A 57671-nucleotide genomic window follows, 5' to 3' on the forward strand; every position below is an offset into this window, starting at 1 on the left:
AAGGCGTAGAAATGGTAATGCCTGGCGACAACCTTAAGTTCGTTGTAGAGCTAATTGCTCCAATCGCGATGGACGAAGGTCTACGTTTCGCAATCCGTGAAGGTGGCCGTACTGTAGGTGCTGGCGTTGTATCTAAAATCATCGAGTAATCGATAAGATACACGGATTTGAATTCAAAAAGGCTGCACTTGTGCAGCCTTTTTTGTGTCTGCTACAAAGTGATTACCAGCATCTTCAGTTTTCCGCAGGTGGGTGAGGCTCCGGTCCACGAAGTGGATTTCGAGTAATAGGTAATTACTCGAAAAGGAATGAACGCCAGCGCAGGACGTGCTGGCCGGGTGCGTTATCATGGACGGGTTCAAATTGAGATATCATGTCCTTCATTTCAAGATAAGGGCTTTGAAAAAGGTGCGGGCGTTGTATCTAAAATCATTGAGAAATCGATAGATTGACACTGAATCCGAACAAGGTCGCGTAAGCGGCCTTTTTTATGCCCGAAGAAAGATAACTCTGCCCTCCTGAGCTATTGCCGAAGAGTGACAAACGGTGAGCGATAGTGAGCGAGAGGTACCTGGTAGGCAGGCCGAGAGTGAAGTACGGCGAGACAGGAGGTCGCGGTTGGGTGCATGACCAGAGAAGGGGGAGATTGTAATTACGTGCACAACGACGTTAGAAGTGGAGAAGTATGATACTTTGAAGAGTCGTGCATTCAGCTCATGTACATACTGTTCATGATATTTACTGAATAATCATTATGCATTGTTTTCGGAAAAAGGGTTATTTTACTGACAACCGATGAATTTTTTCGATAGTATAAGGTAAAAATATTACGATTTTTTAATGTCTATTCAAGGAGTGAAATATGAAAGGAATGAGCCTTGCTCTAGTTATTATTGTTGTGTCTTTCTTCGTGATTCGAAGCGGGGTTTTCCCTTCATTATATGAGGGGGATACACGGGAAATCGCTGGCCCAGCGCTTGAAAGTGCGAGTAAGGAAGGCCATGGTGATGCCTTTGTGGCTAATGGGCGGACGGATGATGCTCAAAATATAGCCCCTAAAGAGCAAGAGGCAGAAGGTAGATACTCGCAAGAGCCCCCAAAAACAAGCGAGCATGAGCGTGCATATGCGTCGATATTTCCCGACGCCGTTTTCGCCAGTGGAGAGGCATTAAATCAGGTATTTTTGAGCCCTGAAAATCGTGTTTATAGAAAGACACTTGATACATTGTTTACTGGCAATGCGTTGTCTGAACTGGTGCCAAAGCTGGCCGACATGCCAAAAACTCACCTCAGTGCCACGCGCGAGCATGCTTTAATCGCGGAAGTAGATGACATGTTGGGCAACGAGTATTTTGATTTAGAAGCGGCATGTGCAGGAAAAATCTGCTTAGTCACATTTAATTATGTGTCTGATATCTCAAATGACTCACTGGTCGATTTAGCTAACTTCGACAAAAACTTTAGTTTTACTGCATTTGAAGATAACGCAGAAGACGGCGTTAAAACACTAAAAGCGATATACATAGAAACCGACGATCCGTCGCGTTTGGCGCTTCAATAGAGTGCCTGATATCTTTCGTTGTTTGAGGTCGCATCTTCGCAAAGACGATAGGGTGAAGGGAGTAAATAACACAACCCCACTGTGAGGCTGTGTTTAGTTTAACACGCGCTTATTCAATAACTGGTATACACGTTGCGATAACGAATACTGAGTTTTGGCGAATATTATGTGCGTATATGCTAACGCTTTTTGGTTTGTCCCCAGGGTGATGCGGCTTCTACGCTTGTTGCTTCGGCATCTGGTCTATGAATTTTGACCATGCCTTGCAGTAAATTACGAAGTAACTGGTCTTTACACGGCCTGTAGTTTCTGTGATCTGGCTTGCGAAATAGCGCAGACAACTCGTTTTTGCTGATTGGAAAACGCGCTTTATTTAGCACATTTAGAATATCATCATGCTGATAATCCATGGCAATTTTTATTTTGCGAAGTACATCGTTGTTGCTCAGACGTTCCCCTTTCTCCAGTGGGGTCGGTAACTTGCCATCTTTTAAGCCGCGGTTTTTTACGATGAGACCATCAAGAAAGTAGCAAAGAATTTTGTCTCGGCAAGGTGCATAACCGTCTTCATCTTCTTTTTTCATCAAGCTGTGTAAGTACGGCTTCTCCATTTCGTAACCCGCAAGCTTGAATATTTGAATAGCCGCATCGTCATTAATGCGTAAGGCAAACCGTAGGCGGCGCAATATATCGTTGTGAAACATAATATGTGTATAGCAAATAGAATTGGGGCTATTGTACCGTATCACGCGCAACAACATGAATTAATTCTGTCACTTTAGCGGTGTTTAGCGTGACTTTGGAGACCAAGGTAGAATACACGCGTTTACAGAGGATGCTTGGTAAGGTGCCAATGGCGTGACACAGTGAAGGTAAGAGGACGGATGAAGGCGATGATACTCATTACTCTCTCTTCATCCGCCAAGTTATGATAGGGCGCTAATTAATGAAATACCCTACTACACGCCAATCACGATCTACTTTACTTAGTACAACAGTTTCAGTGGCATCACTTTTATGCGTATAGTCTGTAGAGAGAGTCAGAACAAGGTACTCGCCTTCAGGAGCCCCCGGTAACGCCTTCTGGTTGCTGGAACCTGTTATCTCGCGAGAAACCACCTTGCCCAACGGGGTTCTAATTTCTTCTATTGTTTCAATCCACTGAGCGCTGGATATTTGCGCTTGAAAAAATGGTGCTGCTTGCTCCCAACTTGATGTGTAGTCTTTTGAATCTACCAGTGCCAACCAAGACATCGCACTGTCGGTTTTGTCCTTATCTCCTGAGTAAGAAAATACAGAAAATGTAGTCAGTAAAATTAAAAATAATATTTTCACTAAAGCACTCCTTGTCTATTGTTAGCACAATTTTTGTGCATGCTCAGGTTAGTATAATACTCTTTCGGTCGCAACTAGGTGGTGGCAACTTGGGGATGCATTTTAAACGATTTTGCATTGGCTTCACGCATATCGGTTGCGTACCTCGTCGGAATATTTCCTTCTAAAAATGCACCTTTGTCGACAATAGGGTAAACCTCATCAAGGCGTTTAACGCTTTCATGATTGACCCGACTAAAGATGTGCTGGCGGTAAATATCGTTGAGGTGAGTTTCGCCAGCCGAGCTAATAAGGTCGAGTGTGGCGTGGATGGTTTTGGCATGAAAGCTTTTTACGCGTTGATATTTGTCTTCTACCACTAACCCTTTATACAACGAAGGGTCTTGTGTAGCCACCCCTGTTGGGCAGCGATTCGTATTACATTGCAGCGATTGAACGCAACCGATTGCCAGCATCATCCCTCTTGCGCTATTGCAAAGGTCTGCTCCCAAAGCAATGGCTTTAGTGATATGAAAAGCCGTAAATATTTTCCCTGATGCGATGATTTTTATGTCATCTCGTAATTGGTAGCCGCGCAATATATCGTCCACGAAAACGATGGCTTCGCGCAGTGGCATGCCAATAGAATTAGTATATTCCAATGGTGCTGCGCCAGTCCCTCCTTCGCCTCCATCTACCGTAATAAAGTCTGGCTGAATTCCCGTTTCAAGCATGGCTTTACAAATGGCAATAAATTCAGATTTACGGCCAATACACAGCTTAAAGCCGATTGGCTTGCCGCCACTTAACTCTCGCAATTGCGTAATAAATTGAAGCAACCCTATCGGTGTATCAAAGGCAGAGTGGGCGGGAGGTGACTGCACTTCTGTATGGGGTTCAACAAGGCGGATTCTGGCAATTTCCTCACTGTTCTTATGGGCGGGAAGTATACCGCCATGCCCTGGTTTTGCGCCTTGAGACAGTTTGATTTCAATCATTTTAACGGAAGGCTTTTGTGCATTTTTCTGAAACGCGTCTGGATCGAATTTGCCGTCGTCTGTTCGACAACCGAAGTAACCAGAACCAATTTGCCACACTAAATCTCCACCATATTTTAGGTGATAAGGGCTAATCCCACCCTCACCTGTATTGTGATAAAACTTGCCCTCTTGTGCGCCGCGATTTAAGGCCATAATGGCATTTTGACTTAACGCACCGAAGCTCATTGCGGAAATATTTAATACACTGGCAGAATAGGGGTGTTTGCAACCTGGGCCGCCAATATTTACCCGCATGCTGTACTGATTTTCTTGAGGAGCGATGGCGTTAATTGAATGGCCAATCCACTCATAACCATCATGACGTACGTCAATTTTGGTGCCAAATGGCACAGTATCCACTGCATTTTTAGCGCGTTGATAGACGATTGAGCGGAACATGCGGCTGATAGGTCGGCCATCTAATTCTGATTCTATAAAGTATTGCTGAACGAACGGCCTAAAGTCTTCCATAAGCCAACGCAGCCGGCCTACTAAAGGGTAATTTCGCATAATGCTATGGCGAGTTTGGAACATGTCATAAATCGCAACTACCCAACAGGGCGCTACTAACACAACTAACCAAGTCATACCTGGGTGCCACCAAATGACTGCGCCGATTACGAAAGATATAAGCAAGAGAGAGCCAATAATCAATAAACGGTGTGGGTGCATGCTGTTTGCGTGTCCTTTTGCTTAGTTTTTTGAAATGTAGGGGGGGTTAGCACGTTAGCGCTAACGTTTTGCTATTCAAATGATCTAACACAACTACGAAACGATCAGGCGTTTGGATGTGTCATCCCATAAAAAGGGGTAGGTAGATGACAGCTCATATCCACCTAGCCATTGTGATTGTCCATAGGCGCGCTGCCAGAACATGCCATTTTTTAATACAGATTTACCATTCTCTGTTAAGTGGTAAGTGTCTTGCTGTTTGGATAACAGTGGCGGCGAATCCTGATGTAGTTGATCGATATACCAAAAATAACTCATGTCGCCATGAAACTCGGCTTTCTCATGAGCGCAATATGCCTGAAACAACGTTGTCGGAGTATTGTGACCTTCGTGGATTAATGCCAAGCTGGTTTTTTCAGTGAAGTTAAGACCTGAATTCGTCCAAGGTAGTTCTTGCAGGCTACGTTCAATGGCGTTCTTCAAATAAGGAAGTGAGGTTAGATCACGCTTTCGCAAAGCACTCCAAGCTTCTGGCGTAGTTTGTCTATACGCATTCCATGCCTCATTGGCAAGGGCGAACATCTGTGGTGTTACTGCCTTTTTATTTGAAATCAGCTCTAAATAATCGGCTGGCAGTAAGCGGCCAAGATGTATTGATGTATCAACCCAGAATACATTCTCATGAGGCACATTTTGCACGTTTAGTTCACTAAGCACTTGGATTAATTGCAGTTGATCATAAAGATCATGCTCAAACCATAAAACAACAGGCTGATTGGCATCTATGGTTGATAGCGCTTTATCACGAGCAAGAAAATCTTGATGAATGGTATTAAAATCTCCCCAGCCTAAACTCGCGATAAATTGTGCTCGAATGGCCGAGAGTTCATTGATGCTCGGTGTCATAGGAACCGGCCCCATGTGCAGTAAGTCACGCCAAGGGACACATTGCCCCGAGATGCCCGCTAAATCAATGAGTTTTACTGTAGTGTCACCGTTTGTGATGTGTAGGGTGTTAATACTAAAACCTCCAGCGTGATTCTACGTGTTAATAGTAATAGCATAAATCGGATGAATTTGAGTGCAGGTAGTTGTTTTTCACCCTATTTTTTCTGTTTAGATTACATAGAAAGACAAAGACTGCGCGTTGAGTCGACTATAGTTATATCAACCATCGTGATTAGGTATAAATCAATGTCTGCACAACATCGAACTGATTTTCGTTTTTTGGCTGAACCCACAGACGTTAATTTTGGCGGCAAGGTACATGGCGGCATGGTTATGAAATGGATTGATCAGGCATCTTATGCTTGTGCAGCGCAATGGAGTAAGCACTATTGTGTGACAGTATCGGCCAATGCTATTCGTTTTATTAAACCCATATTGGTGGGGCAGCTCGTGTGGCTAAGTGCCAGAATTGTTCATACAGGGAATACAAGTATGCATATCTACGTGGTAGTGCGTGCTGGCGATCCGAAAGAAGATAAGGTGTATGTGACCAATCGATGTTTTATCACTTTTATGGCGTTAGATGAGGCAGGTAAACCCGTGTCTGTGCCTGAATTTACTGCGCAAAACAAAGAAGACAAAATGCTTGAGCAAGTCGTCGTCAGAGCGAAAGATTTCGCCAAGCAGCTTGATGGGGTATTTGAAGAGTCGTTGGGCTGGAAATGAATTTGCAAATGGAAAGTGTCTGTAACGTCATGTTAGTCCACTGCCAATAATTTGAGTAGTTCTCGGGGCATATGTTGTAGCGCGACTATTTTGTCTACACCACCCAGTTTAATGGCTTCTTTCGGCATACCAAATACTACGCTTGAGGCTTCATCTTGAGCAAAGTTATACGCGCCGGCTTCTTTCATTTCTAGCATCCCTTTCGCGCCATCTGCGCCCATGCCCGTTAACAAAACACCGATGGCATTGGCTCCCGCGTACCGCGCAGCAGAGCGAAACAGCACGTCAACAGAGGGACGGTGTCGTGATACCAGCGGCCCTTCTTTGAGTTCAACATAGTACTTTCCGCTTCCTCGCTTCAGCAGCATGTGTGAATGTCCAGGCGCGAGCAGAATTTGGCCTCGAGTGAGTTCATCGCCAGTCGCCGCTTCTTTTACCCGCATTTCACATAAACTATCAAGACGTTGGGCAAAAGAGGTGGTGAATTTTTCAGGCATATGTTGAACAATCGCAATGCCCGGTGTGCTGGTTGGAAGATGTTGAAGAAAAAGACGTAGCGCTTCGGTTCCGCCTGTTGATGCCCCCACAACAATGACTTTGTCGGTTTTTAAGTTCGGAAGTGGTTGTTTTCCCGGCGGTAAAATAGCGTCTGCGGTTAACTTTTTTTGAGTAGGCTTGCGCAGTTTTTGTGGTTTGGCTAATGAGGCTGCCTTAATTGTGTCGCGAATTTGAATGCCCGACTCTCTAATAAAATCTTTCGTGCCAGATTGTGGCTTGGTGATAACATCAATTGCGCCATATTCCATTGCTTTGCTGAATACTGTTGAGCCAGGTGAAGCGAGGCTTGAGCAAATGACAACAGGCAGTGGATGTTGTTTCATGAGTTTTTTCAGAAAGGTAATGCCATCCATACGTGGCATTTCGACGTCTAAAATAATGACATCGGGAATCAAGCTTTTTAGTTTGCTGGCTGCAATAATTGGATCTGATGCGGTGGCGATCACTTCAAATTCTTCGCTTTCAGTGAGTATATCTGCAAGCATATTCCTGACCACGGCAGAGTCATCAATAAGCATGACCTTGATGGGAAGCGAATCTGACATCTCTAGTCCCTTTGATAAATCGTAGGCGCAACCTGTTTGAATTGACTTGGCACATCGTTGATGGTTTCAGAGTGACCAATCATCAGGTATCCCTTTGGTGACAGTTTGCGGTAAAAACGTTCGATAATTTGCGCCTTAGAGGTTTTATCGAAGTAAATGAGTACATTGCGGCAAAAAATGAGGTGAAGCGGTGCAGCAATGTCATAAAAGTTATCATTCAAATTCACCATCTTGAATTGAACGACATTGCGAAGTGGCTTTTCTATTTTGACCAAACTTGGATTGCTTTTACTTCTGAGTAAATAGCGTTGCCGATAATAACTCGGAATACCCGCAATTTCCTCTTCGGTATAAACCGCCTTTTTTGCTTTTTGCAGCATGGAAACGGAAATATCAGATGCCGTAATGTGGTAGTTAATTTGTTTTTTCTGGCGCGACCATTCTCGCAGCACCATGGCAATGGTGTAAGGTTCTGCGCCGCTTGAGCAGGCAGAACTCCATACATGCAGTGGCGTATGGGTCCCGATCCCTCGCCCTGCAAAGCTTTGCAATAGTGTTTCACTCATGTAATCAAAGTGCTTTGGCTCGCGGAAAAAATCAGTTTTATTGGTAGTAAGCGCATCAATTAAGTGAATGAGCTCATCTTCGCCCTCCTCAGATAAAGACCATTTCACATAGTCATCTAGATCTTTACACGGGCTTTTGGGTAAACGCTTGCGTAAGCGTCCTTCTACCATGTGCTTTTTTTCAGGCGTGAGTCGAATGGAAAAACGTTGATGAACGAACTGGCATAATTGATTGAATACTTTGATTTTTAGCGTGTCTTTGGGGGATGCCGCGATATCGTACATAGAGCGTTAATCCTCCTCTGAGTCCGTGTTTGTTGCATCATCAGACTCACTATCGGCATGAGATGTATCAGCTGATTCCGCGATGTCATGGGTTAGCGTTAATTCTTTCAGGGTAAACAGTTTTTGTTTGTTGAGAATGACAATAAAATCCTCTTCTGAGGCACCCATCGCCATGCCAAAGATAAAATTGGTATCGACACTGGCGCCAATCTTCGGGGGTGGTTTAATCTTGTCTGCGGGCACTTCGATGACATCCTGCACGGCATCGGCTAGCGCGCCCAGCACCGCGAGTTCTTCACCAATCTCTACTTCAATAATGATAATGCAAGTGTCGATGGTGAATGTAGTTTTGCCTATGTCGAACTTTCGTTTTAAATCGATAACCGGCACAACTTGCCCGCGCAGGTTTATTACGCCACGCATAAAGGGTGGCGTTTGCGGTAATCGAGTGAGCTCTTTCACTTCAATGACTTCGCGAATGTCTGTGATATTCAGCGCAAACACATCCTCGTCTAAATTGAATGTGAGTATTTGTAAATTGTCAGTCAGCGACGTCGTCATTTACTTCCTCCTGTCAATAACGTGTAAAGTCATCGTCATCGTCGTCATCTGACTCTAGATCCAGATCTATGCCTTTTTTCTTGGGCTCAGATGTGGTGGCTACCGTGTCTTTTTTACGGGGAGTAACAGGCATTTGGTAAGCCCTCGTGCCTTCCTTGACTGTAAAGAAGCTCATGTTTTGCTCTAGCTGTCGGGCTTGAGCTGAGAGCTCTTCGGCGGTTGCCGCAACTTCTTCAGAGGAAGCCGCATTTTTCTGAACTACGGTGTCGAGTTGTTGAATCGCAAGGTTAATTTGCTCAGCCCCCGCATCTTGCTCTTGGGCTGAAACACTGATCTCCTGTACGAGTTCTGCGGTACGCTTGATATCAGGTACGATTTTATCAAGTAGGTTACCCGCTTCTTCAGCAATCGTAGTGGATGAGCCTGACAAGCCGGAAATTTCGCCTGCTGCTTTTTTACTTTCTTGTGCAAGCTGGCGCACTTCTGCGGCTACGACAGCAAAGCCCTTACCGTGCTCTCCGGCGCGGGCAGCTTCAATCGCAGCATTTAACGCCAATAAGTTTGTTTGTCGTGCAATTTCCTCAATGATCGTGATGGTGTCGGCGATTTCCTTGATGGCATTCACCGCTTGATGCACCGCAGCGCCGCCTTTCTCGGCATCTTCGGCCACTTGATTGGCAATGCCTTCTGTTTGACGGGCATTGTCAGCACTTTGTTTAATATTGGCAGCCATTTGCTCCATGGAAGAGGATACCTCTTCTAAAGACGCTGCTTGCTCTGTTGCACCCTGTGACATGTCGGTTGCCGTAGTAGACAGCTCATGGCTTCCGTTAGACACGTTGCTGGTGGCTTGATTAACCTCGCTAACCACATTTTGTAATTTTGACACCATAGAACGAAGTGCATCAGCCAGTTCACCAATTTCATCGTTTTGCGAGACGTCTAAATTGCTGGTTAAATCGCCATTGGCGACTTCGTTGGCAAAGGTAACGCTTCGACTAATGGGCTTAGCAATAGACGATGCAATAAGTAACGCAACAATCACCACAATGACGGCAATGACGACCAAACAAATGGCAATCGAAATAATGATGGATGTTATTGGTGCTTCAACTTCGGCAAGATCCACTTCTACTAATAACGCCCAGTTTAGGTCGCCCACTTTAAACGGCGCGAAGGCGCTCATGACTTCTTCACCGCGATAATCTTCGATAATTTCTACGCCTTGCTCGCCTTGTAGTGCGCGTTCTACAGCTTCAGATTTCACGCCGTTCTTCGCCACTGTGCCTGCAAACGAGGCGCTGACAGTGCGGTTAGTTTGATCTAAAAATGAGTCTGATCGCATTCTGTAATCGGGGCCAATCAAGTAGCTTTCGCCTGTTTCTCCCATGCCTGCACGCACTTGCATAATTTCATTAATGGGTTCGAGAGGCAGTTGCACGGCGACGATCATGGAGACATTGCCATACTCATCTGTTACCGGCGCGCCAGCAAAGGCAGCGGGCGCACCATTACTGGGTGCATAGGGTGCCATATCGGTGATTGAGGGGGTTTCAGATTTAAATATACTGCGCGCAAGATCGCCTAAATTGGAATCTTTGTATTTCCCCGTTAACAAGTTGGTTTGATAGTCTGCTTCTTTGGTCACGGTGTAATAGATGTAGCCATCGGGAGCGATTAAAAAGGTGTCGTAGTAACCGTTTTGACGGTTGTACACGGTAAGAAAATCTTCATCACTGCCGGGTATTGTCGGGCTGAGCACTTCAACAAGGTTGATCATGCCAACTATGCCCCATGATAATCCTTCGATTTCAAGTGGTGCGTAGGTATAGAGCTTAAAGTGTCCGTCAGAATCTGTTGCTAATTGATAACCCGTTTTCCCCATCACGGCGAGTTCAGCTGCACGCAAATTTACAGGGGTACCGACTTTACCCCTGTCTTCGATTCTGTCAGATCGCAGAGCTACCTGATTATTACTTTTACCGACGAGAAAGGTTTCCCCGGTTTTACCCAGTCCTGCGCCAAATTGGGCAATTTCATCAATATGATCGATAGAGAGTTGCAGTGCCAGCACACCTAATACCGTGCCGTCGTCGTCTTTGATTGGACTGGCTAAAAATGCGGCTTGTGCGCCTGCGGAAGGCGCATACGGTGCAAAGTCTACAATGGTAGTTTCTTCTAAGCCTTGACGATACGCAGTCGCTAAACCCGAGTTTTTAAGCACGCCAGAAGCGAGGTTCTCACCCAAGTCTGACTCTTCGGTTACGGTGTACACCACCCATCCGCTTTTGCTAATTAAAAACACATCGTAATAGCCATATTCATTATTAAAATGAGAGAACCATTCATGATATTTTTTCTTGGTGTTTTGATATGAGGAAGAGTTAACCGTATTGCCGCCTTGGGCAAAGGTAGCGGTAAAGGTGCGTATGGCATCTCGAATTTTATTGCTTGAATTAAACACTTCAATATCGATACGGCGCGTTTCAAAGTATTCTTTTAGTTGATTGCTTTTATTTTTAAGAATCGCCAGCTGTCGATTGACGGCGGCATCTTGCGCGTTTTTGACAACCGTAGACATAATATCTACGTCAGTAACAACAGAATTGAAATAGCTTTGCAGTTGCAATTTTTTGATCTCTCGCGCTGCCTCTAGTTTCTCCAATGCTGCGTTGTCTAAACTTTTTTGTGTCAGGGTAGCAATAAACCAGCTTGCAACAAGCAGGGGAATCAAGCTGATAATCAGCATGATGCTTGTCAATTTGGTTCGCATTCTAATGTCGTGAATTCGTAACATGATGATTCTCTCTGGTTCTCCAAGTATTGCTGTTAAGCGACATTTTGTGCGGCGTCGCCACCACTTGATTTCAGGTGCCTTTTCAAAATTTGGAAAGCGTCTATGATCAGTGCGACACTGCCATCTCCCAATATGGTCGCACCGCTGATCGAATCGATACTGCGATAGACGGCACCGAGGTTTTTAATGACAATCTGCTGCTGATCGATGATTTCATCAACAATAAACGCAAAGGACTCGTTGTCGACACTGACGATAATCAGCTCAACCAAATCAGGCTTATCGGCAGAGATTTCTGCCCACTCACGCAACGAGACACACGGCATCAGCGTGCCGCGTATTTTGGTTGAATAGCCTTGTTTGGTTTTGGATAAATCTTTGCTGCGAATTTCCACGCACTCTTTGATAATAGACAAAGGAATGGCGATTACATCATCGCCGACACGCGTCAGCAGTCCTTCGATGATGGCCAATGTAAGCGGAAGCTTTAACGTAATGGTTGTGCCTTTGTTCACAATACTGTCAAGTTCAATTGTGCCTCTTAAGTCTTCTATTGTGCGCTTAACGACGTCCATGCCCACGCCGCGTCCTGAGATGTTAGTGATCTTCTCGGCGGTAGAAAATCCCGGCGCAAAAATCAGCTGTAGTGCATCTTTATCTGATATATCTGCGTCAGGTTCGATGACGCCTTTGTCTATGGCTTTACTGCGAATTTTAGTCGGGTCGATACCTCGACCATTGTCTTCAATTTTAATGACAACCTGACCTTGGGTGTGCTGTGCTGAGAGAATGATTTTTCCTTCGGCAGGTTTGCCTTTTTCAGCGCGTTCTTCAGGTGGTTCAATACCGTGGTCGATGCTGTTGCGAATCAGGTGAACAAGTGGGTCGCCCAGCTGATCTATCACGGTTTTATCAAGCTCAGTTTCCGCACCGTGGGTGAACAATTCAATATTTTTGCCCTGATCTTTGGCCAAATCCCTCACTACACGTCTAAAGCGGCTAAATGTCGAGCCAATTTGCATCATTCGAATGCTCAATACGTTATCGCGAAGCTCTGTAATTAAGTGATTCATTTCTTCACAGGCGTTAATGAGTTGGGTATCGGCATGCGATGCGGCAATACGATTCAGGCTAGCCAGCGCGATAACAAGTTCACCCACGAGGTTCATTTGCATTTCTAATTTTGGAGCGGGCACGCGAATGTTTTCAACGGCTTTTTGCTTTTGCTGCCGGTCAGTTTTAACCACTTCTTGCTCAACCAAAGCAGATGTGATTTTTTCTTTTGCTACCGCACCAGCAGCCTCGAGTATTTCACCCACTTTGGGTGCTTTGGGAAGTAAATTCTCTAATTCATCTGCGCTGATATCACCGCGTTCAACCAGTATTTCACCTATGCGTTTGTAATCGTCTTCTTGTTCGTCACCATGATCTATGACATCCACATGCAGTTCGCAGTCATCTTCATCGAAGATAAACACATCCAGTATGTCGTCTCTGCTTTTTTGCGTTTTAAGCAAAACGTCCCAACTCAGGTAGCTGGTCAGTGGGTGAAGGGATTCCAAAGAGGGAAGGGCATCGGTGTACGCCACTACATTGTATTCTCCCATCTCTTCCAAACAGCGGAGTAAGGCGAGCGGTTTGGAGCCGAAATTGAAAAAATCCTCATTGGGTTTAAAGCGAATTCTGAATATTTGCTCGTCGTGTTCTTCTGCGGCTACCTCGGGAGCCATTTGTTTTCCCTGCTCTGTGTTTGGCTTTTCAGCTGAATCAGGCATGAGTTGCAACAATCGAACGGTTAATTCATCAGCTTGTTCTTTTAAAAGTGCGGTTTGTTGATCATTGCTGTCTAGCATTTCAGCAATCCAAGATTGCGACGCCAAACCAATTTCGATCAATTCTTGTGTTACCGACAGTTCCCCTTTGCGCACGCGATCAAATGCGGTCTCAAATTCGTGGGTAAAGGCGGCAATGTTGTCGAACCCAGCCATTGCACCTGAGCCTTTGATGGTATGCATTGCACGAAAAATACGGTTAATCAATTCTTCTGAACGTGGATCGTTCTCAAGTTCAAGAAAGGCATCTTCTAAATCTGTTAATAGCTCTTCGGCTTCTTCTTTGTACGTATCTTGAATCTTACCCATCACTTTCTCCATTTGTGGCGGAGGCAATAGGTGTCACGCTATCTGATGCTTCATTTTGTTCGCCATAAAGAATGTGACCAAGCCCTGATAAATTCACCGCGCGAAGAAATGCTTCACTGTCACCTTCAAGCTGACACAAAGGGGAAGAGGATGTCCGGTGTTTCATTAAAGATGCTAATAATTGCAGACTCGAGATGTGGCAATCTTCAACTGACGCGACATTGATCTGAATGGGCTGTGCTAAATCAAGCGCATGCACAAGCGCAGACTTCAATTGTTCAGCTGACTCCAGCTCCAATTCTCCTTGTAAAATGATTTCTGTCTGTTCTGAATGTTCTTTCAGAATTACTGATGGGTCAGACATGTAGCACTCCTAAAGTCACTCAGGCCCGGCTTACTACCGCCACGATGTTATGAGAAAAAATGTATACGAATATGTGCAATAATCAGATTTAACGCCACTTGCATTGTTATTTGTGTGGCTTACCAGATAAAACGTAGTCAGTGATTAAAAAATCTTCAAGAAAATTGCTGTCTCTCGTCGTGAAGTTTCTCCTTATTTACCAGCCTTTTAACGTCAGAGCCCGATGATTTATGTTTTCATCGTTCACATTTTTCGTACGCAATAGGAGGGTACCGTCTCTTTGTATTAATTTGCTGTTGCGAAATAGGTTGCGAGAAAAGGATATTCGCTAACTAAGGCCTTGAGTGACTTGCAATTTATTCCTGTGCTGTCTAGTTTTAATTCAGGTCGTAAATAGATTCATCTGAAACGTCGTTGAATGAGGAGTGAGTGAATGAGCAAGACTATTTTAATTGTTGATGACTCTGCATCAATCAGACAGGTCGTTACCTTGACGCTTGAAGGTGCAGGTTACGAAGTGATTAGTGCTGAAGACGGGGTTGATGGATTGAGTAAACTAGATGGAAAAAAGATCCATCTTATTGTAAGCGACGTGAACATGCCGAATATGGATGGTTTGACGTTTGTAGGTAAAGCCAAGCAAATGGAGGAGTACAAATTCACGCCCGTGTTAATGCTAACCACGGAATCTAGTCCAGAGCTTAAAGCAAAAGGTAAAGAAGCGGGGGCGAAAGCATGGCTGGTTAAACCTTTTAAACCCGATTTGCTGTTGGGGGCAATCAGTAAGCTGACCTAATGTAAGAGGAAGTATTGGTTTCCTCTCGATACTTTGTGTAGACTGGTAAAAAAACTAACCAATAACAAGGACATGTTGCATGCCGATCAATGCGATTCGTCAGAAAACCACTGTTACCTTATCACTATCGCTTTTCTTTATTATTCTTCTTGCTTCTCTGATTATGCCTATGTTTTCGGATCACAGTTCAGAACTGACATGGCTAGGCTGGGGGACAGTGGCTTTGATGGGAGCGTTAGTGCTTTATACCAAATATACTCCTTGGCAAACCTATCACCCTTACATAGTTGTTTGTGTGTCTGCTTTTGCGCTAGTACCTTTTATTCTTTTAACTGGCGGTGTATTTAGTCAGTACACCGTTTTATTGCCGCTGTTTCCCGTATTGGTTAGCATGGTAGCAAACGAGAGAGCAACATGGTTTATGGGAGTCGGCTCAATGGTCTTTGTAGTGGCGATGACTCTAAATCACGCTTATCTATCAGATCTCCATTATCAACTTGCCCATTCAGACATGTTAGTTTTACGGGCGTTCTGGCTGAATGTTGCCGTCATAATCAGCTGTATTTTTGGCATTTCATTTACGCGCGTTCATCGCCTGTATGGCCGTCGATTCGAAGAACAGGCCAATCAAGACAAACTGACAGGCTTGGCGAATCGAAATACCTTGCTCAATCAGTTAGACGAACAGTTGAATGACGCTGCCAATACTGGTGATTGGATTAGCGTGTTGCTGGTAGATATCGATCAGTTAAAGCTGATTAATATGCAACGTGGTCAGCAGGCGGGCGATGAGTGCTTGAGAGTGATTGCACTGGTGCTTCATCAGCATATTCGAGCAAGAAAAGATGTGTTGGGCCGATATGGTGAAGCTGAATTTGCAGTGATTATGCAGGGAGTAAACCAAAGTGATACCCATAAAATCGCAGAAAAGCTTCGGCATAGGATTAATGAGGCTAAGATTGAACATCAGGGGCAAGTAGTGAATGCCTCTGTCACGATAGGCTATAGCTGCCTTCAAGCTGATCATGTCGTGGATGCAAATCAGTTACTCACTGCTGCTGATCGCGCTGTTTATACGGGAAAACGCGAAGGAGGGAATCAAGTGGTCGGAGCCGAAGAAGCAATCGTGACATCAATACTGCTAAAGGAATCAAAGATAAGGGAATATGAAGTTCTAAATTAAAAAAGCCAGAGCAGGTTTTTCGTTGAGGATGAGAAAACCTGTCTGGCTGGGCTCACCTTTCGGTGAAATTGGCCCGGTGACTTATGGTTACAAGGCCGGGCAACACGCTAATAAACGGTCGATATACTATGCTGCCTTCTGGCTTGGCTTGTCGTCCTTTTTGAACGTTGAATTACTCACATTTGCTTGTCCGATTTTCTTTGCCACTAGTGCATAGAATACTGGTGTAAGTAGTAGGCCAAAGAAGGTCACTCCGAGCATTCCCGAGAATACTGCCACGCCCATTGCTTGACGCATTTCCGCGCCAGCGCCAGTCGCCAGTACCATAGGAACCACGCCCATAATAAAAGCAAACGATGTCATCAAAATAGGACGTAAGCGCAGGCGTGAGGCTTCTTGCAATGCCCCCATGAGCGACATGCCTTGCTCTTGCTTTTCTTTCGCAAACTCAACAATCAAAATGGCATTTTTAGTGGCAAGTCCTACCAACACAATAAAGCCAATCTGAGTAAAGATGTTGTTGTCACCACCAGACAAAATGACCCCCGTCATCGCTGATAATAGTGTCATTGGTACGATAAGAATGATGGCCAGTGGTAAACGCAAGCTTTCGTACTGGGCTGCCAATACCAAGAACACTAACAACACCACGAGAGGGAACACGTACATAGCCGTATTTCCAGATAGTTTTTGTTGATAAGTGAGATCAGTCCACTCGTAAGTCATGCCCACCGGAAGAGTATCAGCCAAAATGCGTTCTATGGCGGCCTCGGCTTCGCCTGAACTAAACCCAGGCGCTGGAGCACCGTTAATTTCAGCACTGGTATAACCGTTATAATGCATAACACGATCAGGGCCTGCCACATGCTCAACGCTCACAAAAGCCGCAAGAGGTAGCATTTCACCTTTATTATTACGCACTTTAAGTTGCGTTATATGCTCTGGTTCTTGTCTGAAGCTCTCTTGAGCTTGAACATTTACCTGATAAGTACGCCCAAACAAGTTGAAGTCATTGACATACAGGGAGCCTAGATACATCTGCATTGTTGAGAAAATATCATTGATAGAGACACCATGAATTTTTGCTTTCTCACGGTCAATCGAAACATCCAACTGCGGAACATTGACTTGATAGCTTGAAAATACGCCCGCTAATTCAGGAGTTTGCCATGCTTTTTGCATCACTTGCATGGTCACTTTGTAGAGCTCTTCGTAACCAAGGTTTCCGCGATCTTGAATTTGCAATTTAAAACCGCCGATGGTGCCTAACCCCTGTACTGGCGGCGGTGGAAAGATGGCGATAAACGCATCTTCTATACCGGCAAATTGTGCGCCGAGTGCGCCAGCAACCGCATTTGCGCTCATCGCATCATCGGTACGTTCCTCAAAGGGCTTCAAAGGAACAAACACGATGCCGCTAGAAGGACTGTTGGTGAAACCATTAATATTTAGCCCAGGAAATGCGACGGCATTTTGTACAGCTGGATGTTCCATCGCAATATCTGACATTTGGCGAATAACGTCTTCGGTTCTATCTAATGATGCAGCATCAGGCAATTGCGCAAATGCGACCAAATATTGCTTGTCTTGTGCTGGCACATAGCCTGTAGGTGTTTCAGTAAACTGAACATAAGTGAGACCCAATAAACCTGCATAGAGCACGAGAACAATTGACGTACCGCGAACCAGCTTTTTCACTGTGAAACTATAGCCAGCTTCGGTTTTGGCAAACATACGGTTGAACGGTGCGAACAACCAGCTACCTAAAAGTTTGTCCATTAAACGGGTGAGGCCGTCTTTGGGCGCGTCTTCGCTTTTTAGCAATAATGCTGATAAAGCTGGGCTTAACGTCAATGAATTGATAGACGAAATAACCGTTGAAATCGCGATGGTTAAAGCAAATTGCTTGTAAAATTGACCAGTTAAGCCAGACATAAACGCGGTAGGAATAAACACCGCTGCCAATACCATCGTGGTGGCAACAATCGGGCCTGTTACCTCTTTCATGGCCTGAATAGTCGCATCAACAGGAGATTTTCCTTCTCGGATATTACGCTCAACGTTTTCAACTACCACAATCGCGTCATCGACAACAATACCGATAGCGAGTACTAATCCAAACAACGATAAGGCATTAAGTGAAAAGCCCATTAAGTGCATTACTGCAAATGTACCCACTAAAGATACAGGTACTGCGGCGAGCGGTATGATCGAAGCACGCCAGGTTTGTAAGAACAACACAACCACAATAACAACAAGAATGATGGCTTCAAATAGTGTTTCAACCACTGCTTCAATTGAGCCACGAACGAACACAGTTGGGTCGTAAACAATCGAATAGTCTACGCCTTGTGGAAAATACGGCTTAAGCGCTTTCATTTTAGCGCGAACGTTGTCAGATATTTCAATCGCGTTCGAGCCGGGGCTTTGAAAGATCGGTAAGGCAACGGCTTGCTTATTGTCTAACATTGAACGCAATGCATAGAAATCTGCGCCAAGTTTGACGTCAGCCACATCTTTTAATCGCGTGATTTGGCCTTCATCGCCGACTTTGATTACGATGTTACGAAACTCTTCCTCGTTGCTCAATCGCCCTTTAACGTTTATTAATAGCTGAAACTCTGACGAAGTAGACGGCTGTGCGCCAAGGCTTCCTGCGGCAACTTGCTGGTTTTGCTCACGTATAGCTGCCACTACATCCATGGGGGTCATGCTTAGCTCAGAGATCTTTTGTGGATCCAGCCAAATACGCATGCTGTACTCCCCAGCACCAAATAGCTGTACATCACCAACACCGTTTAAACTGGCAAGTTCATCTTTCACATTTAAGTGGGCATAGTTCGACAAATACAACATGTCGCGGCTGCTGTCTGGCGAGGTAAGGTGAACCACCATGGTGAGATCAGGCGATGTTTTCTCTGTTACCACACCCAAACGTTGAACCACCTCTGGTAGGCGAGGAAGGGCACGGTCAACACGGTTTTGAACCAGTGTTTGAGATTTGTCTACATCTGAGCCTATGGCAAAGGTCACAGTAAGCGTCATGCGGCCGTCTGATGTAGCCTGAGAAGACATGTATAGCATGCCTTCCGTGCCTTTTATTTCTTGCTCAAGTGGGCTCGCAACTGTTTCGGCGATGGTTTTAGGGTTAGCGCCCGGATAGTTTGCAGTCACTACAACAGTCGGAGGTACAACTTCTGGGTACTCGGTAATAGGCAGCTGCCATACCGAGATCGCCCCCGCGATGAATATCATTAACGATAATACACCGGCAAAAATAGGACGATGGATAAAAAATTGTGAGAGTTTCATCTTAGCCTCCGATCTCGGCTTGACCGTTTTCGTTTACCGCTGCAAATTTAGGATTACTGCGCACGCGCTCTACGGCTTGCTGCATCTGGCGCAATTCGGCTAATGCATGCTCGTCTGCCATAGTGGCTTCTTGTGGTGTCACTTTGCTACCGGGACGTACACGTTGTAGACCGTTGATCACGATTTTGTCTTCTGGTGATAAGCCTGACTTCACCACGCGAAGGCCGTAAAGTTTCTCACCTAACTCAATAGGACGGTATTGCACGGTGTTATCGTCAGCGAGTACCAGTACGAACTTGTTGTTAAGGTCAGTACCAATGGCTTTGTCTTTAATTAGAATCCCGTCAACGCTGTTTTCGCTTAGCAATCTTACTCTAGCGAAAAGGCCAGGAATCAGCTCGCCATTCGTGTTGTCGAATACTGCTCGGCCAGTGATTGTACCTGTCGTCGCATTAATTCGGTTGTCCACGAAGTCAAGCGTGCCTTTGTAATTAAAGGATTCATCGTCTGCTAACCCCATAAAAACAGGAAGGGCTGTGCCGTCTTCTTCGGTGCGGTGTTTCGCATTGACATACTTTAAGTACGTTTTTTCATCCGCATCAAAGTACACATACATTTTATCTGTGGCGACAATGTTAGTGAGGGATGTCTCACCCGCTTTAACGTAGTTACCTTTGGTGACGTTGGCTTTTGAAATGTAGCCTGAAATCGGGGCGACGACGCGGGTGTAGCTTAAATTCAGTTTTGCCAGTTCAAGCTGAGCATTGACAGATGACAAACGAGCCTGTGCTTGTTGCTGGCGCGCTAGTCTGTTGTCGGCTTCTTCGGCAGAGATTGCTTGTGTTTTGCGTAAGTTATTTGCACGCTTTACTTCTTTCTCTGCAAGTTCGAGTGCGCTTTGCGCTTCTAACTTAGCGGCTTTTAAGCGATTCACTTCAGCTTTGAAGGGGGCGTTGTCGATGAAAAAAAGAGGTTCACCTTCTTTTACAAATGCGCCTTCTTCAAACGCTGTGAAATCAATGTAGCCAGATACGCGTGGACGAAGATTAACTTCATTAGGCGTCTCAATTCGCCCTGTGAAGTCTTCTTTTTCAGTGATGGTCTCATTGATCACTTGCGCGATAGAGACTGTCGGTGCCATCGGCGCTTGTGTTGGCATTTCTTGCTTGTCACAGCCTGCCATAACCGAGATCACACCTATAAACGCCAAGCTGGCAAATAAAGGTTTAAGTTTCATGTTAGTTCCTCAACGATTTTTGATGGTGAGAGTATGAAGGAGATAAATAAATAAAAAAAATTATTAATTAATATGAAACACATCATCTGATATGATGTATTCAACATTTGAACGGAGATAAGCAATGCGCCCTCAAGATCTGACATTGTTAATGATTTTTGATGCGATTATGACTGAGCGTTCTATCACGCGTGCCGCGAATAGATTGGCAATGACGCAACCTGCTGTTTCAAATGCAGTGAGTCGAATGCGCTCGGCATGGAAAGATGAACTGTTTGTAAAAGACGGCCGAAATATTCAACCTACATTGTATGCTCAAAATTTGTGGAGTCAGATTCGCGACCCTATTCTCTCATTAGGCGATGCAATAGACAATAAGGAGTTTAACCCTTCCACCGCAAGGCGTACTTTTCGTATTGCCGTTTCTGATATCTTGGTTGATATGGTATGGGTGTCTATGCGTAAGATCATTGAAGAGCAAGCGCCGGGCGTGAATCTTCATGCTGTTCCGTACACCATCGTGAATACCGAATCGTTATTAGAAGATGCAGAAGTGGATATGGTCGTGGGGCCTTCAGGGCATGTGTCTGGCACATTTAGAGCAGAATATGCGTTTTGTCCCGATTATGTGTGCGTAATGCGTAAAGGGCACCGCTTGGCAAAAGAACAGATTTCATTGGAAGAGTTTGCCGCGGCTGATCATTTATTGGTGTCGTTATCGGGTGATACTGCTGGGTATACCGATCAAGTTCTAATGCAACATGGCTTATCACGACGGATTGCCTGCACGGTGAACCATTTTTCTACGGTACCGCGTCTAATTCAAAATAGTAACCTAATCAGTGTTGTACCCACCACTGCGGTGGCAAGGCCAATTATTAATCAAGAGCTGGCCGCTACTGCCGTACCGCTTGATTTAACGCCACAGCCAGTGTGTCTGATTTGGCATAAAAGACAAGATCAAGATACCGGATTAATTTGGTTGAAAAAGCACGTCAAACAGATTGTTCATGACACAATAGCGAGACAAGATGTTGAAATAAAAAGCAGTTTGTGCCAAAACAATCCTGCAATGTGCACAAAATCTTCTCAGGAAGCTGAGCTCGTCCCAATGAAGTAGGTGAAGGAACCGCGCTCATCACGTTACGTTTGTGCAATTGTTACAGGTAACTTTGATGAGGAAAGGGAATGGCGTCTAACACACAAAATGAAAAAGCCGCATACTGGCGAGAAAATATTGTCTTGATGTTAAAACTCTTGTCGGTATGGTTTTTTGTATCGTTTGGCTGCGGCATATTGTTGGTCGATGAACTGAATTTAATTCCATTCTTTGGGTTTAAATTAGGCTTTTGGTTTGCACAGCAGGGGGCTATCTATGTGTTTGTTGCGCTTATATTCGTTTATGTTCACCAAATGAATAAGCTCGACAAAAAATACGGTTTGGATGAGGAGTAGGGCATGGATGTTCAAGTTCTCACTTTTATTATTGTTGGCGCGTCTTTTTTACTCTACATCGGTATTGCTATTTGGGCGCGAGCGGGTTCTACAAAAGAATTCTACGTCGCAGGTGGCGGAGTCCATCCAATCGCCAATGGTATGGCAACGGCTGCTGATTGGATGTCTGCGGCATCGTTTATTTCTATGGCCGGGCTAATTTCGTTTATGGGATACGATGGCGCGGTTTATCTGCTGGGGTGGACTGGCGGGTACGTGTTACTGGCCTTGTGCCTAGCGCCGTACTTGCGCAAGTTCGGTAAATTCACGGTTCCTGACTTTATAGGCGACCGCTATTACTCTCAAGCTGCCCGTACTGTGGCGGTGATATGTGCCATCTTTGTATGCTTTACCTATGTTGCAGGGCAAATGCGGGGTGTTGGCGTCGTATTTAGTCGCTTTTTAGAAGTTGATATTTTCACTGGCGTAGTCATTGGCATGGCTATTGTTTTCTTTTATACCGTATTGGGGGGAATGAAAGGCATCACCTATACCCAAGTAGCACAGTATTGCGTGCTAATCTTTGCCTATTTAGTTCCCGCTGTATTTCTCTCTATTTTGATGACAGGTCATATCTTGCCACAAACAGGGTTCGGAGGCACATTGGCTGATGGTTCAGGCGTGTACCTGCTGGAGAAACTGGATGGTTTGTCGACCGAACTAGGATTTGCGGAATATACCTCCGGCACGAAAAGTACGATTGACGTGTTTTGCATAACCGCCGCTTTAATGGTGGGTACAGCAGGCCTTCCTCACGTGATTGTGCGTTTTTTTACGGTACCAAAAGTGAGAGACGCCAGAAAAAGTGCCGGATGGGCGCTCCTATTTATCGCGGTTTTATACACTACCGCGCCCTCGCTTGCATCCTTTGCTCGGGTCAACATGATTGAAACAATCAATGGTGTTGATCAGGCTGGCACATTATATCAAGAGGCTCCCAGTTGGATAAACAACTGGGAAAAAACGGGCTTAATTCAGTGGGAAGACAAAAACCATGATGGGCGTATGTTTTATTCTGGCGATGAACGAAACGAAATGCGAGTAGATCGAGATATTATGGTGCTTGCTAACCCTGAAATTGCCAACTTGCCAGCCTGGGTTATTGCCCTGGTGGCTGCTGGTGGAATTGCGGCTGCGCTTTCAACATCAGCGGGGTTGCTACTGGTAATTTCAACGTCAGTCTCCCACGATTTGCTAAAACGCAATCTGATGCCGGCTATTACTGACCGACAGGAACTGTTCTATGCGCGTTCGGCAGCGGCTATTGCTATCGTCATTGCTGGATATTTTGGCCTTAACCCGCCAGGGTTTGTTGCCCAAGTAGTTGCGTTTGCATTTGGATTAGCAGCGTCTTCGTTTTTTCCTGCCATTATTATGGGGATTTTCTCCAAAAGCATGAATAAGGCGGGCGCAGTGGCAGGCATGCTAGCAGGTATCAGTTTTACAGCGGCATATATTATTTATTTTAAATTTATTAGCCCTGAAATGAATACGCCTGAGAATTGGTGGTTTGGCATATCACCAGAGGGAATCGGCACGCTTGGTATGATGGTAAATTTTGTGGTGGCATTGCTTGTCTTTAATGTGACATCCGCTGCTCCAGAAGACGTGCAGGCTATGGTTGAGGATATTCGTTACCCTCGGGGAGCTGGCGACGCGCCTTTGCATTAACACATTCAGTATAACGAAAATATATTGTAAAAAATATGTTGCGATATGGTGTATTTTAAATCAGTTAAGCGGTATGGTAAAAAACAGGTAACGCGCTAAAGTTATAGTGAGCGGAGGTGTTTATGAAGCCGTTATATACAGTTTTTTGCGCATTAAGCCTGACTTCGGTGTTACTGGTGTCGGGCTGCCAGTCGACACATGTGCAGGAAGTGGCAGCGCCAGTTCAGGTTATAAATGATACGGCCTTTCCCGATCACACCTTATTTGCTATCGAGTCACCTGACGAAATTTTTGCTTTAAATGAAGAGGCCAGACAATTTATTCGCACTGAGATCAAACCAGTGATGGACGTTCATGCTCGCATGAAAACACTGGCTCGAAAGATTTTTGACCGCACTGACTTCAACTTACTTTATATGGCTTCTGCAAACACTGTCGCGTCTGAAACGTTCGACAACCGCGCTGCAAATTGCTTGTCTATGTCTATTTTAACTTACTCTCTCGCTAAAGAAGCGGGCTTTGAGGTGAAGTTTCAAGAAGTAGATATTCCTGAGTATTGGACTAGACAAGCCGGATTCAGTTTACTCAACGGCCACATTAATCTACAAATGTTTCCCCGTACTGAAGTTAATGTGATCCACTTAATGTCAAGCGGGCTGGAAGTTGACTTTGACCCTCAGCCGATTCGTCAACACTTCCCTAAGCGCTACGTTGATAAAAGTACCGTGTTAGCGATGTTTTATAACAATAAAGGGGCTGAAGCCCTGTTGAAAGCTTCCTATTCGAAAGCCTATGCATATTTTAAAGAAGCGGTAAAATTTGATGCTCAATTCGATTCAGTATGGGTAAATTTAGGCTTGCTTTACCGATTCAACGGATTTCATCAGCTTGCAGAGATGAGCTACGATCATGCTTTAGCTATAGCGCCAGGTAATATGACCGCAGTAGAGAATTTGGCTTATTTATATAGAATTACTGGTCGGGAACAACTGGCCGACGCCCTGTCTACCAAAGTTGAATTAGCGCGCAAAGACAACCCCTATTACCATTTCATATTAGGCGAACAGGCCTTTGAGAAAGCTCTGTTCGATGATGCTCTTGAACACTATCGTACAGCGTTGAGGCTCGATCGGTCTAAACACGAAGTATACTTTGGACTTGCAAAAGTGTATTACCAACTGGGTGATATTAGTCGGAGCCAACGTTATTTAGAAAGAGCTAAAGCCAAGTCACGTAACGATCAAGACCGTGAAAGATATCAAGGTAAACTCAATTTGTTCAGCAAGCTATGACACGATTGTATGTGTTGGTTGCGGTATGGGTATTTGGGACTTTTAATTGCGATGCATCGTGTCAAGATGTTCAGCTATTGGAAACGGTTGATCATGCTCAAGCTTGGGATGATGTAAAGCATTTATCTAGCGATGATTTTGAGGGACGAAAAACTGGCACAAAAGGTAGTGTAAAAGCCCAACAGTATCTGTTAAAACGCTTCAAAGAGATGAGACTGTCATTTGTAGCCGGGCAACAGAGTTATTCAGTTCCATTTTCTTTAACAGAATACCAAAACGGAACGAATATTGTTGGTATGGTGCGCGGTGTCATTGCACCTGAAAAGTATATTGTTGTTACAGCCCACTACGATCATATTGGACACTATGGCAGCACCATATTCAATGGTGCCGATGATAATGCCAGTGGTGTGAGTGCGATGATGGCTATTGCATTCGAAGTAGCAAAGTACCCTCTTAAGCATTCCGTGATATTCTTAGCGACGGATGCTGAAGAGCAGGGGTTAAAAGGGGCGAAGGCTTTTCTCAAAGACGAGGTGATTCGCATCTCAGATATACGCGCCAACCTTAATTTAGATATGTTAGGTCAGGGAAGTCGGCGGCAAACTCTCTATGTTACGCATTCGAACAACTACCCCAATAAAGAGGCGTTGTTAGCGCGTATTCAAGCAAAGACTCGTCAATGTTTAGTGTACGGTCATAATCGTTCGTTACGGGCAGGGCAAAATAAAAAGCGTATAGACTGGCTAAATGCGAGTGATCATGGTGCATTTGGAGAGTACGGTATTCCATTCATTTATGTGGGCGTTGGAGAGCACAAAGACTACCATAAAGCGTCTGATGAGTGGCAACGTATCCCAAAAACGTTTTTTCTTGCGTCTGTCGAAACGTCCTATTTGTTGTTGCAAGAAATTGATAGGCATATCAAATAATAAAGGCACTCAAACTGAGTGCCTCTAAAATTTTGAAAAGGGGGTTATTAGATTACCCCTAGCTCTTTCAATCGCTCTTGCAGGTAGGTTTCTGCAGTGTGACGCTCACTGAGTTTTACGTCTGGGCGAGGATGAAGGAACAAAGGTAAAGAGATACGTGATTTTGTCGTATCCATGCCCTCTGGGTTAATCACACGATGGCTAGTAGACGGGAAATGGCCGCCTGATGCTTCTTGAAGCATATCGCCGATATTGATAATTAAGTTACCAAAGTCGCAAGGTACATCAATCCATTCATCTGATGTTGCGCCTTGAACCTGAAGTCCTGGCTCATTAGCCGCAGGTAGAATGGTAATCAAATTGATATCTTCATGCGCCGCCGCACGAATTGCACCTGGTGTCTCATCACCTTTAAGTGGTGGATAATGCAGAACACGGAGTAGGGTTTGATCACTATCTTTGATCATATTCGACAACGGCTCGCTGTACTTGTCTGACACCTCATTTGGAGAGTACTTTTCAATCCAGCTGAGAAGCTCTGTCGCTAATTCATTGGCAGCTGCATAGTAGTTAGCGATTTCTTCTTTCAGTGCGTCTGGGCACTGACCCCAAGGGTAGTAGTGATAATACTCTTTAATGTCTTTTTCTTTGTGGCCCTTTGCTGTTTCAGAAACAGATTGAGGGAAAAAGCCGTCTTGCGTGCCTTTGTTGTAAAGGTAATCTTGCTTTTCTGCACTATCGAAAAATGTCTGCCAGTTTTGGTAGATAGAATTTACTACAGAATGCTGAATAGGGTGGTTTTTCAGTACACCGAATCCAGTTTTACGTAAAGACTCTACGAATAATTCAGCTGCATTGTCAGCTGTGTAATCAACGGCTTCTAATTTCATAAAAATTGCCCTTTTACTCTTGCTACGTGGGGATGAACCCACATTCGTTAGTAGTATAGGAGACAATGTCTCTATCGCTTATAGGACTACATTACTATAAGCCTATGAATAAGCCTGCTAGCGCTGCACTCATCAAGTTTGATAATGTAGCTGCCAGTACGGCTTTTAATCCTAACTGCGCAATTTCCTTTCGGCGAGTCGGTGCCATCGCACCGATTCCGCCCATCAAAATAGCAATTGATGAGAAGTTTGCGAATCCACATAAGGCAAACGTAATAATTCCCTGCGTCTGCTCACTCAATTGATCTTTGTATTCTACGAAATTAAGGTAAGCAACGAATTCGTTAACTACCATTTTCTGGCCGATGAAACTACCTGCCAAATTCGCTTCCTGCCATGGAACACCCAGTGCCCATGCGAGAGGTTGGAATATGTAACCTAGAATCATTTGGAAAGTCAGTTGTTCATAACCGAAAATACCGCCTATCCAGCCGATTAGACCGTTCAGCATTGCTATCAATGCAATAAACGCTAACAACATTGCGCCTACGTTAAGCGCAAGTTGCATTCCCGATGCCGCACCACTGGCTGCCGCATCAAAAATATTGGCAAATTGATTGTCTTCAGAACCGAGTTCATTCAATTCATTTTTATAGCTTTCTGTTTCTGGCATGATGATTTTTGCCATCAACAACCCGCCTGGCGCGGCCATAAAGCTTGCCGCCAATAGATATTTTATGTCTACGCCCAGTCCGGCATAGCCAGCCATTACCGCGCCAGCGATAGACGCTAGCCCTCCAACCATTACTGCAAATAATTCCGAGCGAGTCATTTGAGGGATAAAAGGGCGAACAACAAGCGGCGCTTCTGTTTGGCCAACAAAAATATTTGCAGCAGCAGACATAGACTCTGGACGACTGGTTTTAAGGGCGATTTGTAAAAAGCCACCGATAAAACGAATAATCCAAGACATAACGCCGAGATAATAGAGAACCGTAATAAGTGAAGAAAAGAAAACAATGGCTGGAAGCACGTTAAAGGCAAAGATGAACCCCATGGATTTATCGCCAACTGGGCCAAAAATAAAGTTTATGCCTTCCTGACCATAGTCAAGGATACTCTTTACAGCTTCAGATAAAGAAAGCAGAAAGTCTTTACCTGCTGGCACGTAGAGAACAAATGCACCCACACTTGCCTGAATGACAAAGGCTCCTATGACAGTACGCCAATTAATATTCTTTCTTTTTGCAGACAACGCGTACGCAATTGCCAACAATAATCCAATGCCAACGAGACTAAACATAAGGCTTCCTTATTCTTCTTATCTTTTTGCCGAACTTAGAGCAGCGCTTGTTGTATATGTGACTTCAATACATCCAACGCAATACGGTTTTCACCGCCTTGCGTAATAATTACGTCAGCTGTGAAGCGACTTGGTGCAATGAATTGATGATACATGGGTTTTACTGTTGCTTCATATTGCTTTGCAACTGAGTCCAATGTACGTCCACGCTCTGCGATATCACGCTTTATTCTTCTTAATAAGCAAATGTCTAGAGGTGTGTCGACGAATATTTTAACATCGTATAGTGGTTGAAGCTCTGGGGATGCGAGCAACATAATGCCCTCTACGATGATCACAGGAGCTGGCATGAGTGTCTCTGTTTCTTTTAAACGCGTATGCGTTTTATAACAGTAACTTGGGTATTCGATAGACTTGCCAGCTTTTAAACCCTGTAAATGCTTAACCAGGAGCTCATGCTCAAATGCACGAGGGTGGTCATAATTATTCTTTTCGCGTTCTTCCATCGGAAGGTGATCTTGCGCCCGATAATAGTGGTCTTCACGTAAAATCTGAACAGATTTACCCTCTTGAGCAAACTCTTTTAAAAGGTTTTCAGTAAATAGAGATTTACCTGAACCTGACGCACCGGCGATGGCAATAACTAAATTGGAAGACACTAGACACCCTAGGATAGCAAATTTTGAATGAACGCAAGATACCAGCGATTTATAAAAAAGCCAGTAATTCGCGCAATATTACAAAAATATGACCATTTGGTCTATTGTTGATTTGTACTTAGACGGTAACTATATGTCATTGCAGGAGTTTTTTTAAAAAACAGTCCAGAGAAAATAAAATCTTTTCATAAGATTATGAATTACTTAAGAATTACCATTTTTTAGCTGATGTTATCGATGTCAGTAATAGGGGGACGTCGTGTTTTTAGGTCCCCTCAGAGCACGTTTGCCGAAAGGTGATGAGTTATTTGCCAATAAATTCGACCCGTTCTGCCTGAATTTTCTCCAACGCGTAGTTGTGCATTTTCGAGCGAGAACCCTCTCCTTGCGCTTTGGGAGGATAAAACAACTCTTTAATGTCTGGATGGTCTACATAGACCTCGTCTAACGCGGCGCGAATTTCACTCAGGGTTTTATCAAGATTGGTAGAGAAATCGGGCTTTTTACGCTTTGTATGACCTAGTTCAATCAGTCTAAAAAAGTATCTATTGGCAAGGTTGACGAGCTCTTCAGGGACATTCTTGTTGTGATTGAGGCTCGGCGATTCATGTTGAATACAATAGTCGACCAACGCGGCGTAGAAGCAAAATGGTTTGTTAGACAGTGACACTGCGTAGTCGTTAACGCCATTGCCGATAACTTTTTCATTCAAGTTCACGACTAACCTAACTTGCGCTTCTGGTTCAGGTGTTGGCGTGTCCTCTTCTTGAAATAATGTTGAGGTGAAATACGTTTGATGGATGAATGCAAGCGCAAGGGCCAATAGAGGTGCAATAAAAGAGAGATAGTCTGACCATGCAACAGGCAAAGGCACTAACTGAATGTGAATGTCTTGGTCTGGCGTGGATAGTACCCGTGTTGTTAACGATGCATTGATTGGCGTATCTGAGAACCAAATCCCTTGCAGCGTGGCTATTTTCATTGGCGCCTTCATCGCTGTTAATTGCGCATTAACGGCGTGCAAATAATCTCGAATGGCACCTTCATGGGTGACGGTTTTTAGACGCGGATTGGCAATGCGTAGCTTGGGTAAATCAAGCGCGATTCGCTTCTCAATACTATCGATGAGCCTATGTTGTTCAGCAGCATGCTGGTAAAATTTGCCGGATAAGTATGCGCCTTGGAAAACGACCCACAGCGTAAAGAATAGGGCACCCAGTTTCATTGTTTTAGTCATTTACATTACTTCCTCATTTACTGGTGAGTCATGTGGCATGCAAGGCTTCATTAGAATGAGGTGCTTGTAATAGTCTGATTGGGTTTCTTTGGCAAGAGTCTGTAAGGTCTTTTGTACCGCGCATCGAAGATCGGTATTGGCAGTTTCCATTTTTAGGTACCACTTGCTGCCGGAGATATTGTTGTCAATTTCAGTAATATAGTTTTGAGAAAAGCGTTCACTATCTCGTTCATGCCAGTACGAAGAGATTAAATCGACGCGCCCAGAACTAAGTAGTTCACGCAGCGCACTGTGTGAATTGGCATAAACAATTTCTACGTCGCCGTCCTTAATTCCTAATTCGTTGAGCATTTTCTTTGGAACAATATGCCCCGAGCGGCTGCTAGGGTAGTCTAATAAACCTATTCGTTTTCCCCATAAATACTGTTTGGTCAATTCAGGTTGCTCCTTCAGTGAGAATAGATAGGTCGCATAGTCTTGATATTGAGCCACATTATCGTATCCATGCGTGCGTTGTGTCGCAAAAGCATGCATTAGGTTTTCTTTTACTAAAGCGAGGTCAGCAATTCCTTTACCAACATACTGAATTACATCTTCATCACTGTGGCTCCAGCGCACTTTAACACGTCCAAACTGACGGTTTATTACGTCGTTAGTGCATAGTTTTGTCAGCAAACGCTCGGCTAGCGCACGGTCTGAGGTGAAGGTTAAAAATTCATCCTCATTATTGCCAGAACTTGTAAGACATGATTTGTTGTCGATGATTACATTCGGAATATCGTAAATTTGAGCTTCATTATCGAGGCGTCCAAGGATCCAAAATACGAGAACCAAAAGCAGTGTACTTGACCACAAAAAAAACTTGCCAGAACGGAACAGACTTATAGACATTTTTTGATAAGTTATTTTTACTTGTTGGGTTAATTTGACCAGTTAGTCTTACTTAATGCAATAGGTAAGTTTACTTAAGTATTCTAAGTTATTGTAAAATAACATATATTAAATAGAAATTATGAATGTCGTTGAGGGGTTTTTATTTTATTGTATTACTTCAGAATATACGTGCTTGGTCTGAAAGATGGACAAGCAAAACAGTAATTTGGGGATAGACTGAGAGTAATCTCAGTATAAAAAAAGAAAATACAGCAACCCGCACGAAAGTGTAGGTTGCTTATTTTGTATGCGGCACTATAGTAGGCTGCGACAAATTTGGACATACACCTTTTCTCTACACATTAGGAAACACACAAAATGTTCGGAAAAACCAAGCTTAACCGCATTGCTCTTGCAGTAGCTATGTCGGTTGGTATGACTGCGAGCGCAATGGCTCAAGATACGTCATCAAGTATTCGTGGAACAATTACAACTCCACAGGGTACGCCTGCAGCGGATACGACGATTACGATTATTCACGAACCTACAGGATCTTCACGCACAATTACGACAAACGAGTTTGGTGGATTCCAAGCGCGCGGTCTTCGCGTTGGTGGTCCTTATAAAGTCATTATCGACTCTAAAACTTATCGCGATCAGCAAATTGAAGGGCTTTTCCTTCAGCTTGGCGAAACAGAGCGTTTAAATACACAGCTTCAATCTGATAATGTTGAAAACATCGTTGTTACAGGTTCTATGCCTTCATTTAGCTCTACGGCAAGTAGTGGCTTTTACGGGGAAGATGCAATTCGCTCCGCGGCGAGCTTAACACGTGATATCAAAGACGTTGTTCGCGCTAACCCACTTGTTACTGTCCTGCCAGGCGCAGAAGCTGAGATGACAATCGCTGGTTCTAACCCTCGTTTTAATAGTATTACTGTTGACGGCATTGGCCAGAACGATGATTTCGGTTTGAACGGCGGCGGTTATCCGACTCAACGTTCACCTCTTCCTCTTGATGCGCTTGATCAGGTAACAGTTGATGTTGCGCCTTTCGATGCGAAAGTATCTGGTTTCAGTGGCGGTATCGTTAATGCGGTATTCAAGTCTGGTACGAATGAATTCACTGGTTCTGTCTTTTATGAAAAGCTAGACAGTGATTGGGGTGGTACACCTCGTAACGAAGGTAAAGATATCGAAATTGAATTCGAAGAAGAAACTTATGGTTTCACGCTTGGTGGGCCAATCATCAAAGATAAATTGTTCTTCTTTGGTGCCTATGAGTTTTATGAAGCTCCAAATTCATTAGATTGGGGACCAGCAGGTTCTGGTGCACCTAATGTGACGGATGCAACCCTTGAAGAAGTAAATGAAGTCATTCGTATCGCGAAGTCTGTTTATGGTTTAACAGACGAACAAATCGGCACTTATAGCGGTTCTCCTGTAGAGGAAGACGAGAAGTGGGTAGCGAAGATTGATTGGAATATTAACGACGATCATCGTGCGTCTTTTACATATCAATTCAATGAAGGTAACCGTACACGTAATACTACTGACCGTGATGACACGTTGCGTCTATCGTCTCAGTGGTACAATGTAACTGAAACTTTAAATAACTACAGTGTTAAACTTTACTCTAATTGGACTGACGATTTCTCGTCTGAGTTAAGTGTAACGAAGAAAGACGTAGAGAACCGTCAAGCATCATTCGGTAGCACAGCTTCTTTCTCTGTCGATAACTTAGCGTCTGGCGGTGACATCGACTTTGGTGCAGATCCTTTCCGCCATGCAAACCAACTTGATACTGAAACGCTTAACGTTAAAGGTGATTTCACGTATTTAATCGGTGAGCATAGCCTAGAGTTTGGATTTGAGTATCAAGATGTAGATTTTGCAAACATCTTCGTGCCTTATTCAAAAGGCGTGGTTGTTTTTGATGGACTAGAAAACTTCGAGAACAGAATTGCAGATGATTATCGCTATGAGAATGGTTCAGGTAACAACCCTGAAAACGCTGCGGCGATATTCACACGTAAAACAACCTCTTTGTACGTTCAGGACTCTTTTGAGTTAATGGAAGATCTTAACGTTCGTTTTGGCTTACGTTATGAGCGTATGACATCGAGCGACAAGCCTCCGTACAATGCAAACCACTTTGCTCGTACTGGTTATGACAACACGGAAAACTTGGATGGGATTGACATCATCCTTCCACGTGCGGACTTCACTTACTACCTAAGCGACGACGTAACCTTACGTGGTGGTGTTGGTCGTTTCGCAGGCGGTCAGCCTAACGTTTGGATTTCAAATGCATATTCTGACAATGGTGTTAATGTTGGCAGATATCGTGATCGTACCGGTCTAACTGTACCTGATAGCATTGGCACGGAAATTCTGCGGGAAGCGTTTAGCGCAGTTCAAAATGCGCAAGGCGATGGTAACGTGTCATTCAACGACCCTAACTTTGAGCTTCCAAATGACTGGCGTTATCAGTTAGCAGTAGACTATATCGTTGATATTCCTTTCCTAGGTGAAGACTACTCGTGGACGACTGAGTTCTTACATATTGATCGTAAAGATGCGGCATTCTGGGTTGATGCGTCATTGTCACCTTCTGATGCTGTAGGAACTACCGCTGATGGTGGCCGTATTATTTTTGACGATAGTGATGAGCAGTACGGTTTGATGTTGACTAATGCAGCCGATGGTGGGCGTTCTAACATCCTAACGACGATGTTAAGCAAGTCGTGGGATAATGGGGTTTCATTTAGTACATCTTACACTCATCAAGACATTACTGAAGTTAACCCAGGCACGAACTCTACTGCGCGTAGTAACTACCGCTTCTCACCGTCTGTAAACAAAAACATTGCTGCAGATCATATGGGTACAGGTAACTTCGAAGTTGAGCACCGTTTCGTCATTAACCTTGGCTATAGCACAGAGTTGTTTGACGGCTACAGAACAGACATTAACTTATTCTTTGAGCGTCGCTCTGGTGAGTCAATTTCTTACGTTCTTGACAGAAACCGTGATGTATTCTTCGACTCATTCAGCCCTGGTTTTGATAACGGGAACTTTCTTCCATATATCCCAACTGCAAATGACGACAACGTTGTTTATCAGCAGATTACAGAAGAAGAAGTGTTGGCTTACATAGATGAGCGTGGCCTATCTAGCTATGCGGGTGGATATGTACCTAAGAATTCTGAAAAGACGCCTTGGGTTAACCGCATGGATTTGAGTTTTACTCAGCAAATCCCAGGCATCATGAATGACCACAAAGGCGAGTTCTACTTTGTTATTGAGAATATGTTAAACCTTATCGACAGCTCTCAAGGTAAAGTGTACGACAGTGAGTTTGGCACATATCGTTTGTATAGCATTGGCGACCTAGACGCGCAAAATCGCTACACGATCACAGGCCTAAAAGACGACACTGCGAACTTCAATGCAGAGGAGTCTGCATGGAAAATTAAAGTTGGTGTGAAATACGTTTTCTAAAGTAAAACGTGTGTGTGTAGAAAGCCGGTCTTAGACCGGCTTTTTTTCGTTTTAGGCTCGTGTAAACGTTTGGGTTGGTCTGAATGGTTTGGTGGCGCGAAATCTTATACAATCAAAAAATACGAAGACGTGAAAAAGTGTATGAAGTATTTAATTTTATTTGCGTGGATGATAATGGCAGTCAGTAAATCAATCAGTGCAAGTCAGCCCGACACGCTCAGAGTAGCAACATTTAATGCAAGCATGGATGCCACGAACTATGTAAAAGACAGTGCCGACATTACAGGTAAAGAGCTTTTTACGCATCTTGCTACAGGAGTACATCCGCAAATCAAAAACATTGCAGAAATTATTCAGCGTATTCGCCCTGATATTATTTTAATCAATGAATTTGATTACACCGAGAACAGTAACGTTGGGGTAGAGGCATTTTTGACGCGTTACCTCAATAAAGCACAAAACGGCGCGCAACCGATTGATTACCCTTATTATTACACTGCACCTGTAAATACGGGCATTCCATCTGGATTTGACTTAAACCGAGATGGCAACGCTAGCGGCGCAATGGCTAATGCTTTTGGTTTTGGTTACTATCCTGGTCATTATGGCATGTTGGTGTTGAGCAAATACCCTATCAATAATGAAAAGGTGCGTACTTTTCAGTACTTTCTTTGGAAAGATATGCCTGACAATTTAATGTCTCAAACTCGCACCAAAAATGGAGAACCTTGGTACGAGAGTGACGCCCAGTCAGTACTACGTTTGTCTTCTAAATCTCATTGGGATATTCCTGTTAAAGTGAATAATCACACCGTTCATATTCTGGCATCACACCCAACCCCTCCAGTATTTGATGGCCCTGAAAATAGAAATGGACATAGAAACCACGATGAGATTCGTTTTTGGGTTGATTATCTGCGCCCAGGCAAAGCGTCATATATTTATGATGATACAGGGGAAACGGGCGGCTTTAAGGGCGAGTTTGGCGTCATTCTAGGCGACTTAAATGCATCTGCCGTAGAAGGAGACAGCCATGGTGAGGCGATAAACACATTATTGACTCACGACAACCTAATCAATGAGGTTATTCCAGCAAGCAGAGGCGGAGAGGCTAATCGCCCTAATAGTGAGTATGCTCATACACATACTGCATCGTGGGGCATGCGGGCAGATTATGCTATTCCTACCCGTAGCAACTGGAAAACGACAGGAAGCGGCGTGTTTTGGCCTTCGGAAAATGAGCCGCTACATCGTCTGGTTTCGGATAGAGCGGCATCGTCAGATCATCGGTTGGTATGGGTTGATTTGTCGTTCAATCAATAATGAAGTTAAACGTTATCGAATAAAGATTCGATCATGGTGCGTGTAGATTCGATTTCATCGACATTAGACGGCGCAATGAAAATGGTATCATCACCTGCAATGGTACCTAGCACGCCGTCTGCTTTACTTAAACTGTCTAGCAGCCGTGCAATCAGTTGCGCAGCACCAGGAGAAGTACGAATAATAATCATGACATTGTTATGAACAATGTCCAACACCAATTGTTTTAGTGGGCTTTTCGCCGTTGGCATGCCCAATTCTGGGGGAAGACAGTAGACCATATCACCACGGGCATTACGTGTTCTTACCGCGCCAAATTTACTCAGCATACGAGACACTTTTGACTGACTGATATTGTCAAATCCCTGAGACTTCAAAGCATCAACGATTTCACCCTGGGAGCCAAAATCTTCTCTTTTAAGAATTGCTTTAAACGCTTTAATAAGTTCTTCTTGTTTGTTTGCAGCCATAAAACCCTCTCTTAAGCAGCGCACATTTTGCCATATTAATATAAAGAAGAAAGTATTAGTTCTAGAGTATAGATATAGAAAATACCTATATCTGTTTATTTTTTGAAAAATCCATGGAAGCCAATTTTAGTGTAATTTCGCCGCTTATTTGGCGAAGTTGTGCAAACGGTTGTAAAATTAGGCCAAAATAGTGGGGAATAGTCTTGAAAAATGAAAGTTCACCCCCACTTTGCACACTTACCCATTGGCTCGGCAGCATGAAATCATTGTTTTTTTCATTGGCTTCAATTAGTGTTGCCCGGCAAAATTATTCGAATATTCACAGGAGATAATCATGAAAGTAGCTGTGTTAGGTGCTGCCGGTGGTATTGGTCAGGCGTTGTCACTTCTTCTAAAAACTCAGCTTCCAGCGGGTTCAGAACTAAGCTTGTATGATGTTGCCCCCGTTGTGCCGGGTGTTGCTGTCGACTTAAGCCACATTCCTACTGACGTCAAAGTAAAAGGGTTCGGTAAAGACGATCTCTCTGATGCGCTTCAAGGGTGTGACATCGTGCTTATTCCAGCAGGTGTGCCTCGTAAGCCTGGAATGGATCGTTCTGACTTGTTCAATATCAATGCGGGTATCGTGAAAAACCTTGTTGAAGCGATTGCAGACAACTGCCCTAAAGCTTGCATTGGCATTATCACGAATCCTGTGAATACAACGGTTGCTATTGCAGCTGAGACGTTAAAGGCAAAAGGCGTATACGACAAGAATAAATTGTTCGGTGTGACGACGTTAGACGTAATCCGTGCGGAAACATTTGTTGCAGAGGCGAAGGGCCTGAACCCTGCGAATGTGCATGTTCCTGTCATTGGTGGCCATTCTGGTACGACGATTTTACCCCTCCTGTCACAAGTTGAAGGTGTCTCTTTCTCTGAAGACGAAGTGTCGCAACTAACGCATAGAATTCAAAATGCGGGTACAGAAGTGGTTGAAGCTAAAGCCGGTGGCGGTTCAGCAACGTTATCAATGGGCCAAGCAGCAGCGCGTTTCTGTTTGTCTCTTGTCGCAGCAATGAAGGGCGACAACGTTGTGGAGTACACATACGTTGAAACTAACAGCGATGACGCTACATTCTTTGCTCATCCGGTGCGTTTAGGTAAGAATGGTGTTGAAGAGATTCTATCTTACGGCGACCTAAGTGACTTTGAGCAAAAAGCAAAAGACGATATGTTAGACGGCTTGCGTAACGATATTAAAATTGGCGTCGAGTTTGTTGCTGGCTAAACAACATTAAAGAATTTTATTTTTAAAGCCGACTCGTTTTTGATGAGTCGGCTTTTTTTATGGAATCTTTTGCACAAACCGGGATTTGCTGTGACAACCGGAGGCGTTTCTGGGATTAATGGGGGGATAATGCGGTTGTGTATTTTTTAATAAATTCATACACTTTACCACTCATCTTGTGGTTAATGGATGATTCAATTATTGGCAAGGACTGTCATCACCTCTTTCACACCTAGCTAGGTGCTTTCTTGATAACAGTAATGCCCTTTTTTAACTGTTATTAAGGACTGTTATGTTTTGTAATCGAATTATAACGCGTCTCATTTTGCTTTTTTTGTTGCTTGGGGCAACACACCTATCTCTTGCCGATGCACAGTCTAGTCAGGTAACTAAAAACGTGTATGGCGGTGATGTCGCTCAGTTTGGTGCATATGTCAGTGGGCATTACTTTTTTGGAAACCGTAATAGTCAATCTATTGCTGTTCTTGATGCTTCAAAAGAGGGGTTCTCGGGCTATAAAGATGCGATAAAGCTTGATGAAACACCCACATCAATGTATGCATGGGGGGAATTATTGGTTGTAATAAGCCATAATAAATTTATGGCGTACGCCTATGAACAGGATTCCCTCAATCTTGTTTATCTTTTAGAAGTAGGCGGTATGCCGCAACTAGGACAGCCTAAGGTATCCGATAGGTATTTTGCTGTATTGAGCCAATCCCAAAGGCTTCATGTGCTAGAGAATACCGGCGCGGCTGTTACCACTAAGAAGAAACTATCTCTTGGTATGCCTTCTACTTTAGAAGAACTTAAATACTATAATTTTGAAATTGCAAACGACCAACTTATTCTGCACAGCATTGGTCAAAGCACGAATATGCTCAGTTACGTGCATGCGATTCATTCCTTTACTCTATCAGACGCAGATGTGACACAAGTTAAGATGGTATCAAGCTTATCTTCACGAGATTTTGTTGAAAGTCATGTGGCGTTGGGGAATGGTCGATTCGCTTTCTCAAATCGATACCAACATATTACGCAAATAGAACAACGTAACAGTGATGAATTATCTGTAGAACGCCAGACATTAGATGATATTTATGGACCAGTATTGGCGGTCAACAATAACACATTGGTAGTACTTGGGCGGTTCGGCAAATATCAAGCCTATCACTTAACTAATGGAAAGCTGGGTTCAATTCACCAAGATGACATTGACAATAACACGTTACGCTTCAGTGATACGGAAATTGGGGCACCGATAAACAACGGCGTTGTGTTCATTGGTAAAGATGGCATTTTTACTTTCGATATTGCCTCTGCCAACGTGTTTAACGTGTCAGAGTTAGCTTATTTCGGGGGTGAGCAGGGCAAGCCTTTGATCAGAGAGAATCAGATTTTTCAACCGACAACGGCAGGCCTCAACCTATATGATGGAGTGAGTGAGGGAAGGTTGGTGTTTAAAAGCCAAACTAAGCTGGCCAATTCAGATAACAAGGATCGCTTTGTTAGTTTAATCGAACACAAAAACCGTCTCTTTTCGGTTGGACAACATATTCGTAGTTACAGCCGTAATACGCCACCATTTGAAGAAGTAGCGCGAGCTGAAATTGCAGATTACTCTGTTGATCACATGGTAAACGGCGATTACCTTTATCTCCTTTATGCCTTTGGTAAAGTGGCGGCTTATGATATTTCCAGCGTAGATAGTATCGTGAATACACCCAGCATCTCAGAGGCGTTTTCATTAGAGCCATTGAGTCATGAACCAGTCAAACTATGTAGCCAGAACAATAAACTGTATTCTATCTCACGCTTCCATGAAGATAGCCTGATCCAATATGTTCACCAAGGTAACAGCATTGAAGCGAATGTTTTGTCGTTCAAAGAGGTTATCTCAGAAGGAGAGTGGGTAAGACAAGCGAGCTGTAACGAAAACTATATTTACTTAGCAAGCAATCTTGGTGTGCTGGTTTTAGAAGTTGGTGAAAGCAATACATTGAGTCTTAAACACCGACTCGATTTGACTTGGGGAGCGGAGTTCATACATGCAAATAGTGAGCAGCTATTTGTCGGTACACCAGAACCTATCTCAGCATATATGCATGCCAACGTATACGATATAGAAAATACAGAACCGAAGTTTATTGAGCAGGTGATTTTTAAAGGGCTCGAGTCGTGGTTTAGAATAGACCGTGTTCACGCTAAAAGTGATTTATTCATGGTCTTCCCCCCAGACAGTGCAAATATCATTACTGCTACAAGAAATACGCCGCCGGCTTTATCGCAAACGGAATATTCCCTCAAAAGTAATGAGTCAGTCACTATTTCACTCGATGAACTAGACACGGATGGTAACCGTGTCACCGTCATGATTGATGAGTCTCCCAATACGGGCGTGCTTATTTATAATTCTCTCACTAATAGCTTGGAGTATACGCCTAAGGCAATGCAATCAGCACTTGATGAGGCAACGATTACCTTAACTGACTCGGCGGGTGCAAAAGCGACTTATGAATTGGTGTTTAACGTACAACGTTATTTAGAAAAACCCATATTGACTAAAACCGAGTACTTTATACTCAAAAATACCAAGCTGGTTGTTCAGTTAACACCAGAAGATGATACAAGTTCTGAATTTACCTACACAATATTTGAGTCGGCTAAACAAGGGTTATTTAATGTAGACGCTGATGGCGTGTTGACTTATCAACCAGATAAAGACTTTGTCGGTGAAGATAAGGTGCGAATTACCATTACTAATTCACTGCAAAGCGCTGAAAGCTACGTGTTGACGTTTAAAGTCAGGGCTGAGAATGCTGCGCCGATTGTCAACCAAGATATTATTGAAATGGTAGAGGATGAACCATTTACCATTGATTTGTCGGTAAGCGACGAAGAAGCGCATAGAGTTACATATTCAATTAGTCAGTTTTCTAACAATTTAAGTGACGTGAAGATTGATGAATCGGGGAAACTGACCATCAGTCCAGCACTAGATGCATTTGGTGATGGCTCGGTTGTCGTTAAATTGGAAGATGAATACGGCGCAGTCTCTGAAACAACGATCCGTATTAAGATAGAGGGGAAAAACGATGCACCATCAACGGAAATAAAACAGGTTGTCGGTGAAGAAGGTGCCGTGCTGTCATCTACGTTGCCCAGTACGGATGTAGATGGTGATAAGCTGACATACTCCTTGCAAAACACTACTACTAACGGTTCGATTACATTGTCTCAAGATGGCACGTTTAACTACACGCCTAATGCTGGATACACTGGTAACGATAGCTTTACGTATAACGTGGCTGATGCTTCGGGCCTATCAAGCACGGGTAAAGTCACGATTACTGTCAAAACAAAGGCTAATACATCCGTGTCTGGTCAAAACGCAGCTAATGGCAAAGATGGAGGGGGCGGAAGTATTAACGTATGGCTGATAATGCTTGCCATAGTAGGATGTGTCTTGCGTATACGTGAAGGATCTAGACTGAATCGGGGGCGGTAAATAGATTATTTTTTAAATAGCGATCTTTTCTCAAGATCGCTTTTTTTTAGTTACGAAGCAATGATGCGCGTGTAGGGTTGAACTTTATTCTTCTAATCTATTGATTTTGTGACGCTTTTCAAATTGATAAAAAAATGAACGATGTGTGCCTTTACTTTGCCGCTAATTCTCGTAAAATTCTGCGCTTTTCGTGCATCGAATAAGCAAATGGTGACAGGACGTTCTGTTGATATAAGGCCTGTCTAAATCAGCTCCATCATGAATTATTCATAGGGACATGCGTATTTTACTCCTTGTCTCGCAGCTCACAAAGTGAGCCTGATGGCCTTTTGTTTATCAAGTATAAAAATGTATTGTTGATATTGAACATTGCTCATGTTCAGAGAAGGGAAGCTGTTTTAATAAGGATCAAGCCGCTCATGAATTTTATCAAACATCGTCCAAAAAACCGGTTATGGCATAGTGCCCAAGGCCTAATAAGCATTGTACCTGCACTTTTTATGGCATTGTTCAGCGTAAATAATACGCATGCTTCAACACCAGAAGGGGGGGCATCTGTTACCTTGAGTTGGAGCGATGTCGAATATGCAACGCACTTCAAGCTAGTAGAGAAAAAGCCAGGAGCATCTGCGTTCGAAACGGTATACCTCGACACTAACACCACGGTTAAGCTAGACGCACGAGCGGCTGATGTACATGTATATAAGGTAATAGCGTGTATAGATATTCCAGACGACAACACCCCAGAGCCTCTGTGTGAAGAAGTGGCGGAATATAGCGAAGAGCTAACGGTTGATCTGGCTAAAGGGGATGCGGACGTAGAGTTTCTTGAATTGCCTATTTTTAGCGTAGATCTAAATGCCTTGTATGGTGATGATGATGGCGCTAAAAAGTTTGCAACTATCGGAACGCTTCCTGGTGAGTTTCGTGTCGATGAATCTGGTGCGGCAACTTACTCTATCCCCATTGATTTACCTAAAGGTATTGCTGGCGTTACACCTACGTTGTCGCTGAACTACCACTCGTCGGCGGGCAACGGCCCTCTTGGCATGGGCTGGAGCGTGGGAGGTTTGTCTGCTATTTCTCGTTGTCGTCCTACATACGAGCAAGATGGATTTAATCAACCTATTCAGTTAACCAATGAAGACCGATTCTGTTTAGATGGTCAAAAGTTGGTGGCCATCAATGGGGCGTACGGTGAACATGGCACGACCTACCGAACCGAAATTGACTCTCGAGTGCGAGTGACCTCTTACGGAACGTCTGGGAATGGCCCAGACCATTTTATTGTTGAGCGTGAAGATGGCTCTTCATCTCGTTACGGAGCAGACAGTACCGCAAAGTTAACAGTTGATAACGGTACGGTATTAAGTTGGAATATCGATAGCATCAGCGATAACTTCAACCTAGATAGCAATCGGATTAAGTTTAATTATATTTCTGATGCCACTATGTATGGCGAAAATGCTATATTGCTTTCGTCTGTTACGTACAGTGGCAATAGCGTCAACTTTAGCTACGACACGCGAAACCAGGTATCACGTAAAGACTCCACCAAAGCCTACTATCACGGCCTTATTATCGAACATGCCGTGGCCCGTCTTAACAACGTGACGGTTAAAAATCATTACAACAAGCAACTTAAGAGCTATACCCTAGGCTATGAGGTCGACGATATAAGTAGCAAACACCATGTAAGTCACATCACGCTGTGTGGTGTAGATGGGCAGGGGTGTTATCCAGCTACAGAGTTTGACTGGAATGAAACGAGCCCTAATACCATTGGAAGCTCCACGGCCGTAGGCTTTGAACTTGAGGATGGTAATATAAAGTTTGTGATCCCTGCGGATATTGATGGAAATGGCCGCTCAGACATTCTTTATATCGTAGAAAGAGGCGGAACCTATTATGCATACGCCATGTACAGCAACACTTCAGGTGCCATTTACGACTCTCGACAACTATTTTCATTTAAACACGAGCACGCTGAAAAATATCCTGTAAAACTGATTCCAATAGATTTAGATGGTGATGGCAATATAGAACTCGTTTTTAATGATACCTATTTCTCTAGTGATACACGCTGGAGAGTGTTTGATCCTGATGATAGCTATGTAGAAGAAGTGTTGGACTGTCAAAGGAATGGATGCGGGAAAGTAAACGTTCTTACCAATATTTATACTCTGGATATTACCGTTGCAGATACTGGCGAAAATCCTTTATTTCATGATATAGACGGCGATGCGTTGCCCGATATTGTTTTTTCACGCGGTGAGAGAATACGTGTTGTTAAAAACCTTGGTAAGAATATATTTGCAGACGAGATCGAAATTAAGGTTGAACTGCCCAATAATTACGAACGTTGGGAGCTGCTCTCTAGAATCTGGGAATTAGTCACGTCGAAACGTCCAATGGATATGAACGGTGACGGTGTCGCAGACTTTTTTATTAAAGGGACTGATGCTATTGAGGAGGAATGTAACCCTGGTGTTTGGTGCACGGAGGTGTTTGGTTATGTTATTACGATTCAAAACAATGCGGGTGTGTTGTCTGCAGAAATTTTATTGGATTTAAAAGATGTAAGAGGAAGCTTACTAGCATCCTTATACAAGGATGAAGCGCAACTGGTTGTTGGCGATGTAAACTCAGATGGCCTCTCTGATATACTTGTTGGAGGCTCTAGTGGAAGAGTATATATGTCAAATGGTAAAACATTTGACTACTCTGATTCTGTTCCTGTTCCTTTGCCAGGATCGTTAGGCAAAAAAGGGGAAAACCAGTTAATCAATTCTCAGTTCATGGATGTGAATTTTGATGGAAGACAAGACATTGTTTATTACGAAACTGACAACAAACGCTGGGGGCTCATTGTTCAGAAAGAAACAGGTGAGTTTCAGTTTAATTATGTATTGAGCCCTCATCTTACCTACGACTCTGAAAACATTCAGTCTTTTCTTGCCGACTTTGATGGTGATGGCGCGACTGATGCTGCCTATGTAGATTTTGGTAGTCGGAAAATTCATCGACACGCTGATAGTCATTCTACGGCTTCGGCAAAACCGCCAGCTGGCAAATTACGAGCCATCACAAATGGCTTAGGTAATGTCACCGAAATTGAATACGGTCTTATGACGTCAACAGAGACCTATAAAAAATCAAAAAATGCTGAAACCCTAGATTATGGTCGATGCAATTTTGCAAATGTAACCTGTAGTCCCGTATTCGATGTGGTTAGCCCTCATTCATTGGTGAGGAAAGTCTCTTCGACAGCCATCGCCACAGACTCAACTCTGGCTGTTGCTTCGCAAAAACTGTCGGTTAGTTATCACTACGAAGGCATGCGCATCCAATCGGGTGGACGTGGCTCGCTGGGTTTTGAATACATTTCAACCACCGATAATGAGCGTAAAGTGACTACCCGCACGCGTTATCGTCAAGACTTCCCGTTTGTTGGTATGCCGGCTGAAACGCTTCAGTATTTTGATTATGGCTCTGACGCTGTTCCAGACAAAATGGCAAGTAATGTATTGTCGTATGCGGAAAACCAATACGACTATATGGTACTGACCGGGGGGACTTACTTCCCGTATTTAAAGACGGCAACAGATTATCAATACCATGTTGATGATATCGGTACCGGATTGGTTAATGATTTAACGGTAGCGTCGCGTATTCGTGGTCACTCTGTCACCGACAACACCCACATACCGTCGGTGTCAGGGCATTACGCACTTCTTAATCGCTCCGTGGTGACTCAATACGACGGTGATAACAAAGAGCTGAGTAAGGTCACAACCGCAAATACCTATAACGCTGAGAACGAGACTAATTGGTGGATTAGCCGTGTTACCGATACTACGGTTACCCACACACGTGTGAATAATACGGTAGCGGGTTACGACGGTGAAGGCGTGACGTCGCGCACGCGTCAATCTCGTTTTGGATACGATGCCACAACGGGCTTATTGGTGTCTGAGACGATCGCCCCTGAAGGTGCTGCTCTACACCAATTGGTGAATACGCGTCATTGTTACGACAATGTGGGAAATAAAACCACCACCGTGACCAGCAATCGCCCCATTGCAGACAATTGTGCGCTACCAGCCTTAACTAATGACAAGTTTGATTTTGCCCGTATCAAGAAAGTGAGATTTGATACGGAAGGACGCTATGTTGATACCACGTATTCGAGTTTATCTCGCCCTTTAACGGACAACACCGAATGGAATAGCCTAGGTCAGGTCACCAAATCGACGGATATCAATGGAGTGGAGTATGCTGCTGTGTTTAGCCCCCATGGTGAGCCGATGGCAACATACAATAATACGGGGCGATTGTCTTATACAGAAAGGGCGTTCAAGGGCGGTCTGTCAGAGCCGTCGTTACCTGAAGGCGTGGATTACTACTATGTGACAAAATCAGCTATAGAAGGCGGTGCAACGCAGTTAGCTTATTATGATCAAATGGGGCGCACCGTTGCCAAAGCCAAGCTGAGTTTCGATAACCGGTACGCATTTACCGTCACCAAGTATGACCAGTATGGGCGAGTTACTGCGCAATCAGCCCCCTTCTTTTCTGCTGCGACTCCCCATTACGCTACCACCACGTACGACATCTTAGGGCGAGTCGTCGAGGCTAAATCAGCGAATGGTACGCTAACCAAAGCGAGCTATGAAGAAAATGCCGTGACCACCACCGTCACTGCAATGACCGACACTGGCGCAACCTTTACTCAAACGCAGGTTGAAACCACCAACGCGCTAGGCGAAACCGTCAGCATGCTAGATGCAGATAACTGGGGCATATCTTATGGCTATGATGCAACCGGAAATCTGATACACACCCGTGACGACGATGGTGTGAATACCTTTATCTACTATGATGACTATGGCCGTAAAATCGGCATGAACGACCCCGACAAGAAGCGTTGGCAATACCAATATAACGGCCTTGGTGAGCTGGTTAAACAAACCGATGCGAAAAACCAAAGCAGTATCACCTATCGAGATACCGAAGGACGAGTGGTGCGAATCGACCACTCGACGCAAGCCCGTGAATTTGAATATGACGAACATCAATTGTCAACCGAGTGTGTGACGACCGAGAGCGGTTGTCGCGGCGCAGAGGTGTCGTTTAGAAAAGACTATGTCTACGATGAATTTGGTCGCGCCAGTATCGTTCAAACAGTAGCAGAAGGCACGTCGTATACCCAAGAAACTACCTATGATGAGTACGGCCGCGTATTCCAGCAATTTGATGCCTTAGGGGATTATTATGGTGTACGCAATCATTACGAGAACGGCTATTTGAAAAAGCAAGAAGAGGCTCGCTACAGCGGCTCAGCAACCGAAGGCGACAAGAAGGTGTATTTTGAGCTGACCAAAGTTGATGCCTTTGATAATCCAGTATCGTACTCCTATAACGGGAGTCAAGTCAAAGTTGAAAAACACTACGACGACAAAACTGGACTAGTCAAAGGAATTACTTCCACAAATGCTCTAGATCAGCTGCTTCAAAAGAATGAATACAGTTTTGATACGTTGGGTAACCTCAGAAGTCGTCAACGTGGAACATTGGTTGCTAATACGCAAGTGGAATTGGCGGGGCTAACACAACAGGTGCAGTCGCAACGTTTCGGCTATGACAAACTGAATCGCCTCACGCATCTCAATGATGTTGAGGTGGTGAAGTATCACAGTAATGGCAATATCAAATTTAAAAAAGGGCAGGGGTACTATTGCTATAACGCGGGGCTGGCTCATGCCGTATCTGGTATAGGCAGTGCGCCAGGCTGTACCACTAACACCTACAAGTACGACGCGAACGGGAGTGCCGAGTCTATTCGCGGCAACCAAATCATGTACACTGCTTTTGATAAAGCACAGCGTATCGAGTCTTCGTCAGGTACCACGACGTTTGCTTACGATACTAACAAACGACGTTACAAGCGTGAGACCTCTGCCAACGGCGAAGTCATCAAAACCTTGTATTTGGGTAACGTTGAAGTAATTTATAAAGACGGCGTGTTTTCTGAGTACCGCCGCTATATTCCAGGCGGCGTGCAAACCCACACCGCATCGGGCAATATTAGCGAGCAATACCTGCTTAAAGACCATATTGGCAGCTTAGACACCGTAGTCTCAGACTCAGGCGAAGTTTTGCAAAAATGGTATTTCGATGCATGGGGCAAGAAGACGCAACTAGCGAAAAGTCAAATGGTTAGCTGCTCAGGCGGTGCTAGCTGTGACGTTGCACAATACTCAAATTCAGTAGACTTAAGCCAAGTGTTCACCACCCGCGGCTTTACTGGCCACGAGCATGTTGACCACGCAGAAATCATCCATATGAACGGTCGGATCTACGATCCAACCTTGGGTAGGTTCTTGCAGGCTGATCCAAATATTCAGGCACCAAATAATAGCCAGTCTTACAACCGATACTCTTATGTGTTGAATAACCCATTGAGTTATACCGATCCATCGGGGTACTTCTTTAAATCCTTGTTTAAGTTTGTTAAAAAGTATTGGCGGACAATTGCAGCGGTAGCAATTAGTATTTATTTGCCGGGGGCAATAACAGCATTGACCGGAGTTACAAATACTGTTGCTTTAGGCGCTATGACAGGTTTTGTGGCAGGAGGTGTTGCCACAGGCTCTTTAAAGGGGGCGCTAGTCGGGGCATTTACAGGAGCAATGTTTGGCCAGCTTCATAACATGGCTCCGGGAGCTGGAAAAGTTATTGCTCATGGTGTAGCTGGCGGAATTAGTAGTGTGCTTAATGGAGGGAAGTTTGGGCACGGCTTCTTGTCGGCGGGACTTACACAAGCTATGGGTAATGTGAAAGGATTGTTCGCCAATGCACCGCAAGGTATGGCTCGTCTAGGAAATGCCGTTAAAGCAGCAATTATTGGTGGCACAATATCAAAGCTTACTGGCGGTAAGTTTGCGAATGGAGCTTTAACTGGTGCATTTTCGCGACTTCTAAACGATGATTTGGCGGCTAATCGAAATAAAGGAGTTGCACTTGAGAAGCTAACTCTGAAAGAGTTAAGAGATTTGGGGATAGAAGCAGTAGAGCAAGTCAGTATAGACGTGTTCGGAGAAAACGGGAAACCAACTAGAGTCGTCGCTGATTATGTCGCGGTTGATGGCAAAAGAGTTGTATTTGGTGAGGTTAAAGCGGGAATGCATTCTAAATTAAGCAAAAACCAATTGGCTTTGGTAACAGACTTAATTCAAGACGGAGGAGCTAGAATTCGGTTCGTAAATCCAAATGTAATGAGTCGTTTAGGACTTCAAGTTGGAGGTAGATATGCTACAGCGATGTCAATGCATGCTCTGGCCAGTGGCAGAGCTATGAGACAATTTGCAACGAGAGTTGGTGTTAGAACAGTTGTTGCTGGAGCGTTTTCTGCTCTTGGTTCAACGGCTGCTCTAGGAGCAGAAATGGCATTATTTTCATCTCCAGCCGGTGAAGGTTCTGACTGCGTGTATTGTATAAATTGACACAAAATTACGTGAGCAATGAAAATAGATAATAGAAAATTGAGCAGAACTTGGGGGGAACTAATGAGTGTTCCCTTTTTAGAAATACTCCAAGAGAAGCTACCCTCCATTGGATTCTGCAATACTATTAAGATCGACTACGAGTCTGGATTCATAGAATTCGTTAGGGATATTGCTGATATAGAGCTTGTCCTTGGGTTAGCGCCTTGTAGCAGTTCAAAAGGTGAGATGGAGTTTTCAGTACAAATTGGATTTGATTCAAAAACCCTAAAAGAAACTTTAGATCTTATTAAGCCTTGGGAATGCAATCCTGAGTTCGCAACCTTTCATGTTGATAGGAGTTTGCCAAAAGAGAGAGTAGCAAATTTGAATTTCTATTTGCTGATTAATTCATTTGATGACCTAAATTGCCCTTCCACTTTTACCCTCACACCCAGCAGTTATATTGAAGAAGTTGAAACGTTATTGGAGCTTTTACGTTTCTCTTTGGAAAACTGTGTACTTGAACTATCTAGTGCGAGCACGTTATCAAACGAATTGGTTAATTTAGCCCAATCTGGACTGAATAGGACAAATTACGGACTAAGTTCTTCTAATGCAATAGTCCATGCTGCTCTGTTATTAGATGCAGAAGGTGACAAAGAAAAAGCGATGGAATTGTTGGGTGAAGGACTGAAATTAGAATTAGAATCGAATAACCGAACATGGGGTTTTGACAAAAAAGAATTGGAAATATCTAATCAGATAACACTATGTCAGTTTGATAAATATATACGGTATGTAAAGCAGTGATTAAGATTTAAATCGTTTCTGAGTCATTGAAACCAAACCCGCTCCGGCGGGTTTTGCATTTCTGGAGGGCGCGAATTGTTGTTGGTGTTGCTACTTAGTATTTGTTTTCAAAAGTTAAGGGCGCGGTGATTGGAATAAGAAGTCTATTCTCATCAAAATTTGCTGTTTTTTGATGAGAATAGCAGGAGGGGCTTAGAATATAGCCAAGACACAACATATCCATTTTGATCAAAACTAGGTGGAATGGCCGGACGCTCACGTTGTATCGCTAGTACCGTGAATTATCTAAAAAAGGTAATTACCCTTTTTTAGGGTACTTCTTATATTTCTTAATTGATGAAGCTCATTTTGTGTGGAAGGTAAAAGATCTCGGAAAGGTATAATTCTATCTGACTACTTGCTTAAGAAAAAATAGGACACCCACTTCTTAAATCGGAGATTTAAAAGTCAAGAAAAAATAGGACACCCACTTCTTAAATCGGAGATTTAAAAGTCAAAGAGGACAGTCAGATGTTGGATCGCAACTACCAGAAAATTTATACGAAAAATGGAAAAATGGACTTTTGAGCTCTGATGAGGTTCCGTGGAATTATGATAAGTCAAACTTTATGCAATCAGCAGGAAAAGGTCCGTTTATGGATGCTTTTGCTGAGTTTAAACAATAGGACACCCACTTCTCTAAATGGAGATTTAAATGCAGGTGTTCGCCGTGTTTGATTCAACGTTACAATTTTCTACTCAGGAAAATTGAATTCAGGATGTTGCGTTGACCTATTTGGCTGGAGAGACGGCGTTATTTGGTGGTTAAAGACAAAATTCAGGCGAGTTTGAGTAGGCCAAAGTGTTTTAGCTGACTATTCCACCTAACAACGATGTTTGATTATTCAGCCTGTTTGTAGCCATTGTCTGCTGGCTGATATACCATTGATATGTTTTCGTTTGGTGTGTTGGCCGAATTCTCTGAGCATGGCTTCGCCGCCTACTGCGCAGGTAAACAGACTTTCAAATTCTGTGGTGAGGGTTAACCACTGTTCGCTTTCAAGTCCGAGTCGGCTGAGAATCGGAGGTGAATTATCATCCAGTTTGCCCCGTTTGTTGTGTCGTACCTCTTTGCCTGTGGCTTCTACGAGTTCAATATAATCGGTGAGCTGAAAAGGTAACCCCGGTGACATAGGTTGTCTGGGGTTGCCAGCAAAAGGCATAAGCGTTTTGGGTTGCTCTCCTTTTAGTAGTGCTTTAATACGAAGGTGTATTGAGGTGTGGATAGAGGACTCAGGAGATGTCGCCATTTTGGCGCGAATGGGATTAAGGTCCACGTAGGCCATGCAGGCGGCGAGGGCAGCTTCATCAAGCAAGGCTTGAGACTTGAAGCGCCCCTCCCAAAATCGGCCTGTACAATTGTCCTCTTTATTTGCCTCGCGTGCGATGTGTTCGTTTAGACAACGCATGAACCAACTGATGTCATGAAGGCGCTGGCGATAGACAGCAGCAATACGCTTAATCTCGTGCATAAACCACGGTGCTAAGTTTTCTTCATCTTCCTGCATGTATTGTTGCGTTAATAAGGTTCCGTTAAACAGGCGATGCCAGCGTGAAATAATTTCCTTGTCACTCAAGCTTTGCGCTTTATCTTTGTTAATATGTAAGACCACATGGGTGTGATTGCTCATGACCGCATATGCACAGACATCGATGCAGAAAATCTTAGCTAAAAGGTGTAAGCGTTGTTCAACCCAACCGCGACGGTGTTCAAAGCATTGCCCTGAATGTTTATCCTTCCCGCATAAATACGCGCGTCTTACGCAGCGTGAAACACAATGGTAATAAGGGGTATCAATTAAACTGATTTGTTGTGAACGTGGTGTAGGCATCCTGCCATCCATGTGAATTCCGTTTTTACTAGTGTAAAGAATCTATAAATTTTTGTAGTCTAGTTTGTGGGTGTCTTGTGTTTCTGCTTTTGGAAAAACTCCTGTTGGTAGGATTGTTGGTTCAGCTATGGTCGGCGGAACGATCTCTAAGTTAACTGGAGGCAAGTTCGCTAATGGGGCATTAACTTCGGCATTTGCAGCTTTGTTGAGGGCAGATTGGGGGGATAAAAGCAACAAGTCTGTCGCTAACAATAAATTTAACCAAAATGACAAAGCAGCCTTTGATAAAGATCTAGAAACTTTGAACCACAAAGTTACTAGGCAACAAGGGTTTGGTTCTTCTGATGAAGCTGCCGAATGGTTACACGACAATGCTCACGATTTATCCGTTAAATACAATGCTGAAGTTGGTGCAAAAATATACGAGCAATCGGATGGTACTTTTGCTGTTGGAAAAGTTGTTACTAATTACCACAGTGAAAGGGTTTCTTTAGGACCTTCATCGTGGATTGGAAATGTTCACAGCACTTGGCATTCACATGGAACTAGCTTTGTTTCCAAAGGATATATTTACAGTTTTACGAATTTTTCACCACAGGATGTAAAAACTACGAATTTCTATAATTTTGGATATATGAGTACAACAGATATTAGGCCAACGAAGGATTACCTATTTCGGATTCCCGGCGGTGGTACTAATGCGGATAAATGTATAGTAGGTTCAACTTGCTGATAGTGGAGAATGCCAAGTGAAAAAGCTCATTTTTAGTTTCATATGTTTGTTTGTATCTTTCATTAGCAATGCAGAATTCATTGATCATGTTCAGGTATCTTTGACTAAGCTCACTGTTTTCCCTGAAAAGTTTGAAGCTAAGGTGATAATAGCCTCAGGGGTACTTGTAGTTAAAACAGGTGAGCCACCTATTCTTCATTTTAGTTATGATACATTCAGATCGAATACACCAGACCATATTGTCTTAAATTCATTTCCTTCAGAGGTTGAAAGCAAGGCTCTTGAACATTGCAATGATGGGTGCTACGCGTCTGTAATAGGAAAGTTCGAGTATTCGAAATATAATTCTCCTATGGATTTTATCGGCTTTATGGATAGCGTTAAAAAAATTGTTTTTTGGGAAAAGAAATAGAAGATAAATGAATTAATGGTCATCCATCGCAAATTGAAACCAAACCCGCTCCGGCGGGTTTTGCATTTCTGGAGGGGGCGAATTGTTGTTGGTGTTGTTCCAAAAAATAGAAAAAATAGGACACCCACTTCTTAAATCGGAGATTTAAAAGTCAAAGAGGACAGTCAGATGTTGGATCGCAACTACCAGAAAACTTATACGAAAAATGGAAAAATGGACTTTTGAGCTCTGATGAGGTTCCGTGGAATTATGATAAGTCAAACTTTATGCAATCAGCAGGAAAAGGTCCGTTTATGGATGCTTTTGCTGAGTTTCACGATGGCTTGCACGATTTTGCATTTATTCCAGATGATCAGGTATCACTAATACTTACTATGCTTCCTTCCTACGCTGTAACAGTATTGGCTGCTGCCCAACCATATTCGCATTATTATTATGTCGATTATTTAGATGGTAGAGGTTCATGATGAAAACTATTTCAAAGGTTTTGCTTGCGTCAGCAACTTGTTTTCTCTTTTCCTGTGCAGCAGGACATGAAGACTTTATTGACTTGAGAAATAACCTTGATGTTGGTCGAGAAATAATGTTTAAGGCTAGCCCTGATAGATTTTCCAGAGCAGGTGAATTTATTCGAGGGAATTATGTAATTGCAGGTGAAGGTCTTTTGAATATTACTAAAAACGCAGAAGGTAAACTTGTTTATCATGTGTTTGTACAAGAGATATTGCCTAATACAAGAATGGAAAAAGAATGGGTTGGTAAATGCTTGATTTACTACATTGTCGATCCCGAAACTTATATTGTTCAAGATTGGGGATTTGACGAAGGTGGGAATCCTTTAAGTTGCAGAACATTCACTTAAAAATTTGAAACCAAACCCGCTCCGGCGGGTTTTGCATCCAATATACTGAGCAGTGGGAAAAATAGTACACCCACTTCTTAAACCAGAGATTTAAATGCAGGTGTTCGCCGTGTTTGATCCAACGTTACAATTTTCTACTCAGGAAAATTGAATTCAGGATGTAGCATAGCCTATTTGACTGGAGAGTCGGTTTTATTTGATAGTTAAAGGCAATATTCAGGCGAGTTTGAGTAGGCCAAGTAGATGGTGCCGGTGTTTTCAAGTTGAATGGAATCGTCTGATATTCTTCTGGTTCTGTTCTGATGTTGCTGTGGCAAGACGCCCTTTTTTAGATCAATAATGTAGCATGCCACCCGTAGCAAGTTTATCCCCTAAACTTTCTTATCTCAGTCATGTACGGACGATGAAAAATAGACTGTCTTCACGTTTTTATCTTTAGTTGAATAAATATTCACGGTGTATATAATTTCGCCTTTTTTAAAAGGAAGCTGTAATGAAACTGATGCTTTTTATTGCAATGGCAATCTTGTCTGCAGGAAGTGTGGCAGGGCAAGTTAATCATCTTGATATTAATGGGAATGTGGTCACTTTTACCACAACTACTGGCAAGTCTCATACGTTACCGTCGTGCGCCACTGACGCTGACAAGCAAAAGTGGGCGATTAGCTTGGACGATGCGAAAGGCAGAGCCATGTATTCTCTTCTTATTACTAGCTTAACCAGCTCATTAACGGTTAATGTAGAAAGTGCAAACGCGTGTGTCGAAGGGCAAGGGATTGAACGAGCGGGGAGAATTTGGACGTCACCTAATATGGGCGGTCAAGCCTCTGTCGCCACAAAGGAAATCCTAAAAACCGTTGGGTATGCTTATTTTGCACTTCAAGGTGGGCAGCCTAGCTGCCAAATAAAAGCATCTTCAAAGGATGATAGCGGGAATGATTATATTGCATCTGCTGGTGGATTTTGTTCCTGTAAATCTGGCGCCAGAGATGTTTACGAAAAATATGGCGACGGCAGTGTAGATGGGCTGTTTAAATGTGTACTCGCCGTTAAAGTACCCGTTGTGTCATAAGTTTACATCACATCTAATTTTCCTATTTTGCTGTGCTTAACAGGATGCACTTAGCTACTTTTCATTAATGGATTTCTTCTGATGTTGCGACTTCCTCTATTTTTTCTTTTTCTGTGTCTATCGACGTTATCTACTGCGTTTGCAAATGGGTGGTACGGCGCTTTGCATGTCTACATTAATATGGAAGAAGATAATGCCCCTCAAATGCGCTTGTCCAATACCGTGTCTGTGAGTCAAGCGGGAAATGTTATTTACACGTGGGAGGGCAGCTTTGCCGCGTACAATGTGGAGCTATTTTCTGGTGGAGTATGGCAAAGAGTGGCTTCAAGCATTTCGCAGCAGAGTGTTGTTCTTCCTGTTAATGTAGAGGGACGGTATAAAGTACGTATTAATGGATGCATCAGAGAACAATGCAGCGAATTCATAGTATCTGAAGAATTCAACGTCGATTTCTCCGTTTTTGCCGTTGCCGACGACATAGGCGTTGCTGGAGAAATCAAAACTCATTCACTTTTTATACTCGACAATGACTTTGATCATGCTGAAGAGACGTTTCAGATTCATGGGATAACCTCTTTACCTCAGAGCGGGAACGTCGCACTCTCTGCGAACGCCAAATCAGTACTTTATAATGCCAACGCCACCCTATGCGAGTCACAAGATGAGATTGTTGATCAGTTTGGGTATACAGTGATCAATGCTAAAGGGGATATATCAGAACCTGCTACCGTTACCGTGCACGTAGCTTGCTCCAGTACTATTATCGCCCAAAACGATCGCGTAGGTTTTTATGTCGGTGAGCCAATCACGTTTTCTGTTGTGAATAATGATATCGATTCTCGTGGAAGACGGTTGTTCGTAAAACAAATTTCGTCCCAGCCAATACTCGAGGGCTTGTCGCTCAAAGACAATGTATTTACCTATACATCCACCAAATGTAACGACGAGACAGTGAGTTATAATGTTGAAAACGACATTGGCGACACCGCACAAGCAAGTGTTGAACTGTATTGTAAAAACCCATATGCACGCGATGATTTTGCGACCGTTTACGTGGGAGATTCGGTAGATATTAATTTAGTGGCTAATGATATTGATCCTGGTGGAGAATCGCTTGTTTTCTATGGTCTAAAAAGCATTCCCTATCATGGCCATTTTTCTCCGCTTTCCGATGGTAGCGGCATTCGATATGCGGCATACAGCGCAGCATGCGGAGAGGCGGGATTTATTGAGGAAACATTTCAATATCGCGCATTGAATGCGAAAAACAAATACACAAACAGAGCAAATGTGACGGTGAGGGTATTATGTGATAGCTGGCCAATTGCTGAGAATGACAGTGTCGCATACTTGGTTAATCAAGCGCTTAAAGTGCCTGTGCTTGCAAACGATTATGACCCGAAAGACAGCGTAATTAGAATTGGAAATATTACTCAACCCGAACATGGAACTGTGCGTAAAATTCGTGCTTCACAAGTAAAACCTGAATATCTACTCTACGAACCTGCTGCCGATAGGTGTGTACCTGATACTTTCCAATACACGGTGTTTAATGGCTTAAATCGAGAATCAGAGTTGGCCACGGTAACGTTATCTTGTAAGAATGATGGCAGTCCTATTGCAGTGAGTGATTACTATGAATTGACACAAGGTGAGTCATTTGTTGAAAAACTGATTGAAAATGACGCTGATCCTAATGGCCTTCAACTCAGGGTAGAAGGCTTGAGCAGCCTAGCTTGGGGGCGCTGGGAGTTAGGAGGTCAACATCGTGGGTTTTTAAGTTACGCTCACGATACTCCACAATGCGATGAAAATGGCGTGTTCTATGATCGTTTTTCCTATCGCGCCACCAACAGTGTTGGACAAAACAGTAATGTCGCACTCATTACCGTTAAGGTCAGATGCAGTGCATATCCTGTTGCAAATGATGACAGCCCAGAATTTTTAAAAGGCAAACCTGTCACTTTCCGCCCACTAGACAATGACAAAGATCCGTCTAATAAGCATGTTACGTTCAACGAAATCGTCAGAGATGTCAATTTTGGAACGCTGATAAATCATGGTGACGGACAATTTACTTATACACCTAACGCGACAGATGTGTGTAAAGATGATGCCTTCACTTACACGATTGTCAGCCAAGCTGGTAAAGTATCAAGGCAAGCTACAGTAAAGTTAAACTGTGTGTTCGACAGGCCTATTGCAAATGATGATTACGCTGAAGTTAATGAGAACGGCACGGTATATATCCCTATTTTAGAGAATGACGAAGAGCCATTTGGAGCGCCTCTTTACGTGTACGGCACGACCGACTTACCGTTTTTTGGTTGGCACGAAGTGATCGATAATGGCCAACGCTTTAAGTATACCCACCAAAGCCACCATGGTACATGTGATGAAAGTCGAACGTTATTGGAAGTTTTGACCTATGAAGCAAGAAGTGAAAATGGTGCTTCGAATCCAGCGAAAATTACGGTGCGTATATTGTGTACTGCATTTAAAACGACCGCCGAAGAAGCATTGGTGGGACAACCATTTGAGCTTCGTTGGAGTTTGGGCGCACTAGAGCGCTGTTCATCTGAGTTAATTCCTGGTGAATTTAGCGGTAGTGGCAGTCGAACTGTCGCGATATATACGCCCGTCACAGCCGTACCATTTATCTGTCAAAGCGAGACAACAAATATTGTACGAAGAGAAAAGCTAATCCTTTCTGTGAAAAAACTCCCAGCCGTTAAACTTCACTATCAACAGTAAACCGTAGGCTGGGCTTCTTAAGGCTTCAGCCAAAAAACAAAACAATAAATAGGTGAGCGAGGTATATCGCTCACCTAACCTGCCAGAGTACGGCTGTTTTAATGCTTATACAGTGTGGGTGAAGGCAGTTTTTTTAGCTTCAAAGGACTATCTACAACCACCTCGTGGTTCTGTTGGTTGGTGCACACCCATTGAGTTTGATTAGACGCATCTTGATAAAATGTAAATGGCATTTTCCCTGAGCCAGTTAATGCTGGAAGCTCGCCATTATCTAACACGCAAGAAAAGCCGTCGTCTATTTGCCAGCGTAACTCTATTGGTTGACCCAAACTCGACACATTGGGGAGCCAAGTAATGGTAATGCAGTGAATAGACAGATTTACCTTTGCTGGGGGTGATGGGTTGCCAGTATCATCAATTACGGTGTATTGGAATTCGTCACGTATGACGTCACCGGGGATACACTGACTTTGATTTGGTGTGTAGGTTATCGCGGTCTCGTCTTTTGATAAAACGGCGCGGCCCTTCGTGGGGGGCTGATAGATTTTGTCTATCGACAAATTAGTTGCATCGGGATCGAGTAGCTCATCATTTTGCAGCACGGGCAACGTAATGGTTTGGCTAAAACCAAGGGTAAA

Annotated in this window: 42 protein-coding genes (1 of these 42 running past the window's edge); 22 read left to right on the forward strand and 20 right to left on the reverse strand. The window is 43.7% G+C overall.

Going from position 1 to position 57671, the window contains the following annotated elements; translation table 11 throughout:
• Positions 1-149, forward strand: a 149-nt coding sequence (locus OE749_RS08460; protein ID WP_449757741.1) for an EF-Tu C-terminal domain-related protein, incomplete at its 5' end; no start/stop codon positions are given.
• A gap of 713 nt (positions 150-862) precedes the next feature.
• Complete coding sequence (locus OE749_RS08465) at positions 863-1561, forward strand: hypothetical protein (protein WP_263712014.1); 699 nt, start codon at positions 863-865, stop codon at positions 1559-1561.
• Between the two features lie 179 nt (positions 1562-1740).
• Here OE749_RS08465 and OE749_RS08470 read toward each other — a convergent pair whose 3' ends face one another.
• From OE749_RS08470 to OE749_RS08485, 4 genes are all read right to left on the reverse strand, one after another.
• On the reverse strand, positions 1741-2265 hold the full coding sequence (locus tag OE749_RS08470; protein ID WP_263712015.1) for a YehS family protein: 525 nt from the start codon (positions 2263-2265) through the stop codon (positions 1741-1743).
• 235 nt (positions 2266-2500) lie between these two features.
• Positions 2501-2896: a DUF4019 domain-containing protein gene (locus OE749_RS08475; RefSeq protein ID WP_263712016.1), complete on the reverse strand. Its 396-nt coding sequence runs from the start codon at positions 2894-2896 to the stop codon at positions 2501-2503.
• Positions 2897-2970: 74 nt separating this feature from the next.
• Positions 2971-4587 (reverse strand): FMN-binding glutamate synthase family protein, encoded by a 1617-nt coding sequence (locus OE749_RS08480; RefSeq protein ID WP_263712017.1) that lies wholly within the window; start codon positions 4585-4587, stop codon positions 2971-2973.
• 93 nt (positions 4588-4680) lie between these two features.
• Positions 4681-5607: a DUF1835 domain-containing protein gene (locus tag OE749_RS08485; RefSeq protein ID WP_318527874.1), complete on the reverse strand. Its 927-nt coding sequence runs from the start codon at positions 5605-5607 to the stop codon at positions 4681-4683.
• A 174-nt stretch (positions 5608-5781) separates the two neighbouring features.
• On the opposite strand from OE749_RS08485, the gene OE749_RS08490 reads away from it, so the two are divergent.
• Positions 5782-6261 (forward strand): acyl-CoA thioesterase, encoded by a 480-nt coding sequence (locus OE749_RS08490; protein ID WP_263712018.1) that lies wholly within the window; start codon positions 5782-5784, stop codon positions 6259-6261.
• Between the two features lie 32 nt (positions 6262-6293).
• Here OE749_RS08490 and OE749_RS08495 read toward each other — a convergent pair whose 3' ends face one another.
• Genes OE749_RS08495 through OE749_RS08520 form a run of 6 tightly spaced genes read right to left on the reverse strand, consistent with a single transcriptional unit; the run spans position 6294 to position 14078 of the window.
• Positions 6294-7364 carry a protein-glutamate methylesterase/protein-glutamine glutaminase gene (locus tag OE749_RS08495; protein WP_263712019.1) on the reverse strand — a complete coding sequence of 357 codons (1071 nt, stop codon included), beginning with the start codon at positions 7362-7364 and terminating at the stop codon, positions 6294-6296.
• 2 nt (positions 7365-7366) lie between these two features.
• Positions 7367-8215, reverse strand: a complete 849-nt coding sequence (locus tag OE749_RS08500) for a CheR family methyltransferase (RefSeq protein ID WP_263712020.1) — start codon at positions 8213-8215, stop codon at positions 7367-7369.
• A gap of 6 nt (positions 8216-8221) precedes the next feature.
• A complete protein-coding gene (locus OE749_RS08505; protein WP_263712021.1) occupies positions 8222-8776 on the reverse strand; it encodes a chemotaxis protein CheW in 555 nt (184 codons plus the stop codon).
• Positions 8777-8789: 13 nt separating this feature from the next.
• Positions 8790-11573: a methyl-accepting chemotaxis protein gene (locus OE749_RS08510; protein ID WP_263712022.1), complete on the reverse strand. Its 2784-nt coding sequence runs from the start codon at positions 11571-11573 to the stop codon at positions 8790-8792.
• 32 nt (positions 11574-11605) lie between these two features.
• Positions 11606-13714 (reverse strand): chemotaxis protein CheA, encoded by a 2109-nt coding sequence (locus tag OE749_RS08515; protein WP_263712023.1) that lies wholly within the window; start codon positions 13712-13714, stop codon positions 11606-11608.
• Positions 13707-14078: an STAS domain-containing protein gene (locus OE749_RS08520; RefSeq protein WP_263712024.1), complete on the reverse strand. Its 372-nt coding sequence runs from the start codon at positions 14076-14078 to the stop codon at positions 13707-13709. The genes OE749_RS08515 and OE749_RS08520 overlap by 8 nt, the downstream gene beginning before the upstream one ends.
• 433 nt (positions 14079-14511) lie before the next feature.
• Between OE749_RS08520 and OE749_RS08525 the strand changes: the two genes are divergently transcribed.
• Together OE749_RS08525 and OE749_RS08530 are read left to right on the forward strand one after the other, a co-directional pair.
• Positions 14512-14874 (forward strand): response regulator, encoded by a 363-nt coding sequence (locus tag OE749_RS08525; protein WP_263712025.1) that lies wholly within the window; start codon positions 14512-14514, stop codon positions 14872-14874.
• A gap of 79 nt (positions 14875-14953) precedes the next feature.
• A complete protein-coding gene (locus OE749_RS08530) occupies positions 14954-16057 on the forward strand; it encodes a GGDEF domain-containing protein (RefSeq protein ID WP_263712026.1) in 1104 nt (367 codons plus the stop codon).
• Between the two features lie 126 nt (positions 16058-16183).
• On the opposite strand, the gene OE749_RS08535 is transcribed toward OE749_RS08530, so the two are convergent.
• Both OE749_RS08535 and OE749_RS08540 read right to left on the reverse strand, forming a co-directional pair.
• Positions 16184-19369, reverse strand: a complete 3186-nt coding sequence (locus OE749_RS08535) for an efflux RND transporter permease subunit (protein WP_263712027.1) — start codon at positions 19367-19369, stop codon at positions 16184-16186.
• A gap of 1 nt (position 19370) precedes the next feature.
• Positions 19371-20606 carry an efflux RND transporter periplasmic adaptor subunit gene (locus OE749_RS08540; RefSeq protein ID WP_263712028.1) on the reverse strand — a complete coding sequence of 412 codons (1236 nt, stop codon included), beginning with the start codon at positions 20604-20606 and terminating at the stop codon, positions 19371-19373.
• 124 nt (positions 20607-20730) lie between these two features.
• On the opposite strand from OE749_RS08540, the gene OE749_RS08545 reads away from it, so the two are divergent.
• From OE749_RS08545 to OE749_RS08565, 5 genes are all read left to right on the forward strand, one after another.
• A complete protein-coding gene (locus OE749_RS08545) occupies positions 20731-21726 on the forward strand; it encodes a LysR family transcriptional regulator (RefSeq protein ID WP_263712029.1) in 996 nt (331 codons plus the stop codon).
• A 68-nt stretch (positions 21727-21794) separates the two neighbouring features.
• Positions 21795-22061, forward strand: coding sequence for a DUF4212 domain-containing protein (locus OE749_RS08550; protein ID WP_263712030.1), 267 nt, complete (start codon positions 21795-21797; stop codon positions 22059-22061).
• Positions 22062-22064: 3 nt separating this feature from the next.
• The gene (locus tag OE749_RS08555; protein ID WP_263712031.1) at positions 22065-23771 is read left to right on the forward strand and encodes a sodium:solute symporter family protein; all 1707 of its coding nucleotides are present in this window, start codon (positions 22065-22067) and stop codon (positions 23769-23771) included.
• 122 nt (positions 23772-23893) lie between these two features.
• Entirely contained in the window at positions 23894-25063 is a 1170-nt protein-coding gene (locus tag OE749_RS08560) for a tetratricopeptide repeat protein (protein WP_263712032.1), read from the forward strand.
• Complete coding sequence (locus OE749_RS08565) at positions 25060-25995, forward strand: M28 family peptidase (RefSeq protein ID WP_263712033.1); 936 nt, start codon at positions 25060-25062, stop codon at positions 25993-25995. The genes OE749_RS08560 and OE749_RS08565 overlap by 4 nt, the downstream gene beginning before the upstream one ends.
• Before the next feature lie 47 nt (positions 25996-26042).
• On the opposite strand, the gene OE749_RS08570 is transcribed toward OE749_RS08565, so the two are convergent.
• The 5 genes from OE749_RS08570 to OE749_RS08590 form a co-directional block, all read right to left on the reverse strand.
• Positions 26043-26885 (reverse strand): 2OG-Fe(II) oxygenase family protein, encoded by an 843-nt coding sequence (locus OE749_RS08570; RefSeq protein ID WP_263712034.1) that lies wholly within the window; start codon positions 26883-26885, stop codon positions 26043-26045.
• Positions 26886-26979: 94 nt separating this feature from the next.
• Positions 26980-28188: a NupC/NupG family nucleoside CNT transporter gene (locus OE749_RS08575; protein ID WP_263712035.1), complete on the reverse strand. Its 1209-nt coding sequence runs from the start codon at positions 28186-28188 to the stop codon at positions 26980-26982.
• 35 nt (positions 28189-28223) lie between these two features.
• Complete coding sequence (gene udk / locus OE749_RS08580; protein WP_263712036.1) at positions 28224-28847, reverse strand: uridine kinase; 624 nt, start codon at positions 28845-28847, stop codon at positions 28224-28226.
• Positions 28848-29151: 304 nt separating this feature from the next.
• Positions 29152-30084, reverse strand: coding sequence for a hypothetical protein (locus OE749_RS08585; protein WP_263712037.1), 933 nt, complete (start codon positions 30082-30084; stop codon positions 29152-29154).
• Positions 30085-30939: a PhnD/SsuA/transferrin family substrate-binding protein gene (locus tag OE749_RS08590; protein ID WP_263712038.1), complete on the reverse strand. Its 855-nt coding sequence runs from the start codon at positions 30937-30939 to the stop codon at positions 30085-30087.
• Positions 30940-31335: 396 nt separating this feature from the next.
• Here OE749_RS08590 and OE749_RS08595 point away from each other — a divergent pair, with 396 nt between their 5' ends.
• Positions 31336-34461 (forward strand): TonB-dependent receptor, encoded by a 3126-nt coding sequence (locus OE749_RS08595; protein WP_263712039.1) that lies wholly within the window; start codon positions 31336-31338, stop codon positions 34459-34461.
• A 141-nt stretch (positions 34462-34602) separates the two neighbouring features.
• Complete coding sequence (locus OE749_RS08600; RefSeq protein WP_263712040.1) at positions 34603-35784, forward strand: endonuclease/exonuclease/phosphatase family protein; 1182 nt, start codon at positions 34603-34605, stop codon at positions 35782-35784.
• A 5-nt stretch (positions 35785-35789) separates the two neighbouring features.
• Here OE749_RS08600 and argR read toward each other — a convergent pair whose 3' ends face one another.
• Positions 35790-36254 carry a transcriptional regulator ArgR gene (gene argR / locus OE749_RS08605; RefSeq protein ID WP_263712041.1) on the reverse strand — a complete coding sequence of 155 codons (465 nt, stop codon included), beginning with the start codon at positions 36252-36254 and terminating at the stop codon, positions 35790-35792.
• A 334-nt stretch (positions 36255-36588) separates the two neighbouring features.
• On the opposite strand from argR, the gene mdh reads away from it, so the two are divergent.
• The 4 genes from mdh to OE749_RS08625 all read left to right on the forward strand — a co-directional run bounded on the left by mdh (position 36589) and on the right by OE749_RS08625 (position 49329).
• Positions 36589-37524, forward strand: coding sequence for a malate dehydrogenase (gene mdh / locus OE749_RS08610; RefSeq protein WP_263712042.1), 936 nt, complete (start codon positions 36589-36591; stop codon positions 37522-37524).
• Between the two features lie 292 nt (positions 37525-37816).
• Complete coding sequence (locus OE749_RS08615) at positions 37817-41032, forward strand: Ig-like domain-containing protein (protein ID WP_263712043.1); 3216 nt, start codon at positions 37817-37819, stop codon at positions 41030-41032.
• 419 nt (positions 41033-41451) lie between these two features.
• Positions 41452-48537, forward strand: coding sequence for an RHS repeat-associated core domain-containing protein (locus OE749_RS08620; protein ID WP_263712044.1), 7086 nt, complete (start codon positions 41452-41454; stop codon positions 48535-48537).
• Between the two features lie 18 nt (positions 48538-48555).
• A complete protein-coding gene (locus OE749_RS08625; protein WP_263712045.1) occupies positions 48556-49329 on the forward strand; it encodes a hypothetical protein in 774 nt (257 codons plus the stop codon).
• Positions 49330-50213: 884 nt separating this feature from the next.
• Here the strand turns inward: OE749_RS08625 and OE749_RS08630 are convergent.
• On the reverse strand, positions 50214-51200 hold the full coding sequence (locus OE749_RS08630) for a transposase (protein WP_263712332.1): 987 nt from the start codon (positions 51198-51200) through the stop codon (positions 50214-50216).
• A 64-nt stretch (positions 51201-51264) separates the two neighbouring features.
• Here OE749_RS08630 and OE749_RS08635 point away from each other — a divergent pair, with 64 nt between their 5' ends.
• The 6 genes from OE749_RS08635 (at position 51265) to OE749_RS08660 (ending at position 57033) form a co-directional block, all read left to right on the forward strand.
• Positions 51265-51933: a hypothetical protein gene (locus OE749_RS08635; protein ID WP_263712046.1), complete on the forward strand. Its 669-nt coding sequence runs from the start codon at positions 51265-51267 to the stop codon at positions 51931-51933.
• A gap of 16 nt (positions 51934-51949) precedes the next feature.
• Positions 51950-52345: a hypothetical protein gene (locus tag OE749_RS08640; protein WP_263712047.1), complete on the forward strand. Its 396-nt coding sequence runs from the start codon at positions 51950-51952 to the stop codon at positions 52343-52345.
• Positions 52346-52566: 221 nt separating this feature from the next.
• Complete coding sequence (locus tag OE749_RS08645; protein WP_263712048.1) at positions 52567-52812, forward strand: hypothetical protein; 246 nt, start codon at positions 52567-52569, stop codon at positions 52810-52812.
• Positions 52809-53207: a hypothetical protein gene (locus tag OE749_RS08650; protein ID WP_263712049.1), complete on the forward strand. Its 399-nt coding sequence runs from the start codon at positions 52809-52811 to the stop codon at positions 53205-53207. The genes OE749_RS08645 and OE749_RS08650 overlap by 4 nt, the downstream gene beginning before the upstream one ends.
• A 493-nt stretch (positions 53208-53700) precedes the next feature.
• Complete coding sequence (locus OE749_RS08655) at positions 53701-54279, forward strand: hypothetical protein (RefSeq protein ID WP_263712050.1); 579 nt, start codon at positions 53701-53703, stop codon at positions 54277-54279.
• Between the two features lie 81 nt (positions 54280-54360).
• The gene (locus OE749_RS08660) at positions 54361-57033 is read left to right on the forward strand and encodes an Ig-like domain-containing protein (RefSeq protein WP_263712051.1); all 2673 of its coding nucleotides are present in this window, start codon (positions 54361-54363) and stop codon (positions 57031-57033) included.
• 98 nt (positions 57034-57131) lie between these two features.
• On the opposite strand, the gene OE749_RS08665 is transcribed toward OE749_RS08660, so the two are convergent.
• On the reverse strand, positions 57132-57671 hold the final stretch of the coding sequence (locus tag OE749_RS08665) for an Ig-like domain-containing protein (protein WP_263712052.1). It continues 2589 nt past the right edge of the window; only the last 540 of its 3129 coding nucleotides appear in the window; the start codon falls outside the window, past its right edge; its stop codon occupies positions 57132-57134.

Origin of the sequence: Fluctibacter corallii (assembly GCF_025751585.1) — a bacterium.
GTDB classification, from domain to species: domain Bacteria; phylum Pseudomonadota; class Gammaproteobacteria; order Enterobacterales; family Alteromonadaceae; genus Fluctibacter_A; species Fluctibacter_A corallii.

Bases quoted from the DNA above. Each gene is read 5' to 3' on its own strand.
- OE749_RS08560 (WP_263712032.1), top strand. From the start codon at position 23,894: ATGAAGCCGTTATATACAGTTTTTTGCGCATTAAGCCTGACTTCGGTG.
- OE749_RS08550 (WP_263712030.1), top strand. From the start codon at position 21,795: ATGGCGTCTAACACACAAAATGAAAAAGCCGCATACTGGCGAGAAAAT.
- OE749_RS08505 (WP_263712021.1), bottom strand. From the start codon at position 8,776: ATGACGACGTCGCTGACTGACAATTTACAAATACTCACATTCAATTTA.
- OE749_RS08595 (WP_263712039.1), top strand. From the start codon at position 31,336: ATGTTCGGAAAAACCAAGCTTAACCGCATTGCTCTTGCAGTAGCTATG.
- OE749_RS08495 (WP_263712019.1), bottom strand. From the start codon at position 7,364: ATGTCAGATTCGCTTCCCATCAAGGTCATGCTTATTGATGACTCTGCC.
- OE749_RS08660 (WP_263712051.1), top strand. From the start codon at position 54,361: ATGTTGCGACTTCCTCTATTTTTTCTTTTTCTGTGTCTATCGACGTTA.
- OE749_RS08575 (WP_263712035.1), bottom strand. From the start codon at position 28,188: ATGTTTAGTCTCGTTGGCATTGGATTATTGTTGGCAATTGCGTACGCG.
- mdh (WP_263712042.1), top strand. From the start codon at position 36,589: ATGAAAGTAGCTGTGTTAGGTGCTGCCGGTGGTATTGGTCAGGCGTTG.
- OE749_RS08565 (WP_263712033.1), top strand. From the start codon at position 25,060: ATGACACGATTGTATGTGTTGGTTGCGGTATGGGTATTTGGGACTTTT.
- OE749_RS08600 (WP_263712040.1), top strand. From the start codon at position 34,603: ATGAAGTATTTAATTTTATTTGCGTGGATGATAATGGCAGTCAGTAAA.
- OE749_RS08510 (WP_263712022.1), bottom strand. From the start codon at position 11,573: ATGTTACGAATTCACGACATTAGAATGCGAACCAAATTGACAAGCATC.
- OE749_RS08540 (WP_263712028.1), bottom strand. From the start codon at position 20,606: ATGAAACTTAAACCTTTATTTGCCAGCTTGGCGTTTATAGGTGTGATC.
- OE749_RS08620 (WP_263712044.1), top strand. From the start codon at position 41,452: ATGAATTTTATCAAACATCGTCCAAAAAACCGGTTATGGCATAGTGCC.
- OE749_RS08545 (WP_263712029.1), top strand. From the start codon at position 20,731: ATGCGCCCTCAAGATCTGACATTGTTAATGATTTTTGATGCGATTATG.
- OE749_RS08470 (WP_263712015.1), bottom strand. From the start codon at position 2,265: ATGTTTCACAACGATATATTGCGCCGCCTACGGTTTGCCTTACGCATT.
- OE749_RS08520 (WP_263712024.1), bottom strand. From the start codon at position 14,078: ATGTCTGACCCATCAGTAATTCTGAAAGAACATTCAGAACAGACAGAA.
- OE749_RS08530 (WP_263712026.1), top strand. From the start codon at position 14,954: ATGCCGATCAATGCGATTCGTCAGAAAACCACTGTTACCTTATCACTA.
- OE749_RS08570 (WP_263712034.1), bottom strand. From the start codon at position 26,885: ATGAAATTAGAAGCCGTTGATTACACAGCTGACAATGCAGCTGAATTA.
- OE749_RS08525 (WP_263712025.1), top strand. From the start codon at position 14,512: ATGAGCAAGACTATTTTAATTGTTGATGACTCTGCATCAATCAGACAG.
- argR (WP_263712041.1), bottom strand. From the start codon at position 36,254: ATGGCTGCAAACAAACAAGAAGAACTTATTAAAGCGTTTAAAGCAATT.
- OE749_RS08555 (WP_263712031.1), top strand. From the start codon at position 22,065: ATGGATGTTCAAGTTCTCACTTTTATTATTGTTGGCGCGTCTTTTTTA.
- OE749_RS08615 (WP_263712043.1), top strand. From the start codon at position 37,817: ATGTTTTGTAATCGAATTATAACGCGTCTCATTTTGCTTTTTTTGTTG.
- OE749_RS08500 (WP_263712020.1), bottom strand. From the start codon at position 8,215: ATGTACGATATCGCGGCATCCCCCAAAGACACGCTAAAAATCAAAGTA.
- OE749_RS08535 (WP_263712027.1), bottom strand. From the start codon at position 19,369: ATGAAACTCTCACAATTTTTTATCCATCGTCCTATTTTTGCCGGTGTA.
- OE749_RS08630 (WP_263712332.1), bottom strand. From the start codon at position 51,200: ATGCCTACACCACGTTCACAACAAATCAGTTTAATTGATACCCCTTAT.
- OE749_RS08625 (WP_263712045.1), top strand. From the start codon at position 48,556: ATGAAAATAGATAATAGAAAATTGAGCAGAACTTGGGGGGAACTAATG.
- OE749_RS08650 (WP_263712049.1), top strand. From the start codon at position 52,809: ATGATGAAAACTATTTCAAAGGTTTTGCTTGCGTCAGCAACTTGTTTT.
- OE749_RS08480 (WP_263712017.1), bottom strand. From the start codon at position 4,587: ATGCACCCACACCGTTTATTGATTATTGGCTCTCTCTTGCTTATATCT.
- OE749_RS08585 (WP_263712037.1), bottom strand. From the start codon at position 30,084: ATGACTAAAACAATGAAACTGGGTGCCCTATTCTTTACGCTGTGGGTC.
- OE749_RS08465 (WP_263712014.1), top strand. From the start codon at position 863: ATGAAAGGAATGAGCCTTGCTCTAGTTATTATTGTTGTGTCTTTCTTC.
- OE749_RS08490 (WP_263712018.1), top strand. From the start codon at position 5,782: ATGTCTGCACAACATCGAACTGATTTTCGTTTTTTGGCTGAACCCACA.
- OE749_RS08655 (WP_263712050.1), top strand. From the start codon at position 53,701: ATGAAACTGATGCTTTTTATTGCAATGGCAATCTTGTCTGCAGGAAGT.
- OE749_RS08515 (WP_263712023.1), bottom strand. From the start codon at position 13,714: ATGGGTAAGATTCAAGATACGTACAAAGAAGAAGCCGAAGAGCTATTA.